Below are 57,671 nucleotides of genomic sequence, written 5' to 3' on the forward strand. Positions count from 1 at the left end.
ATAATATTGTGGCTCTAAATATGGAAAATATTAGTTTAATGGCTGATTATGTGGTGATTATGGATGCAAGTTCTAATCGTCAAGTTAAAGCGATTGCTGATTCAATTATTGAAACTAGTAATAAGAATGGTTTTCCAGCTGGTCAAGTTGAAGGTAAAAATAGCGCTAAGTGGATTTTAATCGATTTAGGGGATGTTATTGTTCATGTTTTCCAAAAGGATACTCGTGAATTTTATAACCTCGAGAAATTATGGTCTGATGCGCCTCAAGTTGATGTTAGTAAATGGGTCGAAGAATAAATAAATGAAGTTAACAGCTTGTTCGATCATTGCTGAATATAATCCTTTTCATAATGGTCATCTTTATCAATTAAGTCAGGCAAAACGGTTAAGTCATGCTGATGTAATGGTCGCAATTATGAGTGGAAATTGGATGCAACGTGGTGAACCAGCAATTGTTGATAAATGGATTCGAACTTTAATGGCATTAAATAATGGAATCAATCTTGTGATTGAATTACCCGTCAATTTTTCAGTCCAAGCTGCTGATATTTTTGCAAGTGGTGGAGTTCAAATTGCTGAAATGATTCAAAGTAATTATTTAGCATTTGGGTGTGAACATCCAGATTTACCTTTTGATGAATTAGCTCAAATTCAAGTTGATGATAACCATCATGCGTTTCAAAATTATGATTTATCATATGCTGCGCAGTTTCAACAACTGGTTCAACAAAAAACAGGATATCAGGTTAATTTAGCAAACGATGTGTTAGCACTTGGTTACGCTAGAGCAAAATACGATTTAAAATCTAATATCCAGTTGTTACCAGTTCAACGAATTGGTAGTGACCACATCGACTCCAAGTTAAAATCTGATAATATTAATAGCGGTTCGGCCATTAGACGAGCAATTTTTAGTTCACAAAACGTGGATAAATATGTTCCTAATAATGAATTAATAAATCAACATCTATATCAGTTAGCTGATTTCTGGCCATTGATTCGCTACCAACTGATTGAATCGTCGTTAGATCAGTTAAAAAAAATTTATCAAATGAATGAAGGAATCGAACATCGATTGAAAAAAGCTGCGATTACATGTAGTAAATTTGATGAATTTATGACAATGATTAAAACAAAACGATACTCATATGGACGTTTACAAAGGCTATTATTTTATTTATTGATTAAAGCTGAAAATAATTTTAAACTTAAGCAAATTAAAAATATTCGCATTTTGGGTTTTGATCATATTGGCCAGCGCTATCTGAAACAAATTAAGAAACAAGCGGGCGTTCCAATCATCACGACACCTGGCCAAAAAGAGTTTCAAAAAGAACTACCATGGACTGTTAAATCCGGAATGCTATTAACACTCCAATCGGGAAAAATGCAGGATTACTTCCAACACCCGATTATTAAGTAGCTATCAAGGAGATTACCTTGACAAGTAATTTTATGGTATGTATAATTATTTCTGTTGCATTAGGGGGTATTTTTCTGTGAAATGGTCATTAGATCAATTAGCTGATTATACAAATGTTCCGTTATCAGTTGATGTAACGTTAGATTTGAAAAAAGATTTTTTAAATCGATATTCAAGTCAAATTCTGGATGCTGAGCCAGTTAAAGCACATGCCTACGTTTTATATGAGCATGGGAATGCAATCCTTAACGCGGAGGTAAAGGGACAAATTACGGTTCCTTCTTCCCGCTCACTAACACCAGTTAAATTACCATTAGATTTCTCATTTAATGAGATTTATGTTCCAACGAAAGAAGCGTTAGCTAAGTTAGAAGAAAAAGACACTGAAGACGTTATCTTAGTAGTTGGTGATGATGGTTGCATTGATTTTGATAAAGCAGTTAGCGATAACGTGATTACTCAAATCCCAATGCATATCCTGTCTGAAGAAGAAAAAAATCATGGGGTAATGCCTAAAGGAAATGATTGGAAAGTTATTTCTGAACATGATTATAAAAATCCAAAGGCAGATTCAAAACATGTTGATCCACGTCTTGCGAAGTTAAAGGACTTTTTTAAGGACTCTAATGATTAAACAAGACTTTTAAAAACACTAGTGGATATTTTACAAAAAGGGGGTTTTCAAATTGGCTGTACCTAAGAGAAAGACATCTAAGGCTAGAAAGCGTATGCGTCGCGGACACATCAAATTGTCTGTACCTGGTTTAACACCTTGTCCAAACTGTGGTGAATTACGTAAGTCTCACGTCGTTTGCCCAAACTGTGGATACTACGATGGTAAAGACGTTGTTAATGCTAACAACTAATTCCTAGCAAAATATAAAAGCATTCAGGACACCATGGGTTCTGAATGCTTTTTTTATTGTAAAAAAAGATTGCTGTTTATCAACAGCAATCTTTTAAGATTATCGATTTTGTTTTCCGGCGTTACGTTTTCGATTCTTTTCATCTAGTGATGAAGATGTTTGTTTGTCTTTAACATCTGCTGATGAATCATTATTTTCTTCATCTGCAACTTTGTCTAAGTTCAATTCACTAATAACATCCTTTGGTGGATTTTTCTTAGCTTGTTCAGCAATCTCACGTTTGATCTTAGGACGATATAAATTAATGATGATGGTTTGGATACATGCAAAAATTCCACCAATCAAGAAATAAATTCCTAAACCAGCTGGGGCACTGAACGAAATGAACAGGATGAACAATGGGCTAATGAATAACATTGGTTTCATTGTTTTCGCTTGTTCAGCTGGAAGATTTTTGGCTGATAACCATGCTTGAATAACATAGCTAGCTGCAGCTAGGATTGCTAAAACGATGTTTGGTTTTCCTAATTGAATTCCAAAGAAAAAGGTTTTAGATAATTCATTTGAATAACGAATGGCTTCATACAAAGCAGCAAAAACAGGAAGTTGAATTATGATTGGTAAACAACCAATTCCACCAGTCATGCTAATGTTATTTTCACGATATAACATCATCATGGCTTGGCTAGCCTTCATTCGTTCTTCTTGGGTCTTAGCATTTTGTTGAACGGCTTGAATTTTCTTCATTTGTGGACGGATCAAACTCATTTTTTCTTGTTGAGTGGTAGATTGGCGCATTTGTTTAACCATCATTGGCAATAAGATCAATCGAACAATAAAGGTTAAAACAATTAAGGCCCAACCATATCCACCAACAAAATGAGCTAACCATCCCATAATGTTTTGTCCAGGAACCGCTAGATACTTGTAAATGAATCCATACGGAAATCCGGTTGGTTTACTATTAGCACTTCCAGCAGAACAACCACTTAAAATCGTGACCATTAGTGAAGCAGCTAAGAATAAACTCAATTTCTTGTGTTTCTTTAACATGATGAACTCCTTCATATTTTAATTTAATGACTAGCAATAATCTTACTTGATTTAAGTGATTTTTTCAATTTTTCTAATGAATCGTAAAATTTGAATATGGTTCATCATCACATTCACTTATTTTAACTGAATCAATTTTAGCGTATGGCGTTGGGCTAGCTTTAATTTTTTGAATAAAAGTTTTCATTTGTTCACTAGTTCCTTGAGCGTGAATTAAAACCGTTCCATTATCACAGTTTTGGACGTAACCCTTAATGTTCAACTTTTCAGCAACTAGTAAAGTTGTCCATCGAAAGCCGACGCCTTGGATGAGACCGTTAACGATTATTTCTTTAGTTCCCATAAAATCAGTTCACCACCTTACCAATTCTAAATTACATATGGTAAAATTACCTTACATATGATTCGAGGTCAATACAAATGGAAAAAATATTATCAAATCAAAATCAACATGTTAAAAACTGGTATAAATTGAAGAGTAAAAAAGGGCGAATCCAACAAAATGCATACCTATTAGAAGGTTGGCACTTAGTAAAAGAAGCCCTTATGGCACACTACCCATTAAAACACATTATGGTGGTTGAATCACGTTATGAGCAATATCGTGAATATTTAACTGATGATGATAAGATAATCATTATTAGTGAAGAAATCGCTAAACATATTGCTTCTACCAAAACCCCTCAGGGAGTATTTGCAGTTGCAGACCTACCTGTTTTAAAGGAGGAGACTAATGATGATTTTACGGGCAGTTGGTTATTATTAGATCAAATTCAGGATGCTGGAAATATTGGAACGATGGTTCGAACAGCTGATGCAACCGGATTTACTGGAGTTGTATTTGGTGAGGGAACAGCAAGTCGATTTAATCCAAAAGTCGTTCGTTCAATGCAGGGAAGTCAGTTTCACTTAAAAGTTTATACTGGTAATCTAACTGAATGGATTCAAAACTTTAAAAAGAATCAAATTCCGGTATACGGAAGTGAACTAAATCCCAAAGCAGTTAGTCTTCGTGATGTTGAACCACAAGAAAACTTTGCCATTATTATGGGGAACGAAGGTAATGGGATGCAAAAAGAATTATTAGAAAAAACCACTGCTAATATTTTTATTCCAATGAAGGGAAATGCTGAATCATTGAACGTTGCAATTGCAGCTGGGATTTTAATGTTTGAATTACACAAGTAGAGGTGATGGCTTACGGATTATCAGCAAGCGATGAATGATAAACAATACATTGCAGTTGTGGGTGATTTATTGAAACAACCGATTGTCCAGAAAATGGCTAATATTGTTCAACATCATCATTCAACCAGATTGAAACATTCTGTATACGTTTCCTACGTTAGTTATCGGATTGCCAAACGGTTGCATCTAAATTATAAAGCGGCTGCACGGGGTGGCTTACTTCATGATTTGTTCTTTTATGATTGGAGGGTAACGAAGTTTAATCTAGGAACGCATGCTTTTATTCATCCACGGGTTGCATTACAAAATGCTGAACAAATTACTAAATTATCACCGATGGAACGGGATATCATTTTAAAGCATATGTGGGGATTTACGTTAGCACGACCTAAATATAGAGAAAGTGTAATTGTTTCATTAGTGGATGATTACGCTGCGATTCATGAGTTCTTATTACCGTTACGAAAGCGAATCAAGAAGCTGTTTCATCACTAAAATATTAGGAGGAAATTAATTGGAGAATCAAGTAGAATTATGTGAAAAATTTGAAAAAGCGTTTCATATTTTAGGACGAAAATGGAATGGTTTAATTTTAGAAAGTTTCATTAAGCATAATGACCCAGTTCGCTTTTCAGATATTGCAAACATGGTTGAAGATTGTAGCGATCGTGTTTTGACTGAACGACTAAAGGATTTAGTGAATGATGAAATCATTATTAAAGAAAAAAATGATCATAAAATTCGTTATCAATTGACAGAAAAAGGTTATGAATTAGGGCCAATTTTAAATTTAATTCACCAATGGGGAGATAAGTGGTATTAAGCCCTTGACCTTAAGTGAATTAGAGGTTATTATTTTTTATGGATGAAATGTAATGATGAAAAAGTAGTAAGTGCTATTTTACAGGGAGATTATGATTTACTGAGAATAATCATTGAGCACTGAATTCATTTTCGGAACAGATGTTGGGATTTTGATTTAAATCAAACGAAAAATATCCGGTTGTCACCGTTATTGGCTGTGAGTGTAAAACTGATTCATAGTTTTGAACTAGGGTGGTACCGCGATGCTTCGTCCCTTTTATGGGATGGAGCTTTTTTTATTTTAAGGAGGAAAAAGATGTCATTACAAGATGAATTAAAAACGATTCGTGAAGACGGATTAAAGCAAATTCAAGAAATTGATACGATTAAGGATTTGAACACTAAAGTTCGGGTTCACCTATTAGGTAAGAAGGGAGTTATTACTCAAGTCTTACGGGGAATTCGTGATTTACCGGTTGAAGAACGTCCTAAAGTGGGTAGCTTTGCTAATAAGGTTCGAGATGATCTTCAAGCTGCTATTGATGAACGAATGGCTACATTAAATAAAGCTGCTTTGGATAAAAAGTTAGCAAACGAAAAAATTGATGTAACTTTACCAGCAACACCAATTGCTAAGGGACATCCTCACGTTATTCAATCCATTATTGATGAAATTAGTGATTTATTCTTAGGGATGGGTTATGAAGTTTTAAGCGGTCCCCAAGTTGAAGAAGATAAATATAACTTTGAAATGATGAACTTACCTAAAGATCATCCTGCTCGTGATATGCAAGATACTTTCTATATCACAAAAGAGATTTTAATGCGTACGCAAACCTCACCAATGCAAGCTCGGACGCTTGAAAAACATGATTTTTCTAAGGGATCTTTAAAGATGATCTCTCCCGGAATCGTTTACCGCCGGGATACTGACGATCCTACTCATTCTCACCAATTCCATCAAGTTGAAGGAATGGTCGTTGATAAGAATATTACCATGGCTGATTTAAAGGGAACGTTAGAATTATTAACTCATAAGTTATTTGGGGATAAGTTCCAAGTTCGAATGAGACCTAGCTACTTCCCATTTACCGAACCATCCGTTGAAGCTGATATTACTTGTTTTAATTGTATGGGAAAGGGATGCAAAGTATGTAAGGGTTCTGGTTGGATCGAAGTTCTTGGTGCCGGAATGGTTCACCCGAACGTATTGAGAAATGCAGGTGTTGATCCTGAAGAATATAACGGGTTCGCTTTTGGACTTGGTCCAGATCGATTAGCAATGTTGAAATATGGGGTCGATGATATTCGTGACTTCTACCTCAATGATGTTCGTTTCTTATCACAATTTAACTAAAGGAGGGCAATTTATTAATGAAATTATCATATAATTGGGTTAAAAAATATTTACCATTAAAAGTTTCAGCAGCACAACTAGGAGAAAAGATTGAAAGAACTGCCGTTGAAGTTGATTCTGTTAAAAAACCATGTGATGGATTAAAAAAACTGATTGTTGGTAAAATCGTATCGATCGAACCTCATCCAGACTCTGATCACTTGAATGTATGTCAGGTTGACGTAGGGGAGGATGAACCACTTCAAATCGTTTGTGGAGCACCTAACGTTGAAGTTGGAAAGAAAGTAATTACTGCTGTTCATGGAGCAAGAGTTGCTGGGAATGTTAAAATTAAACGTTCTAAGATGCGCGGAATTCAATCTAACGGGATGCTTTGTGCATTAGATGAAATTGGCATTCCAAAGGAAGTTGTTCCTGATGAATGGTCAGATGGAATTTACTTTTTACCAGACGATGCTAAGTTGGGGGACGATGTCTATTCATACATTGGTATGGATGATGAATTGATTGATTTAGACGTTACTCCTAACCGTGGGGATATGTTAAGTTTATATGGTTCTTTACATGAAATTGCAGCAATCTATGATTTGTCATTAACGTTAGATCATCCTAATTTAAAGGAAGATGATGTTAAGGCAGCTAGTGATCAAATTAAAGCTTCTGCTGATAAATCAATTGCTAAGACTTATAAATTAAGAGTTATCAATAACGTTAAGATTCAAGCAAGTCCATTGTGGCTTCAAATTGCATTATGGAATGCTGATATTAAACCAATCAATAATGTGGTTGATGTTACCAACTATATTATGCTTAAGTATGGGCAACCATTACATGCTTATGATGCTCAAAAGATTTCAGGAAATCATTTAACCCTTCGTTACGCCAAAAATGAAGAAAAAATTACGACTTTAGATGATCAAGAAAGAACTTTAGATGATAAAGATATCGTGGTTGCTGATGATGAAAAGCCTCTTGCATTAGCTGGAATCATTGGTGGAACTTCTGCAGAAATTAGCAATCAGACCCAAAACGTAGTCTTAGAAGGTGCCGTTTTTGATCCAATTAATATTCGAAAGACAGCCCGTCAACACGTTCTTCATACAGAAGCTTCCCAACGTTTCGAACGTGGTGTAAATCAAAACGGTGTTCAAGAAGCTCTTGATGCTGCCGCTGAATTAATTCAAGAATTAGCTAATGGCCAAGTAGCACCATCAACTGTCACAGCATTAGAAGAAAAAGCTGAACCAGTAGTTGTTAAAACTAAGATTAGTCGAATTAATAGTGTTTTAGGAACCGATATTAGTGCTTCAGATATTGAAAAGATTTTTAATCGATTAGGTTTTGGAACTGAATTGAGTGGCGATGATATTACTGTAACCGTTCCAACTAGAAGATGGGATATTCATATTCCCGCCGACTTATTTGAAGAAGTGGCACGAATTTATGGATACGATAATCTACCATCAACACTTCCAGAAACCCCAATGACAATTGGAGCATTGACACCTAAACAAAAAACGATTCGTCAAGTTCGTCATTTGTTAGAAGGTGCCGGATTGAATCATGCCATTTCATATTCATTAACGACTTCTGAAAAAGCAAATATGTTCATGATGCAGGATAGTTTTGAAACGAATTTGGACTTTCCAATGAGTAGTGAACATACAACCCTTCGGATGAACTTGATCAGTGGTCTTTTGAATGATATTGCTTATAATCAAGCCCGGAGCGTCGATAATGTTGCTTTATATGAACAAGGTCGGGTCTTTTATAAGGACAGTCAAGATCAAGTTCGCCCTAGTGAAGTAGAACACGTTGCCGGAGCTATTTCAGGAACATTGAATAGTTCTACTTGGCATGTTAAAGATCAACCGGTCGATTTTTATCAAATCAAGGGAATGGTAAATGCTTTATTGGATGATTTAGAAATTAATGGTGAAGTTAAATATGTTGCGACATCAGAAATTCCTGAAATGCATCCAGGTAGAACAGCTGACATTTTAGTTCATGATCATAAAGTCGGTTTTATTGGTCAAGTTCATCCATCAATTGCTGAGGCATTCAAGATCAAGCCAACGTACGTGTTTGAAATGGACTTAGACGAATTAATGAACATGCCCGCCCATGATCAACAATATCAACCAATTTCTAAATATCCTTCCATTAGTCGTGATATTGCTTTAGTTGTTAATACTGATGTAACGAATCAACAAATTGTTGATGTTATTAACAAACGAGGCGGGGCTTTCTTGAAGAATATTCATCTTTTTGATGTTTATGAAGGAGAACATGTTGAGAGCGGTAAGAAGTCAATGGCTTATTCCTTAACTTATCAAAATCCAAATGATACTTTAAAGGATGAAGTTGTAACAAAGGCTTTTGATAAGGTTCAAAAAGCACTCCAAGATGAATTTAACGCTGAAATCCGTTAATTAATTTTAGTTTCAGAATTAATATAAAACGGAGGAGGACGCATCTTGAAAAAAACAAATGATAATGCTCAAAGCACAAAAGAACCTAAAATAGTCCGAAAGATAATTATTTCGATGATTACCATTTTGATAATTCTGGCTGGGGCATTAATTATTCTAGGTCATCATTATGTAAAAACAGCTTTAAAGCCATTGAATCGGAACGATAAAAGTGAACAGGAAGTTAACATTCCAATGGGAGCCTCTAATCGTAAGATTGGTTCAATTTTACAAAACGATAATATTATTAAAAGTGGATTTGTGTTTAATTATTATGTTAAATCACATAATATTAATAACTTTCGATCTGGCTATTATCGATTCTCACCTTCAATGACTTTGACTCAAATTGCTGATAAGCTAAAAGAAGGTGGCTCATCACAATCATTTAACAGTATTCGTGATAAGGTAAATGTTCTTAATGGTGATTCTGTTACGATGATTGCTACAAAGGTTGGTCAAAGAACAAAGTATAGTCGAAAAGAATTTTTACAAGCTCTTCAGAATAAAACGTTGATCAAAAATTTGGCAAAAAAATATCCAAAGTTACTTTCTTCAGCGATGAAAGCAAAAAACGTTCGTTATCGACTAGAAGGTTATTTAGCACCAAGTACGTATAATGCTAAGAATAAGAGTCTAGAAGAATTAATTACTGAGATGGTTGATAATACTAATCAAGAATTAAAACCTTATTATGACCGAATTAAACGTCAAGGGATGACCGTTCATGAGATGTTAACGTTAGCTTCGTTAATTGATAATTTAACTATTAGTTATCGAGATAAACAAATCGTTAGTGGTGTTTTACTGAATCGGATGAATTATGCTTTGCCTTTGAATTCTAAATCAGCTCTAAACTATGCTTTAAATTCTGATAAAACCAAATTTAGTAAGAAGGAATATCAAATCAATTCTCCTTATAACCTATTTCGAAATAGTGGTACGGGAGCCGGACCAATTGATAGTCCGAGTGATGAATCGATTAAGGCAGTCTTGTATCCATCTAAACGTCAATTTGGTTATTTATACTATGTTTATAATGAAAAAACTAAACGGGTTTATTACTCACAGAACTATATTGCGCAATAGTTAAAGGAGTTATTCAATGACTAAAAATAAGCAAAAAAGACCAGTCGTTATTGGTGTGACTGGTGGTTCAGGTAGTGGAAAAACAACGGTTAGTCGTTCAATCTTTGATTCTTTGAGTGGTAGCTCACTGATGATCCTGCAACAAGATTCTTACTATAAGGATCAATCTGATATGACGATGGAACAACGCCGCCAAGTGAACTATGACCATCCGTTAGCATTTGATACCGATTTATTGATAGAACAATTAAAACAGCTATTAAATTACGAACCAATTGCAAAACCTGTTTATGATTATTCGCAATTGACGAGAAGTGATAAGACGATTCATCAAGAACCACGTGATGTAATTATTTTAGAAGGAATTCTAACGTTAGATGATCCTAGATTACGTGATTTAATGGATATCAAAGTCTATGTAGATACGGATGATGATATTCGCTTAATCAGAAGAATTCAACGCGATACCAAAGAACGAGGTCGAACGGTTGATACCGTAATTAATCAATATCTTGCTACTGTTCGTCCAATGTTTCATGAATTTATCGAACCAACTAAGCGATATGCAGATATTATTGTTCCTGAAGGCGGTCAAAACGCAGTTGCAATTGATTTGTTAACCACTAAGATTAAATCAGTTTTAGCTGATCATGGGAACCATCAAGTAAAGAATAATGTTGACACAACGATTTAACTTATTTAATATAAATATGAATAGATAACTGAGAAGGAGAGATTGAGTATGGCTGATGATAAATATCCAATGACCGTCGAAGGAAAAGAAAAACTAGAAAAAGAATTAGATGATTTACGTTTGAACCAACGTCCTAAAATTGTTGAACGAATTAAGGTGGCTTTAGGATATGGGGATTTATCAGAAAATTCTGAATATGAATCCGCTAAGAATGAACAAAGTATGTTGGAAGGTCGAATCGCTTCGATTGAACATATGCTTCAATATGCTGAAGTAATTAGTGATGATGAAGCTGATAGTGATACTGTTAATGTTGGTAAAAAAGTTACTTTTACTGAATTACCAGATGGTGACCCTGAAACTTATAAGATTGTTGGAGCTGATGAAGCTGATCCAATGGCAGGTAAGATTTCCAATGATTCACCAATTGCCAAGGGACTTTTAGGTCATAAGTTGGATGAAGAAGTTGTAATTAATGTTCCAGCTGGTGACATGAAAGTTAAAATTAATAAAGTTGAATAATATGTAAATTAAAAAAGATTATCGATATGCCCTTGTCGATAATCTTTTTTAGTTAATTTTATAATGTTTTTTGATGCTTTTTGTAATTCCAACCAATATGGGCAAGATCCTCATTGCCATTTTTTATTCGAATAATATTATCACGATGCCGGTAAAATACGAAAATGGTTAAAATTATTGCCATTATTTCTAAGTAAATATCATGGGTAAAAAGAGTATAAATCGTTCCGAGTGAAAACGTCATTAAGCTTGATAAACTGACCATGCTACTAATGAATAAAGTGATTAAAAAGACGCAAACACAAAAAATAAATAGTTTAGGATCATATGCTAATATCATTCCAGCACTAGTTGCAACGGCTTTTCCACCTTTGAATTTATCGAAGATTGAAAAGGTATGACCAATTACTGCAACGATTCCAAATAAGAGTTCAACTGGTTTGGCAGTTTGTAAGTTGAAGAGAACCGGGAGAAGGGTTGCTAAAGTTCCCTTTGCCATGTCTAGAATTAGCACTGTAACACCAGCTTTAACACCTAAAACTCTAATTGTATTTGTGGTTCCAATGTTTCCAGATCCGTGTTGACGAATATCAATGTTAAAGAATTTCTTACCAATCCAAACTCCATTTGGTATTGACCCAATTAAGTATGCTACTATTAACAAAATAAGTAGTTTCAAAGTATTTTTTCCTCCATTAAAAATAAACTTGATAGAAATATTTTAGCATTTTTAATAATTTTAGCAATTTTTTATTATATTTTAGAACAAACGTTCGTATATTTTTGTTGGCAAATTAAAAAAAATAAGTTATGATAATTTAGTATGTTTAAAAAAGGAGTTTCTAAAGCATGGTAAAAACAAACCATAAATATGATGACTCTTCAATCCGAGTACTTGAAGGATTAGAAGCAGTTAGAAAACGACCAGGAATGTACATTGGTTCTACAAACGGGAATGGATTACATCACTTGGTATATGAAATCGTTGATAACGCAGTGGATGAAGCTTTAGCTGGCTTTGGTGACGAAATTGAAGTTACAATCCACGCTGATAATAGTATTACCGTTAGTGATCATGGACGGGGGATGCCAGTTGGAATGCATTCTTCTGGAAAACCAACTCCAGAAGTTATTTTAACTGTTCTTCATGCTGGTGGTAAATTTAGTGAGAACGGTGGTTATAAAACTTCTGGTGGATTACATGGGGTTGGAGCTAGTGTTGTAAATGCGCTTTCCACTAAACTAGAGGTAACGATCGTTCGTGATCATCATAAATATCAAGAAGAGTTTCATGATGGTGGAAAACCAATTGGAACCTTAAATGACCTTGGTAAGACAAGTGAACATTCGGGAACGACGATTACTTTTAAACCTGATCACGATATCTTTACGACGGTTATTTATAACTACGATACGTTAAAAGAACGGCTTCGTGAATCAGCATTCTTGTTAAAGGGGATTCGAATCACTTTAACGGATGAACGAGCTGGTCATGAACAATCTGATTCATTTAAGTATGACGAAGGAATTAAAGAATTCGTTCAATATCTTAATGATGGCAAACACACGATTGGTCCGGTAATGGATTTTGACGGGAAACGTGACGACATTGAAGTTGAGGTTGCTGCTCAATATAATGATGGATACACCGAAAATACATTATCGTTCGTTAACAATGTGCGGACTAAGGATGGTGGAACCCATGAATCTGGATTCCGCAGTGCGTGGACGAAAGCTTTCAATGAATATGCACGAAAAGTTGGGTTATTAAAGGCTAAGGATAAGAATCTTGAAGGTAGTGATGTTCGAGAGGGTCTTTCTGCTGTGATTTCACTAATGATTCCAGAAGAACATCTTCAATTTGAAGGTCAAACAAAAGAAAAATTAGGGACTCCTGAAGCCCGTTCAATCGTTGATAGCGTCGTTGCTGAGAAATTAACCTATTTCCTAATGGAAAATGGGGAATTTGCTCAAGGATTAGTTCGAAAATCGTTACGAGCTCGTCAAGCAAGAGAAGCGGCTCGGAAAGCCCGGGATGAAAGCCGAAATGGTAAGAAGGGTAAAAAACGGGAACGTTTGCTTTCTGGGAAATTGACGCCTGCTCAATCAAAAGATGCCAGTGAAAACGAACTCTTCTTAGTCGAAGGAGATTCTGCTGGCGGTTCTGCTAAGCAGGGACGTGATAGAAAACATCAAGCGATTTTGCCATTACGTGGAAAAGTGTTGAACACTGAACGGGCAAAATTACCTGATATCATGAAGAATGAAGAAATTAGTACCATGATTTATACGATTGGTGCTGGAGTCGGTTCAGAATTTAATATCGATGATGCAAATTATGATAAGATCATCATCATGACCGATGCTGATGATGATGGTGCTCATATTCAAATTCTATTATTAACGTTCTTCTATAAGTACATGCGTCCAATGATCGAACAAGGGCGTGTTTACATTGCTTTACCACCTCTATATAAACTTCAAAAGAAGGTTAAAGGGAAGCAAAAGATCAGTTATGCTTGGACGAACGAAGAATTGACCAATTTAGAAAAAGATTACAGTAAACCATTTAACCTTCAACGATTCAAGGGACTTGGTGAAATGAATGCGGATCAACTATGGGAAACTACCATGGATCCTAATCATCGAACTTTGATTCAAGTTCACATTGATGATGCTAAATTAGCTGAACAACGAGTAACTACCCTAATGGGTGATAAAGTTGCCCCAAGAAGAGACTGGATCGAACATAACGTTCAATTTAACTTAGAAGAAGACGGTAGTATCTTAGATAATGCTAGTAAATAGTTAAGAAAGGATGCCTTCAATTGAAGAATGGTCAAAAAATTGAACGCCTTACTCTTGAACAAATCATGGAAGAACGGTTCAGCCGTTATTCAAAATCGATTATTCAAGAACGGGCTTTACCGGATGTGCGGGATGGCTTAAAGCCAGTTCAACGAAGAATTTTATACGCCATGAATAAGGATGGCAATACCTATGACAAAGGTTTCCGTAAATCAGCTAAATCTGTTGGGAACGTTATGGGTAACTTCCACCCCCATGGTGACAGTTCCATCTATGAAGCACTCGTTCGAATGAGCCAATCATGGAAATTAAGGGAACCATTGATCGATATGCATGGTAATAATGGTTCAATGGACGGTGATCCCCCTGCTGCCATGCGTTATACGGAAGCTCGTTTAAGTAAGATTGCAGGCGAAATGCTTCGTGATATTGATAAGGATACAGTTGATTGGGTTCCTAACTTTGATGATACTGAAGAGGAACCAACCGTATTACCATCACGTTTTCCTAATTTACTTGTAAATGGATCAACTGGGATTTCCGCAGGTTATGCAACCGAAATTCCAACCCATAATTTAGGAGAAGTGATTGATGCCGTAATTAGCTTACAGGCTAATCCGGATATCACTTTGGAAGGTTTGATGAAACATATTAAAGGCCCTGATTTTCCAACAGGGGGAATCATTCAAGGCCTTGATGGAATTAAGAAAGCTTATCAAACCGGTCGTGGTAAGATTATGGTTCGTTCTAAAACCGGAACAGAAAAAATTAAAGGAAATAAATCTTTAATCTGGGTTACTGAAATTCCGTACGAAGTTAACAAACTTCAATTGGTTAAACAAATTGATGAATTACGAATCAATCATAAGGTTGAAGGAATTGCTGAAGTCCGGGATGAAAGTGACCGGAGTGGTCTTTCCATCGCAATTGAATTAAAACGAAATGCAGATACTAAGGGGATTTTAAATTACCTTTATAAGAATACTGATTTACAAATTTCTTATAACTTTAATATGGTTGGAATCAACAATATGCGTCCTGAAAGATTATCATTAAAGGGCATTTTAACTTCATATCTTGATTACCAACGAGAAGTTGTTAAGAAACGGACTCAATACGACCTTAAAAAAGCGACTGAACGTCAACAAATCGTTCAAGGATTAATTAAGGCGTTATCAATTTTAGATCAAGTTATTAAGACGATTCGTGATAGCGATAACAAGTCTGAAGCTCGGCAAAACTTAATGGATAAATATGAATTTACCCAACCTCAAGCTGAATCAATCGTTAACTTGCAATTATATCGTTTGACTAATACTGATGTAACTAAGTTAGAAGCAGAAGCTAAGGACTTAAAGAAACGAATTAGTAACTATGAAAAGATCTTAAGCGATAACAAGCAACTTGATTTGGTCCTAAAGAATGAATTAATGGCAATTCGGAACGAATACGCCACTCCGCGGTTGACTAAGATTGAAAATGAAATTGAAGATCTTGAAATTAGCACTAAGGTAACTGTGGCTGATGAAGATGTAATGGTCTTGGTTAGTCATGATGGTTATTTGAAGCGCAGTAGTCTTCGTTCTTATAAGGCATCTTCTAGTGATGGGGATGGCTTGAAAGAGGATGATCATGCAATCTTCCTCGATAAATTGAATACCCTTGATCATTTAATGATGTTTACGAATAAGGGGCACGTTATTTATCGTCCAGTCCATGAAATTACAGATGCCAAATGGAAAGACACGGGGGAACATATTTCTCAAACGATTGGTTTGGATAGTGATGAACGAATCATTAATACATTTGCTTTCAATAGTTTGAAAGAACCTGGTGAATTCCTTGTTGCGACAAGTGATGGATATATTAAGTTTACTAAATTTACACAATTGACTCCCGGAAGAACGTATCGTAGTCATGCTTACCAATTTGAAAAATTAAAACATGATGATGCCCGGGTCATTGATGTTCAATATCTTCCAAGCGTTAATAATCAACAGGTATTGTTGTTAACGAAACAAGGAATGGGATTACGGTTTGCAGCCAATGAAGTTTCTGAAATGGGTGCCAAGAGTACAGGAGTTCGTTCCATTAATTTAAAAGATGGCGATGAAGTTGCCACTTGCCAAATCGTAAGTGATATTGATTATGTAGCTATCGTAACTCAACGGGGAGCTTACAAGAACATGGCAGTGAGTGAAGTGCCAGTTACTGCTCGAGCTCGACGGGGAGTTCAGGTCTTGAAGCCACTCCAAACTGATCCGCATGAAATTGTGGCTTCAGCAATTTTTACAACTGAAAATATTACTGAACCACTTCGAATTTATACTGATCGTTCCAGAGAACATGATGTTGTCCCAAATGATCATCCACTAGGGAAACGAGTTTCAAATGGTTCCTTCTTAATTGATATCGATAAAGAGGGAATTCCAGTTGAGATTAGCAAACCGATTGATTTGTGATAAAATATATTTGTAAATAAATTTATATTTAAAAGCGAGGAATTAACTATGAGTAAAGAACTTATCTTTGGTCACCAAAATCCGGATACAGATGCAATTGATTCCGCTAAGGCGTTTGCTTACTTTCAAACCCAAAAGGGCTACGATGTAGAAGCAGTTGCTTTAGGCGAACCAAACGAAGAAACAAAATTCGTTTTAGATTATTTTGACGAACCAGCTCCTCGAGTAATCAAGGCTGCTAAGCCAGAAGTTGATTCTGTTATGTTAGTTGACCATAACGAACCACAACAAAGTGTTAGCGATATTTCTGACCTTACTGTGACTCACGTTGTTGATCACCATAGAATTAACGGTTTTAACACCGCTGCTCCCGTTTTCTATCGTGCAGAACCACTTGGCTGTACTTCAACCATCTTATACAAGATGTTCAAGGAAAATAACATCGACATTCCTGCTAAGTTAGCTGGGTTAATGATGTCAGCTATCATTTCTGATACTTTACTATTAAAGTCACCAACTGCTACTGATCAAGATGCTGAAGCTTTAAAAGCATTAGCTAAGATTGCAAACGTTGATTACGAAGAATATGGAATCAAGATGCTTAAGGCTGGTACGAACGTTGCTAGTAAGACTGCTGATGAATTAGTTGATGAAGATGCTAAGTCCTTCAACATGAATGGCAAGAGCGTTCGAATTGATCAAATCAACGTGGTCGACTTACAAGATATTTTAAGTCGTCGTGATGAAATCAAGGACGCTATGAACAAGGCTGCTAAAGCAAATGGTTTTGATCTCTACCTTGTTTTAGTTACTAACGTCTTAGACAGTAATTCAGCATTGATCGTTACTGGTGATCCTAAGAATGCTGTTGAAACTGCATTCAATGGTAAGTTAGATGATAATGATACAATGAACTTACCTGGCGTTGTTTCTCGGAAGAAACAAGTTGTTCCTCCATTGACTGAAGCTTTGAACTAATTTAATAATTTAATTTTAATAATGAAACGTTGAGAATTCATGCCCTTTGGATTTTTCAACGTTTTTTATTTTTGAGAACATATTGTTTGCATTTATTCTAAAAATCATTAGTATATAAGAATGTAGTGTACGATATAAATATATATGAGGTGAGATAATGACAAACTATGATAAAAGTAAATTAACCCGTGAACAATATGATGTAACTCAAAATGCGGGGACAGAAATGCCATATACGGGAAAGTACGATAATTTCTTTGAAGATGGTTTATATGTAGATGTTGTTAGTGGAGAACCACTATTTACCTCCAGAGATAAGTATGACTCTGGTTGTGGTTGGCCTGCCTTTACGAAACCCGTTAAGAAAGATAATATTAAATCCAATATTGATACCACTTATGGAATGGTAAGAAATGAAGTTAGAAGTACAGATGCTAATTCTCATTTAGGTCATGTCTTTCCAGATGGACCTAAGGATCGTGGCGGATTAAGATATTGTATTAATTCTGCAGCCTTAAAATTTATCCCAGTTGATAAATTAAAAGAAGAAGGCTATGGCGATTACGTTAAGTACTTTAAATAAAGGAGTGTTTTAAATATGGATACTGCAATTTTTGCTGGTGGATGTTTCTGGTGCATGGTTCAACCTTTCGATACAATTCCAGGAATTGAAAAGGTCGTTTCTGGATATACAGGTGGACATGTTCCAAACCCAACCTATGAAGAAGTATGTAGTCATACGACTGGTCACACTGAAGCTGTTAAGATTACTTTTGATCCAAAGAAGATTTCTTACAAGAAATTAGTCGAAATTTATTGGCATCAAACTGATCCTACTGATGCTTCAGGTCAATTTCAAGATCGCGGTGATAGTTACCGTCCCGTAATCTTTGTTAATAGTCCTGAACAACGTAAGATTGCTGAAGAATCAAAGAAAGAACTGCAAGACAGTGGAAAATTTGATGCTCCAATCGTAACTCAAATTGAAGATGCAAAACCATTCTATCCAGCCGAAGATTATCATCAAGACTTCTATAAAAAGAATCCTCTTCGTGAAATGATGGAAATGAGCGGCGGTCGTGAACAATTCATTAAGAAGAATTGGCAAAAGTAAAGTAGGAAAAATTTTGAGTAAACGAAATGCAATTGATAAATTTACTGAGCTTCAAAGCGAACAAATTCAAAAACAAGGCCGTCATTGTACCTGTTCCGAGCTACATCCGAACGAAGAATTTAAAATTAAATAAATAATTTAAGCCCATTTGTAATTAATGCAAATGGACTTTTTTATTATAAATTCTAATAAATGTAACCTAATCTAACATTGATGGTGTTTTTGGTTTGACTTTAAGAAAAATTTAACCTAAGATAAAAACAATTTTAAAGTTCTGGGGGATGAATGAATTGCCAAAGTTACATCATAAATTGAGAGATTTAACTGATTATATTAATCAGGATCTTCAATTAGCCCATGAAGCTAATTTTGATGATCAAAATGAAATTTTCGATTTAGCCACTGCTACATTGGGGGTTACTTTAAAGGATATGAATAAAGCGGTTAAAATGCGGCCATTATTCGTAGCTAGTGAAGAGAGTTACAAAAATACAGCTGACCCATATAATATGAAAGTTGCTGTGTTCGTTAGTAAGCACCATGTAATTAGTGATCAAGACTACTTAACAATTAAAGATGCAATTGATAATATACCAGCTGATCAAGAAGTTGCTAAAAGTCGATTACCATTACCACGTCGTAAATTTATGGGAATCTTTTAAATAAAGGGTGAGTGAAGATGTTAGATGAAAAGAAGAAAGATCAAATCTCCGTTGCTAAGTTAGTTTTAGTCGTTTTAGCAACTGAATTTGGTTTCAGTAATATTGTTACTGGTTATAACCAAATGAGTTATGCCAGTATTATCTGGTATGTTTTGAGTTCCGTTTTTTATTTGTTCCCATTAGCAATGATTTTTGCTGAGTATGGTGGAGCAATTGAAAATGACCATGGTGGTTTTTATTCTTGGTTGATTTACTCCTTTGGTGAGAAATGGGCCTTTATTGGAACGTTTTGTTGGGTTGGTCTATGGGTTATTAACCTGTTACAAAATGTTTCTGGATTAGGGGTCAACATTTCCGGAGCTATTTTTGGGAAGGATATTAGTGAACAATGGCACCTTGGTGGTTTGGATAGTAATGAAATTGCCGCTCTAATGGGAATTGTCTTTATCGTTATTGCAACTTACTTTGCAACTAAAGGGGTTCGTAAGGTTGCGATTACCGCCGTTATTGGTGGAGTGGTTTCACTTAGTGTTATTGCTATGTTCATGATTTCTTCTGCCGTGATTGCCATTGTGAATGGTAAAATGGCTCAACCAATTCATGGAATCAGTTCATTTATTAAATCACCAAACCCAGCTTTTCAAACACCAATAGCAATTATGTCGTTCATTATTTATGCAATGTTTGCATTCAGTGGGATGGAATCTTCTAGTGGATTTATTGATAAAATGAAGAATCCGCAAAAAGACTTCCCTAAGGCCATGATGTGGATTGCTGTTGTTATGACTGCTTTATACATCTTAGGAATTATGATGTGTGGATTAGCTACTAACTGGCTTCAAGTTATGGGTAACAAGAACGTTAACCTTTACAACAATGGTTTCTACTTATTCGGTAACTTAGGTGTAAGCCTAGCTCATACATTTGGTTGGTCAACGATGACTGGTGAGATTTTGAGTGGGGTCTTAGTTCGGATTCTTTCAATTGGTTCTTTAATTCCAATGGTTGGATTGATCGTTGTTTTGATTTACTCCCCAGTTAAAGGGCTGATTGCTGGTTCTTCAAAAGATTTATGGCCAAAACGAATCGCTAAGTTCAACAAACATGACATGCCTGCTGGAGCAATGTGGGTTGAATGTGGAATTATTGTTGTTGCATTAGGTTTAATTTCATTAACTGGTAAGAATGGTCAACAATTCTATCAAATCATTGTTGATATGGGTAACATTGGATCGATCTTCCCATACTACTTTATCGTAATTGGATTTATCTTCTTCAAGAAACGTCAAGATTTAAAGCGGAAAGTTGTTTTCTTCCACAGTATGGCTTCTACTTACTGCGCAACTGGAATTTTACTATTAGTAATGAGCTTTGCCGTTGCAATGAACTTTATTAACCCATTGATGTCTCATCAATATGCAACTGCTTTCTGGACATTTGCAGGACCTGTATTGTTCGTATTAGTTTCAATTGCAATGTACTATGTTGGAATTCATCACCGTGCTAAGAGAATGTTGGATGATAACAGAAGCCTGATTAGACAAAAATAATATTTATAAACGGAAAGTAATATTTAAAAAATGAGTAAATAGTTTTTATTTATAAAGAATTACTATAATCATATTATAGTAATTCTTTTTTTATGCCAATTTGGTTTGATGATAAAAGTGATAAAACATTTAAAAAGCCTTGAAAAATAAATTTTTTTTAAAGTACATTATTATTGATTATTTATAGACAATAAACTAAAATAAGAATATGTATAAATAGATACAATTTAATGTTAGTTTTCACTGGAAAGAGATAGGGTGAGATAATGATATACAATAAGTTTGAATTTAAGAAAGTTAATGATAAGAAGATAATGAAGAAAGTTAAGAAACAATGGGTCGTTGTTTCTGCTTCATTATTCACTGTCATTGGTGGATACGGATTGAGTCAAATGGTTCATTCCAATGCCACAACTGTTCATGCTGATACTACTTCTGATGCTAATTTTGGAGAAAGTTATTCCTCGGATGATAGTAGTAATGCTTCGCCAGCGTCTGATACAAGCTCATCAGATACTAGTAGTAGTGAAGCTACTGTAAGTTCATCAGACACAAGCTCGAATGAATCTGCTTCAAGTGATTCAACATCAAGCAACGCTGCTGATGTTTCAAGTGCGAGTGTTGAATCTGCTGTTCAAAGCAGTAGTGAAACTGATGCTAAGAGTGCAGAAGTTTCTGGAAATTATGATCAAAAGAGTAGTAACAATAGTAGTAATGCTTCAAGTAACAATATCAATGCTAATGTAAGTATAAGTAGTGAAACAACTAAGAATACAGTTGATTCTACGAACGTAACACCAAGTAGTACATACAACAATGCTACGCAAGCCAATCAAGCTGTAAGTAGTAATAGTAATAATGAAAGTGCAAGTGCAAGTGCTAACGAATTGAACCAAAGTACAATTCAACAAGCTAACGCTAACGCCACCACTTCCAGTGAAGAACAAGTTCAAAAAGTCCAAACAACAGTCAATCAGACTGCTTCTTTAGGGTCAGCAACTACCAATAGTTCAAACTCTGCTGATGCCCAAGGTTCATCAGCATCTAGTCTATCTGCTGGTGATCATGGTAAGAGTGCGGTTTCCATTGCTGATGATGCGTTAGCTAATGCAGTCGTTAACTCGAATAATGCTTCATCTGCAATGGCTAGCTTGAGCACCAATGCTTCAATCACTGCCCAAGCACTTTGGAATAAATTTAGTGATAATGATACACAATCACTTGCAAATAGTGCACTTGCTCAATTAAACGCTACTGTTCAAAGCGCATCCATGCATAACTTAACCGCCAGTGCTAATACCACAGCGGTTCTTTCTGCTAATCTCCAAACCCATCAATATGCTAGCCTGGATGCAGAACAATCTGGTAGTAATAGCAATGTTGACAATGCTAAGTTAGCGTTATCAGCAGCTAATGTAGCTGTAACTAAGGCTAATCAAGTTAATGATGATTCGGTTGCTGTTGATAATTCAGCTGCTACGATTTCCCAACTTCAAACAATCTTGAATGATAATCCAGACATTAATGATGCCATGGTAAGAGCTTTTGCTTCTAATGCTAATAACAGCTCAGCTTCAGATGATGGGGTAGATTATGAACTCGGGGTTGAATATCGTGGTGCTCAACAAACCAATTCCGAAATTTATGACAGTGCTAGTGCTGAAGTTCAAAGTGCTACTACTTACATGAATAGTATTAATGCAGATTATGCCACTGCATCAACCAACATGTCGGTTGCTGCATCAGCAGTTGAGCAGGCGCGGATTCTCTCAATTCGTTATCCAGTTGGAAATGCATACAGTGATTACGTTGCTGCTAAGTCCGCATATTCTGCTCAAGCTAGTGCATTTAATAACAATGTTTTATACAGTGTTTTTGCAACGTCTGATTCCGCTGCTATTCAATACTTATCAACTTATGTAAATGCCAATACTGCATCTTCAATTAACGATAGCGATGCAAGTAATATTAAATCATTATCTGATAGCTTAACTGCTACGATGAACTCGCAATCAACTGCGACATCAAATGCCACCTCAACAGGAAGCAGTCTATATAGCACAGCTAGTGGTTACGCTTTAAATGTATCTAACGAAACAAGTGATACTGCACTTAATGCCAGTCAAAATGCAAATAGTGCTGCCACAGCAACTGGAATTATTAATGTTTCTACTGCTCAACAATTTGATGCTGCAATGAAGAATAGTAGAATCACACAAATTAACGTTGACGCAAACTTTAATTTGTGGAGCAAGTATCCAGGAACTAATGATGATATTCAAGTTCATTCTGCAAATACATCTCAATTTGTAGTTAATGGATTACAAATGGATGGAAGCAGAACAACTGTTGATTTTGCAGGAGCTTCTTATGACTCTCGGACAACTAATACTGTTGTTGAAAACTTGATTACCTATGGTACCGACTATTTTGGTCCTATTACTGCTCGGACATCTTCTTCTAAAAATTTGTACTACGATAACCTTGATTACACTGGTTCACAATTAGCTTATGCTAGAACAACTAATTTATTTATTGGTAATATTAATAGTACCCCTGATACGCAAAATCCTAATTTTAATATTAATGATGATAAGATTGCAAGTACAGTTAATGTCCATGCAAGTACAAGCTATAATCCATCAACTTTAGGAACTGGAGCATCTCAAACATTAGCAACTCCAGAAGGAAATATAAGTTCGACAATTGGAAATCAACAGGCTTTTCAGGTTGCTTCTATGGAAGTTTTACCAGGATCAACTCTAAATGCTGATACTATGAATGGGAATGTTGTTGAACTAGGTGTACTAGGCCTTAATACAAATTCTACTTTTACTGTTGATCACGATGCGACTGTAACATTAGCACCTGGTGGAGGTTCTAGTGGTGAAGATTCTACTTCATGTGGTAATGCAGGTCTTTATCTAACTGGTTCCGGGAATGTTAATCTTAATGCTGGATCTGTTTTAAATATTAACCCTCATGTAACTGCTGCTGATCTTTCAACAATTCCTACTGCTATTTACGTTGCAGGTAGTGCTCTTTCCAATGGTGGTGGACATATTAACATTGTTGATGGAGCAGAACTTAACGTTAATTCTACTGGTCCTGATGGAAATAATAATTCTAACGCACTTAATGGTGCTCAAACAAAAGAGTCAGTTATTTATATTGGTGGAACTTCCGTTCAAGATCCATCATCAATTAATATTACTAATCAAGGAAAGTTAACTTATACTGGAACTAATATGGGTGGTAGTTCAAATAAAGTTCTTGATTTAGTAGGTTCGGGAACTGTAAATATGGATAATACAGCGGAAGTTGATATGTCTTCAGATGGTACTGGTGCAGTCACCTTAATTTATGGTGGTGGTTCTTCTGGTACTAACTTCAATGCTACTGATCCAGAAAAGATTACTTTAGACTTATCTAAGAATACTGGATCGGCCAGTCAACTATTTAATAGTAATGTTTCGTTGAGTGCCAAATATGCATCTGTTACCACTCAATATGGAAATAACTATGGCCCATATCTACGAGTTAATGCTTCAACTGATGGTGTAAACATTAATGTTCAGACCCAAGCTGGTAATAATAATGCAACTACGATTCCTGCTAACACTAGCTTTAATAGATATCTGGAATTGGATCATATTGCTGACGTTCAAGTTGCTGGTGTTCATTATGACCAAGCCACTCATACAATGAGTGGATGGGCAACACCAGGTGCATTCATTAAGCTTACCCAAGACTTAGGAACAACTGATTCAGATGGTGAACCCAATGTTGCTGATCTTATTAATGCTGATCTTCCAAATGGGTTATCTTCTAATGATCCAACTGATACTAATGACACACATAAAAATTATTTTGTTCAAACCGGGAGCGATGGACGTTTCTCATTTGTTATTCCAGAAGCATATCAATCAATAGCTGATACTGCTTATAACAACTATAAGCTTGATGTTTCTGCAAGAATTAACACTTCCAAGCTTAAGAAGCAAGACAACGTGGAAGTCCATGCTTACATTGATGGTGAAAATAATCTTCAGGGAGACACTAACGATACTGGTAATAACTCTACTATGTATAATGACGGTGTGGAATATTCTAAAGGTTATAAACAAGGTCAAATTGATACGAACTATAATAAGGCTGTTGTAAAAAAGGATATTCACTATCAACGTGGATATGATGATGGATTTGGTAACAAACCAGATGCAATTGCTGATAAATACTACCCACAAGTTCAATCTAATGTAGCATCAGCAGAGGCATCTTATGCAAACGCTACAAGTGGTTTTTCAGTTCCATCTGAATATAATGATGACAGTTATCCAACATATGGAAGTAATTACGCAACATCAATTGTTTCTTACACATCATCAGTTGCAAACTCTGCTGTTAATGCTTCTAGTACTTATAATTGGATGACATTTATTAGTGCATGGAGTACTAGTTTATCCGCTGTTAATTCAAGAGCTGCAAGCTTATCTGCTGATATTTCAGCCGCTAGTGCTGCTGTACTAACTCCATTTAGTGTTGCCAGTTCAGCTGTAAGTGCAGCTAGCTCAGCTTTAGTTCAAGCTACAAATGAAAGTGCTCAAGTTGTAACCAATATGACTGCTGCTAAATCATTAGATGCTAATGCTAATACTTCACTTGAAGCTGGTGCTTATGTTGGAATTGCTAGTGTCTATGCTAATGACATTGAAAATTTAGCATCTCAAACATCACTTAATTCCAGTGCCGTAGCTAGTGCTGATGATAGTATTCACGCTTCTTTTGCTCAAATTAGTAATGATATTGCTTCTTTAAGTGCGGCTAGTCTTGAAGCAAGTAGTGACGCTAAGGTTATTGATAGTTTAGTATCACTTGCTAGTCAAGAAAGTTCAGATGTTGATCATGCTAGTGCAGAAATTAGTGCTGCAGTTATTAATAACTCTGCACAATCAGCAGCTGCATCCAGTGCTGCTGCTTCTGCAAGTGATGCTAATACTGGAGCTTCTAATTATAATAGTTCGGCTTCAAGTATTGCTAGTTCGGCTGAAAATACAGCAAGCTTGGCTTCAGATGCTGCCAAAATTCTTATTCCGATTAATTGGTGGAGCCCAACAATTCAAAGTGCAATTACATCTGCGTCCTCTGCAATTAGTTCGGATGCATCTGTAATTAATTCTGCTTCGACCATTGCTTCATCTGCTTCGAATGCAGCAAGTTCTGCAGCTTCAACAGCTTCAAGTGCTGAATCAGTTGCTAGGTCAGCTTCTACTGCAGCTTCTTCAGCTTCAGCTAGTGCTAGTAGCATTATTGCTTCTGCTAAATCAGTTATAGCAAATAACCCTTCTGGAGCTGCTGCTTCTGCTGCTGTTTCTGGAATGAATTCAGCTGCTTCAGCTGCTAATAAAGCGGCCTCTGATGCCAACCAAGCTAATAGTTCAGCTCAGGCTGCATCAACTGCTGCATCAACAGCTGAAAGTACAGTTTCATCTGCTAATTCCGTAATTTCCAATGCTGCTAATGATATTAATAATCAAACTAATATTATTAATGCTAATAAGTATAATCCAAAGAGTGACATGGATACTGCAACCAGCTTAATGAGCCAAGCACAGTCTGATAGTTCAACTTATTCAAATGCCATCAGTTCATTGAATGCTTCAATTGCGAGTGCTAATGCTGAATATAATTCAATTACTAATATTGATGGTCAAATTAGTAATAATGATTCTACTGCTAGTTCAACTGCGGCTTCAATGGCTGCTTACACCAGTAATCACTCTACTGATACGTCATATTCTAGTTATAATTCGATTGCTTCCTCAGCTGCTAAAGACATGGCTAGCAACTGGTCGTTGGTTCAATCGTTAGCTTCATTAGCAAGCAGTGTTGAATCTGCTGGAAGTACTGCGGCTTCCGAAGCTAATGCTATTAGTTCAATGCCTGATTTAGCAAATTCAGGGTACAGTTATGCTTCGAATGCTTATATAGCGGCCTCAAGTGCAAAAGATAGTTCAGCAGCTAGTGCAGGAATTTCCAATGCCAAGAGTGATGTTGATCCTGCCACTGATCGTGCAAATCAAGCAAGTATGGATGCAACTACTGTTTCTAGTGCTTCTTCTGCTCTAACATCTATTTATAACCAATTAAGTGGATTGAATAACAGTATTAATGCAGATAGTAATGCCATTTCAAGTGCGGCTAATGCTGCTAATAAGGGTGGTAGTGCAACCTCGATTGCTACTGACGCTGGTAAATCCGCTAGTGACGCCAAGAAGGCAGCTAGTGAAGCTGCTTCATTTGCTAGTGGTTCTGATGGTTCTGCCGGTGCTAAGTCAGATTCTGTAGTAACAAGTAGTGCATCTACTGAAACTTCCAGTTATGCAAAGCAAGCATCAAGCAATGCTAGTTTAGCTGGATCCATTGCCAGTGCTAACCCTAAGGATTCAATCATTAGTAGTCAAGCATCAATTGCTAGTTCAGCTGCTAATGATGCTTCTGCTGCAAGCAATGATGCAACTAGTGCAAGCAATGATGCAACTAGTGCAAACTCAGCTGCCAGTTCTGCTGCTGCTGTTGCTAGTTCAGCTGCTAATGATGCCTCTATTCAAGCATCTACTGCTTCCTCTAATGCTAGTGCTGCTAACTCTGCTTATGCTAGTGGTGACACTTCCGATGGTGATAAATACAGTAGTGCTGTAATTGCAGCATCAACTGCGGCTTCAAATGATGATTCTAATGCACATGCTGCTGATTCAATCGCAAGTAACCAATCAATTGCTGCTAGTTCTGCTGCTAAACGTGCCCAAAGTGATGCTAATAGAGCAAAGGCTGATTCAGATATTGCTAGTGCTGCTGAATCTACGGCTGCTAGTCAAGCAGCCAACGATAGTGCTAGTTCAGGTGGATCATCTGCAAGTAGTAAAGCAACTAGCATTAGTGCAAATATCGCATCTTTAGCTAATTCTGGAAGTGCTTCTTTTGATGCTGCAAGACAAGCCTCAATTGCTGCTAGTTTAGCTGACACGAAAGTTAATAGTTACTATAATGATGGTAGTAACTTTGCAAGTACTGTAAACAGTATTTACAGTGATTCCGTTAATAGTGGAAATCCTGTTATTTCTAGTGCATCAAGTGTTGTTAAGAGTGACTTAGCATCATTGAGTTCCTACAGTGCTGATGCTAGTTCTGCGAACTCTGTTGCATCAAGTGAATATATTATTGCATCTAACGCTTATGCAAGTTTTGCAACATACAAGAATGCCATTGATGGTTATGTATCAAGTGTTAATAGTTACAATACTCAGATGACGAATGATGCTGCAGCTGGAAATGCTGCGGCCGTTGCAACTGATGAATCTAATGCTCAAAATGTTATCGATTTAGCTAATACACTTCTTGATAATGTTAGTAATGACGCTACAATATTGTCTAGTGCTACAGTTGTAGCTCAAAGTGCTGCTTCTCAAGCTATTAGTGATGAAAGTAGTGCTTCCAACGTTGATTTTTATATATCACTACAAGCTGGATTTGCTCAAGCTGCTAGTGCAGCTGATAGCAGTGCTTCTTTGGCAAGTTCTGAAGCTAAGGCTGCGAGTGCTTCTGCCACTGGATCTAATGGAGCCGGTAGTAGTTCCTCTGAAGCTAGTTCATATGCTTCTGATGCTTCGAATGCTGCTAACTATGCTTCTGCTAATGCCCAAAGTGCATCTAGTAACTCCGCTAAGGCTTCTAGTTACGCAAGTTCTGCGGCATCCATTGCGGCTGCGAACGCAAGTAACGCTACGGTAAGCTCTGCTAACTCTGTTGCTCAATCTGCATCCAGTGTGGCTAGTTCGGCTGCTTCCGATGCATCTAGTCAAGCTGCGATCGCATCCAGTGCGGCTAGTCAAGCTGGTTCAGATGCCAAGGTTGCTAGTTCACAATCTGCCATCGCAAGTAAAGCAGCTTCCGATGCCAGTTCTGCTGCTAGTGTGGCAAGTTCCGCTGCTTCTAAGGGTGATAGCTCCACGGCTTCCTCCGCTGCTGCTGTTGCAAGTAATGATTCTAATTCTGCTCAAAGTGCTTCGATCGCCGCAAGTAATGCCGCTGCTGACGCTAAGAACGAAGACAGTAAGGCGCAAGCTGCATCTACGGCCGCTGCTAACGATAGTTCCGCTGCTTCCAATGCTGCCGATAGTGCTAGTTCGGCTGCTTCCAAGGCCGCTAGTGCTGCGACCGCAGGTAGCAATAGTGCATCTAACACTTCTCAAGCGGCTGCGAATGCCAGTGACGCTGCTAACCAAGCACGGACAGCTGCTAACTCGGCTGATAGTTATGCTAAGATCGCTTCTGATTCCGCTAGTGCTACTAGTTCTGCTGATGCTGCAGTCATCAATGATTCTAATGCTATCAATACTACATCTAGTGCCATTGCTTCAATCGCTAACGATGCCGTTAACTCTGGTAACCCCGTGATTGCATCTGCATCTAGTGTTGCTACTTCAGCAAGTTCAGTTGCCTCCAGTGCTTCTAGTGACGCTGCGATCGCATCTAGTCAAGCTGCTAGTGCTAAGAGTGCGGCAAGTACTGCTGCCTCCAGTGCTGATAGTTATGCTTCCGATGCAAGTAACCAGGCATCGAACGCTTCTAGCTATGCTAATTGCCAATAGTTACTACAAGGCTGGTAACCAAGCTTCTGGAGATGCTTACAGTAATTCTGTAAATACTGCTTCACAAGCTGCTGCTCAAGATGCTACGAATGCACAAAGTGAAGCGGTTATTGCGCAATCGAACGCTAGTTCGGCTTCTAGTGCTTCGGTTCGTGCGGCTAGTGATCAATCAGCTGCTGATGCTGCGAAGGCCTCCGTTGATGCGGCCTTGACTAGTGCCCAAGCTGCTAGTGCCGCCGATAGTTATGCTTCCAAGGCTTCCAGTGAAGCCAGCGAAGCATCCAGTGCTGCCACTGGTTCCAATGGAGCCGGTAGTAGTTCATCGATCGCCAGTTCGGCTGCCAGTTCCGCTGCTTCTGATGCTGCTTCGGCTTCTAATAGTGCCCAAAGTGCTAGTTCTGAAGCTAGTGCAGCTTCTAGCAATGCTAGTGCCGCCGCAAGTGCGGCCTCTGCTAACCCAAGTAACAGTACGATCAGTTCCGCTGCTTCGACTGCTAAGAGTGCGGCAAGTACGGCCAGTTCCGCTGCTTCGAATGCCCAATCAGATGCATCTAAGGCTTCTAGTTATGCTAGTCAAGCTAGTTCAGATGCTAATACCGCATCCAGTGCGGCTTCTGATGCTAGTTCGGCTGCTTCACAAGCAAGTATTGCTCACAGTATCGCCAGTTCGGCTGCTTCACAAGGGGATAGTTCCGCTGCCTCATCCGCTGAACAATCCGCTAGTTCTGCTGATTCCAAGGCTAAGGCTGATTCTAGTGTAGCAAGTTCCGCTGCTAGTGCGGCTAAGAGTGCTGCAGATTCTGCTAGTGACGCATCTAATGCTGCCAGTGCCGATAATTCAACTGCCAGTTCCGCTGCCAGTCAAGCTTCGAGTGCCAACAGTGACGCCCAAAGTGGAGCCAACAGTGGGAACTCTAGTTCTGCTAATAGTATGTCAGATGCAACGAGTGCGGCTGCTTCCAGTGCCAATGCTGCTAACTCTGACGCTTCTAAGTACGCTAGTGAAGCGGTTTCTGCTGCGAACGCTACTAGTGGCTTCAACACCACAGTAAGTAACAATGCTTCGCTTGCTGCAAGTATTGCCAGTGCTAACACTAGTGATTCCGTGGTATCCAGTCAAAATAGTCTTGCTAAATCGGCATCTAATACTGCTAGTGCGGCCTTATCCGATGCGATCGTTCAATCATCCGCTGCATTAAGTTACTCCACAGAAGTATCCAGTGCGGCTAGTGTGGCAAATAGTAATAATACCACTGCTAGTTTTGCGGCTAGTCAAGTCAACTCCTTGGTATCGCAAGCAAATAGTGCCTTTGCGCAAGGTAACAATAGTTTGGGTAGTACCTTTGCTTCCCAAGCTAATACTGCCTTAGCTGGTATGAGTGGTTACCAAAGTGCTGCTACGAGTGCCGCTTCCGTTGCAAGTAGTGTGACTGCAAGTGCCTCAGTAGCTGCTTCGAAGGCCATCAGCGACCAAGCGGTCGCCAGTTCGCCTCGATGGCTGATATTGCCATCAAGGCTGCTTCGAACGCAAGTAATGCCAGTGGTGGTAGTTCTGCTAGTTCCGCTATCAGTAGTATCAGTTCTAACATTGCTTCCTTAGCTAATTCCGCAAGTGGCGACATCACTGCAGCTTCGATCGCTAATTCCCAAGCAGCAAGTGCTTCTGCGGTTGTCAGTGCGGATTCAAGTCAAGGTGCTAGTTATGCTGAAACGGTCGCTAAGATGACCGATTTGAGTCCTACTAATTCTATGAACCGTTCGAACTCAGTGATCGCTAGTGCTTCAGCAGCGATCTCCAATGCTAATAGTGCACTCAATAGTTTAAGCGCTGATGCTACCAAACAAAGTTCCATTGCCAGTGGGGCTTATTCCGGTGCGCAAACTAATTACAATAGTTTGACGAGTGCCCAAAGTGTTGCTTCTAGTTATGTTGTATCTGCTAACTCGCTTGCTACGCAAATCTCTAATGACGCTGCCGCTGGAAATGCCATTGCAGTATCAAATGATGAAAAATTAGATTCGCAAACTGCTTCCAGTGCCAACACCTTGTTCAGTAGTGCCCAAGGTTACGCTAATGGGGTCGACAGTCAAACTAAGGTTGCTCAAAGTGCAGCTAGTCAAGCTATCAATGATGAAAGTTCCGCTAACAGTATCTTAGCTACGATCAGCAATGAAGTTGCTAGTGCCCAATCTGCTAGTGCCGCTGATAGTAGTGCTCAAAAGGCAGCTACTGAAGCTAGTGGAGCTAGTGCGTCTGCTTCTGGGGCTGCAATTAGTTCATCCGTAGCTAGTTCGGCTGCTACCATTGCTTCTAATGATGCTCAAGGTACTTCTAAGAACGCCCAAAGTGCTTCTACGAATGCCAGTGCTGCGGAAAGCGACGCTAACTCTGCGGCTGCGATCGCTTCTGCAAATCCAAAGAACTCCACGGTCAGTTCAGCAACGTCAGTTGCTAAGAGTGCCGCTAGTCAAGCAAGTTCCGCTGCTTCCGATGCGCAATCACAAAGTATCATTGCCTCATCTGCTGCCAGTCGGGCTGCTTCTGATAATACTGTCGCAAGTAGTGCGGCTTCCTTAGCCAGTTCTGCTGCTAAGGATGCTAGTTCGGCTGCTAGTGTGGCTAGTTCTGTTGCTAGTCAAGGAAATAGTTCCGCTGCTTCATCGGCTGAAGCGATTGCGAGTGCGGATTCGATCATTGCATCCAGTGCATCGAGTGCGGCCGCTAGTGCGGCTTCTGACGCCCAAAGTCAAGAGAACTCCGCTAGTGCGGCAAGTAATGCGGCTGCTAACGATAGTAGTACCGCTAGTTCCGCTGCTAATACGGCCAGTTCTGCAGCCAATACGGCTTCGAATGCTGCCAGTGCCGGAAGTGGGAGTGCATCTAATACTTCCCATGCCGCTGCGAATGCAAGTAATGCTGCGAACGAAGCTTCTGCTGCTGCTACTGATGCTGATAAGTATTCTGTAGAAGCATCCAATTCCGCTAGCGCAACTAGTTCCGCTGATGCACAAGTCATCGCTGATTCCACTAACGTTAGTTCCACTTCTAGTGAGATCGCAAGTATCGCAAGTGCAGCCGTTAACTCTGGTAACCCCGTTATCAGCAATGCGGTAAGTACGGCTAACTCTGCGAGTGCCGTTGTATCCAGTGCCTCCAGTGACGCTGCGATCGCATCTAGTGACGCTGCTAGTGCTAATAGTGCCGCAAGTACTGCTGCTAAGAGTGCTGATAGTTATGCTGCTGATGCAAGTAGCAAAGCTTCGATCGCATCTAGTGCTGCTTCGACTGCTAATAGTTACTACTCCGCTGGTAACCAATCCTCTGGAGACGCATTTAGTAATTCTGTTACTGATGCAAGTAATGCTGCTGCTCAAGATGCTACGAACGCTCAATCACAAGCTTCGATTGCCCAATCTGCTGCCAGTTCCGCATCCAGTGCTTCGGTCCGGGCTGCTAGTGATCAAGCTGCTGCCGATGCTGCCAAGGCTTCCGTTGACGCTGCTTTGACTAGTGCTCAAGCTGCTAGTGCCGCTGATAGTTCTGCTTCTAAGGCTGCTAGTGAAGCCAGTGAAGCTTCCAGTGCCGCTACTGGTTCCAATGGTGCCGGTAGTAGTTCTTCTGAAGCTAGTTCCGCTGCTAGTCAAGCTAGTTCAGATGCTTCCGCTGCTTCTAACAGTGCCCAAAGTGCAAACTCTGCATCTAGTATCGCATCCAGTGCCGCTAGTGCGGCTGCCAGTGCTGCCTCTGCTAACCCAAGTAACAGTGCCATCAGTTCCGCTGCTTCGACTGCTAAGAGTGCTTCCAGTATTGCTAGTTCCGCTGCTTCTGATGCTCAATCTGATGCTTCGAAGGCCTCCAGTGCCGCTAGTCGGGCTGCTTCCGATAACAGTATTGCATCCAGTGCGGCTTCTGATGCTAGTTCTGCTGCTAGTCAAGCCAGCATCGCTCACAGTATTGCTAGTTCTGCGGCCTCAAATGGTGATAGCTCCGCAGCTTCATCGGCTGAACAATCTGCTTCATCTGCCGATTCCAAGGCTAAGGCTGATTCCAGTGCGGCTTCATCAGCTGCTACAGATGGATCCAAGGCGGCTAACGATGCTAGTTCTGCTAGTGCCGCTGCATCCAGTGCGGCAAGTACCGCCAGTTCCGCTGCTTCCACGGCATCCAGTGCCAACAGTAACGCCCAAAGTGGGGCTAATAGTGGAGCATCCAGTTCCGCTAATAGTATGTCTGATGCTACGAGTGCTCAAGCATCATCTGCCAATGCTGCTAACTCTGACGCATCCAAGTACGCTAGTGAAGCGGTTTCCGCTGCGAACGCAACTAGTGGCTTCAACACCACAGTAAGCAACAATGCTTCGCTTGCTGCAAGTATTGCGAATGCTAACCCAACTAACTCCGTGGTCAGTGGTCAGAACAGTGTGGCTAGATCCGCATCTAATACCGCTAGTGCAGCCTTATCCGATGCCATCGTTGAATCTTCCGCTGCTTTGAGTTACTCCGCTACGGTATCTAGTGCTGCTAGTGTTGCTAATAGTAACAATGCCAATGCTAGTTACACTGCTAGTCAAGCTAACTCTTTGATCTCGCAAGCTAATAGTGCCTTCAGCAAGGGTGACAATAGTACTGGTAGTACCTTTGCTTCTCAAGCTAGTGCATTGATCGCTGGTATGAGTGCTTATGAAACTAGTGCTACGAGTGCGGCTTCCGTTGCCGTTAGTGTCACTACGAGTGCTTCTGTTGCTGCTTCGAAGGCCATCAGTGATCGAAACGTCGCTAGTTCCATGGCTGATATCGCCATCAAAGCTGCTTCCAATGCAAGTAATGCCAGTGGTGGTAGTTCCGCCAGTTCGGCTATCAACAGTATCAGTTCCAGCATTGCTTCCTTAGCAACTTCTGCTAGTGGCGATGTAGATGCTGCCAAAGCTGCAAGTATCGCAGCAAGTTCTGCTGCAACTGTTGTTAATGCTGATTCCGCAAAGGGATCCAGTTACGCTACGACTGTTAATAGCATCATGAACGATAACACGAACTCATCAAATGCTACTAACCCCGTTATTACGAGTGCATCTGCTGCGATCTCAAGTGCTAACGTCGTTCTTAACAGCTTGAACAACGATGCTTCTAACCAAAACCAAGCTGCCAGTGCTGCATACAGTAATGCCGTTGTTGATTACAATGGTTTAACTAGTGCTGACGCCACTGCAAAGAGTTACGTCGCTTCTGCTAACTCGCTTGCTACGCAAATTTCAAATGACGCTGCTGCTGGTGACGCCAGTGCCGTTGCGAAGGACGAAAGTTCCAATGCTGCGGTTGCTGCCAGTGCCAACACCTTGTTCAGTAGTGCCCAAAATTCTGCTAATGATATCGACAAGCAAACTAAGGCTGCTCAAAGTGCAGCTACCCAAGCCATCACCGATGAAAGTGCTGCTAACAGCGTCTTAGCTGTCATCAGTGCTCAAGCTAGTTCCGCTGCAGATGCTAGTGCTGCTGATAGTAGTGCTAAGAAAGCATCGAGTGAAGCAAGCAATGCATCGAGTGCCGCTGGTTCTAACGGTACTTCCAGTGCTTCCGCTGCAACTAGTTCAGCTTCCGCTGATACTAGTGGTGATTCTAGTGCAACTAGCTCTGCTGCTAGTCAAGCTGGTTCCCATGCTTCCGATGCCAGTTCCGCAGCTAGTGCTGCTAAGAGTGCCGCTTCTGCTAACCCAACTAACAGTTCGATCGCCTCTGATGCTTCTACGGCATCGAGTGCGGCTTCAATTGCTAGTTCCGCTGCTTCCGATGCTTCTAAGCAATCAAGTATCGCTAGTTCCGCTAACTCCATTGCCAGTTCTGCGAACTCCGATGCTAGTTCCGCTAACTCCGATGCCAGTTCTCAAGCTTCGATCGCATCTAGTGCCGCTTCTGCTGCCAGTTCGGCTGCGCAAAGTGGTAACAGTTCGGCTGCTTCCTCTGCTGAATCTGCTGCTAGTTCCGCTGCTAGTGCTGCATCCAGTGATAGCAACAAGGCTAGTTCCGCTGCCAGTGCTGCTAAGAGTGCCGCTTCTGATGCTGACAGTGCTAAGAGTGCTGCTTCAAATGATAACAGTACTGCTAGTTCCGCTGCCTCCACTGCATCATCTGCTAATAGTGCGGCTCAAAGTAGTGCCACTAGTGGTGGTTCCAGTTCTGCTAGTTCCGCCAGTTCTGCTGCATCATCCGGAAGTGCTGCCACCATTAGCTTAGCTAGTGGGGCCGATGCTAATGCTAAGGTCGCTAGCCAAGCTGCTAGTGTTGCTAGTTCTGCAACCAGTGTCGTTCACAGTTACTCCAACACTGCTGATCAAGACAGTGCCATCATGAGTGGCTATGTTGCCAATAACTCTAGTAACTCCGCTGTAAGTACTGCTAACTCCAACTTCCAAAGTGCCAGTGCTGCTTTGAGCTCGGTTGCCAAGAACGCCGATGCTGCTAACAGTTCTGCTGCTTCCGATTACAGTGTGGCAAGTACTGCTGCTAGTCTTGCTGATAGTGTTAATGCGAGTGCCGTTTCCAATGCGAACATGGCCAGTGTTTATGCTGCGCAAGCTAGTGAAGCCGTTCAAGCTGGTAATCTTTCCGATATCACCAAGTTCAATAGCTTAGCTACGAGCTACGCTGATCAAGTCGTTAGCTCCGTGGCGACGGTAAGTAGTTACGCTTCCAATGCCGCTACTGCTACGAAGGCTGCTGAAGATGCTTCTTCCGTTGCTTTGAGTGACGAAGCTCAAGCTAGTGCTTTGAACGATTCGATCGCTGCTGCGATGAGTGCTGCTTCGACTGCTAGTGGTGCTGATAGTTATGCTTCTAATGCATCTAGTGATGCAAGCATTGCTTCTAGTGCTGATGCCGGTACTAAGAAGGATTCCGCAACGGTAAGTTCCATTACTTCCGATGCTAAGAAGGCTTCTGATGCTGCTGGTTCCGATGCTAGTTCTGCCCATGCTCAAGCAAGTTCTGCTTCTAACGCTGCTAGTGAAGCTGCAAGTATCGCATCTGGGAACAGTGCTTACAGTTCCGCTGCTTCGACTGCCAAGAGTGCCGCTTCCGTTGCCAGTTCAGCTGCTTCTGATGCTGACTCCGCAAGCAAGGATGCTAGTTCCGCTGCTAGTGCCGCCGAAAGTGACAATGCAATTGCCAGTTCTGCTGCTAGTGCTACTAGTTCCGATAATTCCTTAGCATCCAGTGCTGCTTCTGATGCTAGTTCTGCTGCTCAAAAGGGTGACAGTGCGAAAGCTTCGACCGATGCAAGTATCGCATCTAGTGCCGCATCCAATGCCATCATCAACTCTAATGCTGCTTCCAGTGCTGCTAATGACGCTAAGAACCAATCCAGTGCGGCCAGTTCGGCTGCTAGTCGGGCTTCTAGCGATAACAGTACCGCTAGTTCCGCTAATAGTACGGCTTCCAGTGCGGCCAGTTCCGCATCCAGTGCTAGTTCGGCTGCTAGTTCCGGTACTTCTGGTAACTCCAGTGCTTCTGCCAGTGCTAAGAGTATTGCTGATAAGACCGCTACTTATGCTTCTGGTGCTGATAGTGATGCTGCCAAAGCAAGTACTGATGCCAGTGAAGCTAACTCTGCTGCGGCCGTAACTTCTGGTTACAACAGTGCTGCTACGAGTGAAGCTGCCGTTGCTTCTAGTTTTGCTAGTGCCAATGCTAAGAACAGTGTGGTCGCTAGTGCTAATAGTGCGGCTAGTTCTGCTGCGGCTCAAGTATCAGCCTTTAATTCAGATGCGATCGTTCAAGCAAGCATCGCAACTAGTGCTTACCAAGTTGCTAGTTCCGCTGCTAGAAGTGCCGACCAAGCTAACACGAATGCTTCGACGGCTGATTCAAACGTTAACAACTTGATCAGTCAAGCTAATAGTGCTTATGCTGCCGGTGATGTTGCTGGTGGAAGTATCTACGCTAACCAAGCTAATACGTCTGCTGCCAGCATGGCGCAATACGAAACTGATGCCTCGAACGCTTCGATCGCCGCTAGTTCGGCTCGGGTAATTGCTGATAGTGCTGCTGCAAAGGCCATCGCTGATGAAAGTTCTGCTTCTGCCTTTGCTAGTTCCGCTGCTAGTGATGCCTCGAATGCTTCGAGTGCTGCTAGTCAAGCTAGTTCCGCTAATAGTGGTTCCAGTGCCAATAGTAGTTCTGCTAACTCTGCTAAGAGTGCTGCTAACTCTGCATCAACTGGGGCTCAAACGAATGCTAACTTAGCTAGTCAATATGCTAGTGAAGCTGTTTCATACGCTAAGACTGCTAATACAGATACTGCCGATGCTCAAAAGGCATACAACAGCGTTAGTGCTTTAGCTAGTCAAAACGCATCTAACACTTCCTTAGCTAGTTATGCTACGCTTGCCAGTTCTGCTATGGCTGCCGTTAGTGCTGCTGATAGTGATGCTAACGTTCAATCTAGTATCGCGGTTAGTGCTAACAGTTCCGCTCAAACGATCAATTCCGCTAACTCCGCATTGAACGCTAGTGTAGTTGCCGCATCCAGTGCTGTAGATAATTACGACAGCTTAGCTAATTCCGCTTACTTAGCTGGTAGTACCGCTCAAGGTGATAGCTACGCTAAGGATGCTACTTCTCAAGTTGCTTCTGCTAGTTCATACGTTCAACAAATTGAAGCTAACTCCACTGCCATCCAAAGCTACACTAACATTGCAAGTAAGGCTGCTGCACAAGCATCTGCTGATGTTCAAACCGTATCCTTCAATGCTAGCGTAACTTCCAGTGCTTCGAGTGCGGCTAGTTCTGCTTCTGATAATGGTTCTAAGGGATCTAAGGCTGCTAGTTCTGCATCTAGTGCGGCTAGTTCCGCTGCTAGCGCAACTTCTAATGATGTAACTTCAGTTAGTGCTGATAAGTCAGCTGCTGATAGTTATGCTGCAGTTGCTAGTTCTGCTGCTTCAGTAGTAAGTTCTAATGCCGTCCTTAACAGTCAAACTGCTAATGAGATCAACAGCTTCTACAGTGCTAATACTACTAATTCCACGATCAAGAGTGCTTCTGCTGTTGCATCTAGTGCCATGATCGTCATCAACAGTGCTAATACTGATGCGCAAGTTCAAAAGCAAACCGCTTCTGATGCTGACTCCGCTGTAAATAGTGAAGTTGCCGTTGTAAGTTCCGCTAACACTGTTGCTCAAAGTGCTAATACCCAAGCTAATGTTTATGCTATCCAAGCTGCGAGTGCTTACAATACTGGAAGTATTTCCCTAGCTGACAACTTTACTTCATTGACCGAAAGTTATGCTTCGATCGCTGTTTCCAACGCTAACATTGCTTCTGATGCTGTAGTTGCTGCTGCTAGTTACACCAACACGGCAAGTACTGCTGCAAGCAAGGCGGTCGATGATGAAAACCACGCAAGTATTGCTGCTGCTTCCATGAACAGTGCGGCTAGTGATGCATCCAGTGCTAATAGTTCTGCTAATAGTGGGGCTAATAGTTCTGCTAGTTCCGCTAGTTCTGCTGCATCTAGCGCTAACTCCATCGTTAATAGTTACGCTAGTGCTGCCAATGCTGATGCAGCTAATGCTGAACAATACTCTATCAATGCATCCAGTGCCGATAGTGCCGTAACTAGTTATGCTAGTGATGCTACTGCTAAGAGTGCTTCTGTTGCAGCGATCATTAGTGCTAACTCCAGTAATGCAAGCAATGCGACGATCAAGTCCGCTGCTTCAACAGTCGCTAGTGCTAGTTCCGCAATCAGTGGTTTGAAGAGTGATGCTGATAATCAAAACGCAATTGCTAGTTCCGCTGCTAAGACTGCTGAATCAGCTGCAAGTCAAGCTGACAAAGATAGTCAAGCTGCTAGTTCCAATGCTAATATGGCCAGCGTCTTTGCTAGTCAAGCATCATCTGCTAATGCTGCTCACAACAATACTGATGCTGCTAAGTTCAACTCTACAGCTGCTAGTTACGCTAGTGATGCTGAAGGGGTCATCAGTGATGCTAGTTCTGCTGCTGCCGCTGCTAAGACTGCTACGGACACTGCATCAACTGCTGCTAGTTCCGCTGAAGCTGACCAAAGTAAGGCTGCTGACTTAGATAAGACGATCAGTGCTGCTGTTACATCTGCCCAAAATGCTAGTGCCGCTGATAGTTATGCATCCGGTGCTTCTAATGATGCAAGTATCGCATCTAGTGCTACTTCTGGTGCTGATGATTCATCTAAGGCTGCTGGTTCTGCTGCTACTAGTGCTGCTAGTGAAGCTAGTTCCGCTGCTAGTGATGCATCCAGTGCTGATAACTCTGCTAACAGTGCATCTGCTGATGCATCTAAGGCTGCCAGTGCTGCTTCTGCAAATCCTAAGAACAGTGCGATGAATTCTGCTGCTAGTGCTGCTAAGTCTGCTGCTAATGCTGCTAGTTCCGCTGCTAGTGATGCATCCAGTGCTGCTACCAGTGCTGCATCCGCTGCTTCCAGAGCTGCTAGTGAAAGTGGAATTGCATCTAGTGCAACTTCTGATGCTAACTCCGATAACTCTGCTGCATCCAATGCTGCATCCGCAGCCAGTGCTGCTGCTCAAAGTGGTGACAGTTCAACTGCATCTGCTCAATCGATCATTGCTAGTTCTGCAGCCAGTGCTGCTAAGAGCGCTAGTGCCATTGCTTCTAACGCTGCTAGTGCGGCTCAAAGTGATAACAGTGATGCTTCATCTGCTGCATCTAGAGCTTCGAATGATAGTTCTGCTGCAAGTTCAGCATCCAACGCTGCAAGTTCTGCTAACTCAGCTGCTTCTAGTGCTGCATCTGGTGCTAACTCCGGCTCAAGTTCCGCTAGTTCTGCCAGTTCCGCTGCTTCCAATGGTAGTGCCATCATCATTAGCTTAGCAAGTACTGCTGATGCCGATGCTAACTCCGCTAGCGTTGATGCAAGTATTGCATCCAGTGCTGCTAGTGTCGTTGCTGCTGATAGTTCAACTGCAACTTCCGATAGTGCGGTCATCAATAGTATTGCTACGCAAAACAGTGGTAACTCTGCAATGAGTAGTGCATTGAACTCCTTCAACTCCGCAAGTACTGCCGTATCCGGTTACAATACTGATGCCCAAGCTCAAAAGAGTGCTGCTAGTTCCGCTTACGTGGTTGCTAGTTCCAATGCTGCCATCGTTGATAGTATCAACACGGTTGCTAAGTCCAATGCTACAATGGCAAGCATCTATGCTAACCAAGCAAGTACTGCTGCTGTTAATGGTCAATCAGATGATCAAATCAATGCCTTGAACAGTAGTGCTGCTAGTTATGCTGCTGCTGTTGTAAATGCTGAAAGTACTGCTAGTGCTTATACATCATCCGTTGCAACTGCTACTGCTAGTGCTAAGAGTGCTGCTGATAAGGCCGTTGCTGATGAGAACAGTGCCAATGCTGAAATGGGTGTTATCAGTAATGCCATGAATTCAGCTAACGCTGCCAGTGCTGCTGATAGTTCCGCATCGAAGGCTGCTAGTGAAGCCAGTTCTGCTGCTAGTGATGCTTCTGGTAAATCTGGTGCTGGTTCTAATTCTGCTAGTGCTAGTTCTGATGCATCTGCTGCATCCAGTGCTTCTAATGATGCTAGTTCTGCTGCTTCTAAGGCAGGTAGCAATGCTAGTGATGCATCCAAGGCTGCTAGTGAAGCTTCCTCAACTGCTTCTGCTGCTTCCAATAACCCAGCTGCTAAGAGTGCTGCTAGTGATGCAAGTAAGGCCGCTTCAACTGCCAGTTCTGCTGCTAGTGACGCAAGTATTGCATCGAGTGCCGCCAGTTCTGCTAATAGTACTGCTAGTTCCGCTGCTAGTGATGCATCTAATGCATCCAGTGCTGCTAGTTCTGCTGCTTCTGCTGCATCTAGTGCTGCTAGTGATGCAAGTAAAGCTGCACAAAGTGGGGACAGTTCCGCTGCTAGTTCCGCTGAAAGTAAAGCATCCAGTGCTGCTGCTAGTGCTTCTGCTGACAGTTCGGCTGCAAGCAAGGCTGCAAGTATTGCCAGTTCTGCTGCTTCCGATGCTAAGAGTGCTGCTTCCCGTGCTGACAACGATAGCTCGATCGCTAGTTCCGCTAATAGTGCTGCTAGTTCCGCTAACTCCGCTGCTTCTAGTGCTTCCAATGCTGCTAGTTCCGGTGCTTCTGGTAACTCCAGTGCTTCTGCTTCTGCTAATAGTATTGCCAGTGCAACAGGAAGTTATGCTTCTGGTGCTGATGCCGATGCTTCTAAAGCCAGCGTCGATGCCAGTGAAGCTAACTCCGCTGCTGTCGTAACTTCTGGTTACAACAGTACTGCTACGAGTGAAGCTGCTGTTGCTTCAAGCATTGCTTCTGCTAATGCTAAGAACAGTATCGTTAATAGTGCTAACCAAGCTGCCAGTTCTGCCGCTTCATTAGTTGCTAGTTACAATGCTGATGCTTCTAACCAAGCAAGTATCGCTACAAGTGCTTACCAAGTTGCTAGTGCTGCTGCTAAGAGTGCCGACCAAGCTAATACCAATACCACAACCGGGGTATCTAACGTTAATAACTTGATCAGTCAAGCTAATAGTGCCTTTGCTGCCGGAGATACTGCTGGTGGAACTCAATTTGCTAGTCAAGCAACTTCTGCTGCTGCATCCATGGCTCATTACCAAACTGATGCATCGAATGCTTCGATCGCTGCTAGTTCTGCTCGAGTAATTGCTGATAGTGCTGCTGCTAAGGCTAAGGCTGATGAACAATCTGCTTCTGATTACGCTAAGAGTGCTACCTCCGATGCTTCAAATGCTTCAAGTGCTGCTAGTCAAGCCAGTTCGGCCGCTAGTGGTTCAAGTTCTAATAGTAGTAATGCTTCCAGTGCTAAGAGTATTGCTAACAGTGCATCTACTGGTGCTTCAACTAATGCTAAGTTAGCAAGTCAATATGCTAGTGCTGCTGTTTCCTACGCTAAGATCGCTAATAGTGATACTGCTAGTGCTCAAACTGCTTACAACAGTGTTAGTGCTTTAGCTAGTCAAAATGCTGTTAATACTTCATTAGCTAGCTACGCTAAGATTGCAAGTGCAGCAATGAGTTCTGTTAATGCTGCTGATAGTGATGCTAATGTTCAATCTGGTATTGCTACTAGCGCTAATAGCTCAGCTCAAAGTATCAATTCTACTGATGCTGCTTTAGTTGCTGCTAATAGTAGTTATGTTGATGCCGTAAGTGTTGCTGATAGTAATGCTAACTCCGCTTACTTAGCTGGAAGTACTGCTGATGGTGATAGCTATGCTAAAGCCGCTAGTGATGCTGTTTCAGCTGCTCAATCAACTGCTAACCAATTGGTTGCTAACTCCAGTGCAATTCAAAGTTACACTAACATCGCAAGTACTGCTGCTAGTCAAGCTTCCAATGATGTTCAAACCATCAGCTTGAACGCAAGTATTACTTCTAGTGCATCCAGTGCTGCTAGTTCTGCTGCTTCAGGTGGTTCTAGTGCTGCTAGTGGTAACAGCTCAGCTTCTAGTGCTGCTAGTTCTGCTGCTAGTGCGATCGTTATCGATGGTAACGTTGCTAGTGCTAATGCATCTAATGCTGCTAAGTACTCTGCAGAAGCCAGTTCTGCTGCTACAGTTGTAAGTAACACGACTTCAAGTGCTTCGAACGTTGCTAACGAGATCAATAGTTACTACAACAACAACACGACTGATTCTGTTCTTAAGAGTGCTCACGAAACTGCAACTAGTGCCATGAGTGCTATCAATAGTGCTAATAGTGATGCTCAAATTCAAAACAACACAGCATCCAGTGCTTACAGTGCGGTCGTTAGTCAAGTTAGTGTGATTGCTGCACAAAGTTCTGCAGTTGCAAGTGCTATCAGTGTTATTGCTTCTAACTCTATGAATGCTTCTGTTGCCCTTGCTGGTGGTAGTTACACTGCTGCATCTAGCTACACTGCAATTGCTGAATCCGCTGCTGCGGTTGCCAGTGATGATGCTGTAGTTGCATCTAGTGCTGCTGCTAATACGACTAGCTTAACTGGTGTTGCCAGTGTTGCTGCAAGCAAGGCAATCGATGATGAAAATACTGCTAGTTTAGCATTTAGTAAGATGAACAGTGCTGCTAGTGATGCTTCAAGTGCTAATAGTTCAGCTAATAGTAGTGCAGCTAGTTCCGCAAGTTCTGCTAGTTCTGCTGCTGCTTCTGGTAGCAAGCAAATCTTCAGTTTCGCAAGTACTGCTGATGCTGATGTAAATGCTGCAAGTATTGCTAATAGTACTGCTGCTAGTGCCGCTAGTGTTGTTGCTAGTGACAAAGCCGTTGCTGATCAAGATAGTGCGGTTATGAGTGGTTACATTGCTGCTAACTCCGGTAACTCCGCTATTGCCAGTGATGCGAAGGTATTCAGTTCTGCTAGTGCTGCTGTTTCAAATTACAATTCTGATGCTCAAGCACAAGAGTGCTGCCAGTTCTGCTTACAGTGTTGCTAGTTCTGCTGGTGTAATTGTTGATAGCATCAACGTTGCCGCTAAGTCCAACGAAGCCATGGCTAGTCTCTATGCTAGTCAAGCTGCTTCCGCTGTAACTGCTGGTTCATCTGCTCAAGCTACTACTTGGAACAGTATGGCTGCTAGTTACGCTAGTGATGTTACGAATGCTATCGGTTCTGCTAGTCAATACACTGCTTCTGTTGCTACTGCTACTTCAACTGCTCAAAGTGCTGCTAAACAAGCCGTTTCTGATGAAAGTGCTGCTTCTGATGAAATGAATACGATCAATGGGGCCATGAGTGCTGCTAGTGCTGCCAGTGCTGCTGATAGTTCCGCATCGAAGGCTGCTAGTGAAGCTAGTTCTGCTGCTAGTGATGCTTCTGGTGAATCCGGTGCTACTTCAAATGCATCCAGTGCTAATGATGATAGCTCTGCTGCTAATAGTGCATCTAGTGATGCCAGTTCTGCTGCTGCTGGTGCTGGTAGTGATGCCAGTGATGCTGGTTCCGCTGCAAGTGCTGCTGCCTCAACTGCTTCTAATGCTGGTGATAACCCAGCTGCTAAGAGTGCTGCAAGTGCTGCAAGCAAGGCTGCCTCAACTGCTAGTTCCGCTGCTAGTGATGCTTCGATCGCATCTAGTGCTGCTAATAGTGCATCTAGTGCGGCTAACAGTGCTAACAGTGCTGCTAATAGTGCCAACAGTGCTGCAAGCAAGGCTGCATCTACGGCTAGTTCCGCTGCTAACGCTGCATCTAAGGCTGCCCAAAGTGGTGACAGTTCCGCTGCTAGTGCTGCTGAAAGTACGGCTTCTAATGCTGCCAACAGTGCTTCTGCTGCCAGTTCTGCTGCTAAGAGTGCTGCTAACGATGCCAGTTCTGCTGCTTCTGCTGCTAAGAGTGCTGCTAGTCGGGCTGACAATGATAACTCCATTGCTAGTTCTGCTGATAATGACGCTAAGTCTGCTAATAGTGCTGCATCCAGTGCATCCAGTGCAGCAAGTTCCGCTGCTTCTGGTAACTCTAGTGCTTCTGGTTCTGCTTCCAGTATTGCCAACGCAACTAGCGTAATTGCTAGTGGTGCCGATGCTAATGCTAATGCTGCTAGTCAATATGCTAGTGAAGCTAATAGTGCGGCTGCTAAGACTTCTGGTTACCTTAGTGATGCCAATAGTCAAGCTGCGGTTGCTTCTGGTTTTGCCTCTGCTAACGCTACGAACAGCTTAGTTCAAAGTGCTAATAAGGCTGCTAGCGATGCTGCTTCTGCGGTTGCTAGTTTGAATACTGATGCTACTAGCCAAGCATCAATCGCAACTAGTGCTTACAAGGTAGCTAGTGCCGCTGCAAATAGTGCAGATCGTGATAATGCTAATGCAAGTGCCAGTGCATCAACTGTTAATAGTTATGTAGCTGCTGCAAATAGTGCATTTAGTGCCGGTAGTATTACTAATGGTAGTATCTTTGCTAGTCAAGCCAGTGCTACTGCCAAGGATATGATCAAGTATCAAAATGATGCAGTTGCTCAATCTGATGCTGCTTCATCTGCTACGATCGTTGCCTCTAACGCTGCTGCTAAGGCAATTGCCGATGAAAGTTCAGCTTCTGCTTATGCTCAAAGTGCTGCTTCTGATGCTAGTTCTGCATCCAGTGCTGCTAGTGGAGCAAGTTCCGCTGCTAGTGGTTCCAGTTCCAACAGTAGTGCTGCTAATTCCGCAAGTGCTATTGCTTATAGTATTGCTGCTGCTGCTAATACGAATGCTAGTTTAGCTGTTTCTTATGCTGGTGATGCTGCTAAGTATGCAAGTATTGCTAATAGTGATACTAATAGTGCTCAAACTCAATTTACTAGTTTGACTAACTTAGTTAACCAAAACGAAAACAAGAATAACGCTGTCTTGAACAGTTACTACAATGTTGCTAGTTCCGCAATGGCTAGTTTAACTGCTGCTAATAGTGATGCTCAAGATCAAAAGAGTATCGCAAGTAATGCTGCCAGTGCTGCTCAATCAGTTAATGTTACTGATTCCGCATTAGTATCTGCTGTTAATAGTGCATCAAATGCCGTTAATGTAGCTGATAGTAATGCTAACTCCGCTTACTTAGCTGGAAACTTAAGTGCTGCTAGTCAATACTCAACGGCTGCTGTCTCTGATGTCGATGCTGCTAAGAGTGCGGTTGCTTCCTTAACTGCTAACTCTAGTGCAATTCAAAGTTACACTAATATTGCTAGTGATGCTGCTGCCAAGGCATCTGCTGATGTTAACACGATTAACATCAGTGCCAGTGCTGCATCGAGTGCTGCCAGTGGTGCCAGCTCTGCTGCATCGAGTGCTTCCGGTGGTTCTAAGTCCGCTAGTTCTGCATCCAGTGCTGCTAATTCTGCATCCAGTGCAATTGCATCTGTTGTAACTAAGGTTAATGCTGATGATGCTGATGCTACTAAGTATGCATCAATTGCATCCAGTGCTGCTGCTGTTGTTAGTGGTGATGTTACTACTAATAGTAGTGTTGCTGCTCAAATCAACAGTGAATTCAATGCTAACCCAAGTGATACTGTCATCAGAAGTGCCGCTTCGGTTGCATCGAGTGCAATGAGTGTCATCAACAGTGCTAACACCGATGCACAACTTCAAAATGCTACCGCATCCAGTGCTAAGGCAGGGGTTGATAGTGATGTTGCAGTTGTAAGTTCTGCTAACCAAGCTGCTTCATTTGCTAATTCATTAGCTAACCAATTCGCTAGTCAAGCTGCTTCCTACTACAATGCTGGTCAAAACAGTGTTGCTGATGGATTTACTTCTCAAGCTGTCAGTGCTGCATCAGTTGCTGTATCCAATGCTGATCTTGCTAAGAGTACTGCTTCTAATGCTGATAGCTTAACTAGTGATGGTAGTATTGCTGCAAGCAAGGCGGTTTCTGATGAAAGTGCTGCTAATGCTGCTGCACTTTCCATGAACGCTGCATCTAGTGCCGCATCTAGTGCTAATAGTTCTGCTAATAGTGGTGGTTCTAAGTCCGCTAGTTCCGCCAGTTCTGCTGCATCTAGTGCTTCTGCTACTATTTCTGGATTTGCTAGTGCTGCTAATGCTGATGCTCAAAACGCTGAAAGTTATGCTAGTGTTGCATCCAGTGCTGATAGTGATGTTAATAGTTACTCTGCTAATGCAAATTCAGCAACTTCAACTATTAACTCCATTCAAAGTGCTAACTCCAGTAACGCAAGTAATGCCGTAATCAATAGTGCTTCTAAAGCAATTGCTAGTGACAGTGCTTCAATTGCTAGTCTTACTAGCGACGCTGACAGTCAAAAGACAATTGCCAGTTCTGCTGCTAGTGTAGCTTCAACTGCTGCCAGTCAAGCTACTAAGGACAGCTTTGCTGCTAGTTCAAATGCCGCTATGGCAAGTATCTTTGCTAGTCAAGCTGTTTCAGCTATCAATAATGATCACAACAACAACGCTGCTGCTACATTCAATTCACAAGCTGCCAGTGCTGCTAGTGCTACTGAAGCTATCATTAGTGATGCTGCTAGCCAAGCTGATAGTGCTTCATCTGCTACGATTGTAGCATCAAAGGCTGCTGCTCAAGCTCAAAGTGATGACAGTGCTGCTAAGGCATTGAATGGTTCGATCAATGATGCTATTAAGTCCGCTAACGCTGCTAGTGCTGCTGATAGTGATGCTTCTAACGCATCCAGTGCTGCTAGTGAAGCATCTAGTGCTAACTCTGGTACTGATAGTGATTCTGCTGATACTAGTTCAGCTGCTAGCCAAGCTTCATCAACTGCTAGTTCCGCTGCTAGTGATGCATCCAGTGCTTCTAGCGATGCTAAGAGTGCTGCAAGTGATGCAAGCAAGGCTGCTTCTGCTGCTTCTGCTCATCCTGGTAACAGTACGATGAGTTCTGCTGCTAGTGCTGCCAGTTCTGCTGCTTCAACTGCCAGTTCTGCTGCTTCTGATGCATCCAGTGCTGCTAGTCAAGCAAGTTCAGCTGCATCTAAGGCTGCTAGTGATAACAGTAAGGCTGCTTCTGATGCAAGCAAGGCTGCTTCTGCTAATAGCATCGCATCTAGTGCGGCATCTAATGCTAGTTCTGCTGCTCAAAGTGGTGATAGTTCAACTGCTTCTAAGGACGCTTCGATCGCAAGTTCCGCTGCTAGTGACGCTAAGTCCGCTAGTGCTGATGCTTCATCTGCTGCTAGTGATGCTAAGAGTGCCAACAGTGATGCTTCATCTGCTGCTTCGAAGGCATCCAGTGCTAACTCAACTGCTAGTTCTGCATCTAGTGATGCTAGTTCCGCTAACTCTGCTGCATCTAGTGCATCTAGTGCGGCAAGTTCCGGTGCTTCTGGTAACTCCAGTGCTTCTAGTTCTGCTAATAGTATTTCTGCTGCAACTAGCATCGCTGCTTCTGGTGCCGATGCCAGTGCTAAGGACGCAAGCAAGTACGCTAGTCAAGCATCCAGTGCTGCTGTTAAGGTGGCTAGTTACAATGCTGATGCTACTAGTCAAGCTGCAGTTACTTCCGCAATTGCTTCTGCATATCCACAAAACAGTGTCATCAATAGTGATAATGCTGCTGCCAGTTCCGCTGCTGCTGCAATCAGTAGTTTGAATGCTGATGCTGCTAACCAAGCAAGCATTGCTGCTAGTGCTTACCAAGTTGCTAGTGCTGCTGCTTCAAGTGCTGATCAAGATAACGCCAATGCCGCTTCCGGTGCTAGTGTTGTTAATGGCTTTATCAGTCAAGCCAACACGGCATTCTCCAATGGTGATAACAATGGTGGAAGTACCTTTACTAGCTTAGCTAGTTCTGCGGTTACTTCAATGGCTAAGTACGAAACTGATGCAACTGTTCAATCTAGTGCTGCTAGTGCTGCAACTGTAGTTGCTTCTAAGGCTGCTGCTCAAGCAATTGCTGATGAAAGTTCTGCTGCTGCTTATGAATCCGCTGCTTCATCTGCTGCTAGTGGAGCAAGTAAGGCATCCAGTGCTGCTAGTTCCGCTTCTAACAACTCCGGTAACAACAGTTCTGCTGCAACTTCTGCTTCATCAATTGCTAATAGTATTGCTGCTGCTGATGCTAACAATGCTGCCTTAGCATCTGGTTATGCTTCTGAAGCTGTATCATACGCTGTGATCGCTAATAGCAATACTGCAATTGCCAATGGTCAATACAGTAGTTTGACGAGCTTAGTAAGTCAAAACCCTGCTAATAGTTCCTTAGCAAGCTATGCTGCAATTGCTAGTTCTGCGATGGCTTCATTAACTGCTGCTGATAGTGATGCTAATGTTCAATCTGGTATTGCTACTAAGGCTGCTAGTGCTGCTGAAAGTCTTGCTTCTGGTGATACTTCCTTAGTTGCTGCCATTTCAGCTGCTTCAGTTGCTGTAGCTACTGCTGATAGTCAAGCTAACTCCGCATACAACGCTGGTAATTCTGCTAATGGTGATAATGGTGATGTTTACTCATCAGTTGCTGCTAGCCAAGTTGCTGCTGCTGAATCCATTGCTACAGTAATGAAGAACAACTCCAGTGCAATTCAAAGTTACACTACGGTTGCTTCCAATGCTGCTACTAAGGCTTCTGAAGATGCTCAAACTGTATCCATCAATGCTAGCGTAACTTCAAGTGCTTCAAGTGCTGCTAGTTCTGCTGCATCGAATGGCTCTAAGGGCTCCAAGTCCGCAAGTTCCGCATCTAGTGCTGCTGGTTCCGCTGCTAGTGCAACTACTTCTGATGTAAGTCTTGCTAGTGGTAACCAAATTGCTGCTTCAAGTTATGCTGCCGTTGCAAGTTCCGCTGCTTCCGTTGTAAGTTCCAATGCAATTATTAATAGTAGTGAAGCTGCTATCATCAACAGTTACATGAGCGACAACCCAAGCAATGCCGATATTAGTTCCGCTGCTGTAGTTGCATCCAGTGCAATGATCGTTATCAATAGTGCTAATAGTGATGCGCAAACTCAAAAGAGTATTGCTGCTAGTGCTGATAGCGCCGTTGATTCTCAAGTTGCCATCGTAAGTTCTGCTAATAGTGTTGCTCAAAATGCTAATACCTTTGCTAACCAATATGCTAGTGAAGCTGCTAGTGCTTACAATGCTGGTCAAACCACAACTGGTGATAACTTTACTTCACAAGCTTCTAGTGCTGCATCTGTTGCGGTTGCTAATGCTTCCGCTGCCAAGATTGCTGCTGATGCTACAACAAGCTTAACTTCTGTTGGTAGTATCGCTGCAAGCAAGGCTAAGGATGATGAAAATACTGCGAATGTTGCTTCTGCTGCTATGAGTAGTGCTGCAAGTTCCGCATCATCTGCTAACAGTTCTGCTGCTAAGGGTGGTTCCAGTGCTGCAAGTTCTGCTAGTGCGGCTGGTCAAAGTGCTTCTGCACAAGTTAACAGCTACGCAAGTGCTGCTAATGCTGATGCTGCTAACGCTGTTAAATATGCTAGCGAAGCATCTAGTGCTGATAGTGCTGTAAACAGTTACTCTGCTGATGCTGATCAACAAAGTAAGGCTATGGACGCCATTGTTTCTAACAACCCAAGTAACGCTGCTATTTCCAGTGCCGCTGCTAGATTGAATAGTGATACTTCTGCAATGACCAGTGTTAAGAATGATGCTGATGTTCAAAACAGTACTGCTAGTGCCAACGCTTTAGTTGCTCAATCTGCTGCTAGTCAAGCTAATGTGGACAGTCAAGTTGCAAGTTCTGCTGCTAATATGGCTAACACTTATGCAAGTCAAGCTGCTGCTGCTATCAATGCACATCACAATTCCGATGCTGCTGCATTAACTTCACAAGCTGAAAGTGCTGCTAGTCAAGCTATCAATGTTATCAGTGATGCTAGTTCTGCTGCTGCAACTGCTAAGAGTGCAACTGACAATGCTTCAGTTGCTGCAAGTAAGGCAATTGCTGATCAAGCTGCTGCTAAGTCATTAGATACTGATATCAGTGTTGCTGTTAACTCCGCTAATGCTGCTAGTGGTGCCGATAGTGATGCATCTAAGGCATCCAGTGCTGCCAGTCAAGCTTCGAACTCCGCTAATGGTAGTTCCGCTGCTGGTTCTAACTCTTCTAATGCCGGTTCTGATAGTTCTGATGCTAGTTCTGCTGCAAGCAAGGCTGGTAGTGATGCCAGTGGTGCTTCTAGCAATGCTTCAAATGCATCCAGTGCTGCCAGTGCTGCAAGCAAGGCTGCTTCTGATGCTTCTGGTAACAGTTCCGCTGCCAGTGATGCATCTAAGGCATCCAGTGCTGCTAGTCAAGCTAGTTCCGCTGCTAGCGATGCTAGCTCAGCTGCTAGTGATGCTAGTTCCGCATCCAGTGCCGCTAGTTCCGCAAGCAAGGCTGCTAGTTCCGCTGCTAGTGATGCTAGTTCCGCTGCCAGTGATGCTTCGAAGGCTGCTAGCGATGCTAGTTCTGCTGCTCAAAGTGGTAACAGTTCTGCCGCTAGTTCCGCTGCAAGCAAGGCTGCTAGTGATGCATCCAAGGCTGCTTCTGCTAGTTCCGCTGCATCTAGTGCTGCTAGTGATGCTTCAAGTGCTGCAAGCAAGGCTAAGAGCGCTGCATCCAAGGCTTCCGCTGATAGCTCAACTGCTTCCAGTGCCGCAAGTGCTGCCAGTTCTGCTGCTAGTGATGCTTCAAGTGCTGCTAGCTCTGGTAAGTCTGGTGCTAATTCTGCAAGCAATATTCCAGGATCTGCTGCTTCAACTGCCAGTGCAACTTCAGTAACTGCCGGTAAGGTCGATGCTGATGCTACTGCCGCCCAAAGCTATGCTGTGATCGCTAGTTCCGCTGCTAGTGTAACTTCTGGTTATAACAGTGCTGCGGTTAGTGAAGCTGCGATTGCTTCTAGCTTCGCCGCTGCTAATACGCAAAACAGCCTAGTAAACAGTGCCAACTCTGCTGCTAGTTCTGCTGCTTCAGCCGTTGCCAGTTACAATGCTGATGCACAAAGTCAATCATCAATTGCTGCTAGTGCTGCTAGTGTTGCTTCCGCTGCTGCTAACAAGGCTGATAATGATAATGCCAATACTTCTAATGCCGTTATCAATATCAATAGCTTAGCTAGCGTTGCCGTAAGCTACTACAATGCTGGTAACACCGCTAATGGTGATATCTATGCTGGTCAAGCTACTGCTTCAGCTAATGCATTGAAGGGCTACGAAAGTGATGCCACTGTTCAATTGAGTGTCGCTGACGCTGCAACTTCAACTGCTAAGTCGGCTGCATCTCAAGCCGTTGCCGATGAAAAGGCTGCTGGTAGTTTGTCTATCGATGTTAAATCCGATGCTTCCAACGCTTCTAGTGCTGCTAGTCAAGCTAGTGGTAACAGTTCCGCTGCTTCTAGCAATGCTTCTTCTTCATCTGCTAACTCCGCTGAAACAGTTACTAACAGTGCTGCATCTGGTGCTAATGCTAATGCATCTGCTGCTAATAGTTACGCTAGTGAAGCTAGATCTTACGCCGTAGTTGCAAATAGTGATACTGCTTCTGCTGAAAAGGCTAACGACAGTGTTGCTTCACTTGCATCTGCAAACTCCGCTAATGCTTCATTAGCTAGTTACGCTGCTGCTGCTAGTTCTGCTATTGCTGCTATCACATCTGCTGATAGTGATGCTAATAGTCAATCTGCTATCGCAACTAACGCTGCTAGTCTTGCTAACAGCATCAACGCTTCAACTGCTGCCTTAAGTGCTGCCGTTTCAAGTGCTTCTGATGCCGTTAGTGCTAATGATGCATCTGCAAACTCTGCTTACTTAGCAGGGGATGTCACATCTGCTTCTAGTTACGCTGCTGCAGCTAAGTCAGCTGTGATCGTTGCTAGTGTTAACGCTGCCTCCATGGTTGCTAACTCCACTGCAATTCAATCACAAACTGATATTGCTAGTTCCGCTGCTGCTCAAGCTGCTAAGGATGTTCAAACCATCGCACTTCAAGCTAGTGTAACTGCTAGTGCTTCAAGTGCTGCCAGTTCCGCTGCTAACGGTGGTAAGAGTGGTGCTAGTTCTGCTAATTCAGCATCCAGTGCTGCTAGTTCCGCTGCTAGTGCAACCTCTAACGATGTTAACCTTGCTAGTGCTAATAAGAGTGTCGCTGATAGTGCAACTTCAGTTGCCATCTCTGCTGCTTCCGTTGTTAGTGCTGACACGAGTGCTGGTAGTAATACTGCTGCTAAGATCAATAGCTTAGTTACGGTTGATCCTTCCAATGCTAGTCTTGCAAGTACCGCTTCTGATGCTAACAGTCAAATGGCCATCATCAATAGTGCTAATAGTGATGCTCAAGATCAAAAGAGTATCGCCATCAGTGCTGATAGTGCCGTTAACTCACAAGTTGCTGTGATCAGTGCTGCTAACTCCGCTGCTCAAAGTGCCAACAACATGGCTAACTTTATAGCTAGTCAAGCTGCTGCTAACTACAACAACGGTAACCTTGCTAGTGCTACTGCTCAAACTGCCCAAATCGAATCTTACGCATCTATCGCTAGTCAAAATGCTACGGTTGCTGCTAGTGCAACTACCGCAACATCTAGCTTAACTAAGATCGCTGTTTCCGCTGCTAGTCAAGCGGTTGCTGATGAAAACACTGCCAAGGTTGCTTCTGCTTCCTTGAACTCTGCTTCCAATGCTGCTTCTAAGGCTGCTTCTGGTGCTAATAGTAGTGCTGCTAGTTCCGCTAATAGTGCTGCCAGTTCTGCTGCCAGTGATTCTGCTAGTGCTTCTGCATTCAACTCCGCTGCTCAAGCTGATGCTTCTGCTGCTCAAAGTTATGCTTCCGAAGCATCTAGTGCTGACAATGCCGTAACTAGTTACTCCAACGATGTTAATGCTCAAAGTGCTAACATGGCCAGCTTCGTTTCTGGTAACCCAAGCAACTCCGCAATTGCTAGTGCTGCTGCTGACTTGAACAGTGCTCAAAGTGCTATGAACAGCGTTAAGAGTGATGCTGATAGTCAAAACGCAATTGCTAGTTCCGCCGCTGCTGCTGCTAAGAACGATGCTAGTGCAACTGCTAGTGCTGCAACAGTTGCTAGTTCCGCTGCCAACATGGCCAGCTTCGTTGCTAGTCAAGCTGACTCCGCTGCTAGTGCTGGTAACACTTCCGCTGCTACCTCATTTGCTAATGCCGCTACTAGTTATGCTAATGCTGCTCACGCAGTCATCAGTGCTGCTGCATCTGCTAAGTCCGATGCTGACAGTATGACTGCCAGTGCTAAGGCTGCTGCTAGTGCTGCGATCGCTGATCAAGCTAAGGCTTCCGCTCTTGATAGCCAAGCTAAGGCTGATGTAACGAAGGCATCCATTGCTAGTGGTGCTGCTAGTCATGCATCTGATGCATCAAGCGCTGCTTCATCCGCAAGCTCCGCTAACTCTGGTGCTTCATCTGCTGCTTCTGGTGCAAGTTCTGCAGCTAGTTCTGATGCTAGTTCCGCAAGTTCCGCTGCTAGTTCTGATTCCAGTGCTGCATCCAGTGCTGCAAGCAAGGCCAGCTCTGCTGCTAGTCAAGCTTCATCAACTGCTTCTGGTGCTTCTGGTAACTCCGCTGCTAGTTCTGCTGCTTCTAAGGCATCCAGTGCTGCAAGCAAGGCCAGTTCTGCTGCTAGTGATGCAAGTTCCGCTTCTAGCGAAGCAAGTTCCGCATCTAGTGAAGCCAGTTCCGCTGCAAGCAAGGCTAGTTCCGCTGCTAGTGATGCAAGTTCTGCTGCTAGTGAAGCATCCAGTGCTTCCAGTGCTGCTAGTTCCGCTGCTCAAAGTGGTAACAGTTCCGCTGCTAGTTCTGATGCATCTAAGGCATCTAGTGCTGCAAGTAAGGCATCTGCTGATAGCTCCGCTGCATCTAGTGCTTCATCTGCTGCATCCAGTGCTGCAAGTAAGGCATCCAGTGCTGCATCCAGAGCTTCATCTGATAACTCAACTGCCAGTTCTGCTGCTAGTGATGCTAGTTCCGCTAACTCCGCTGCATCCAGTGCTGCTAGTGCCGGTAAGTCCGGTGCAAGCAATACTAGTTCCGCTGCTAGTGATGCTAACTCCACTGCATCTGCAACTTCCGCAATTGCAGGCTCAGTTGATGCTAATGCTTCCTTAGCTGAAAGCTACGCTGCTGAAGCTAGTTCCGCTGCTAGTGTAACTGCTGGTTACAATAGTTTAGCAACTAGTCAAGCTGCCATTGCTTCAAGTTACGCTGCTGCTAATACTCAAAACAGTGCCGTAAACAGTGCTAACTCTGCTGCTAGTTCTGCTGCTTCAGCCGTTGCTAGTTACAACGCTGATGCACAAAGTCAAGCTGCTAAAGCATCTAATGCCGCAACTGCTGCCAGTGCCGCAGCTGTTAAGGCTGATAGTGATAATGCTGCTGCTTCTGCCGGAGCAGTCAATGTTACTAGCTTAGCTAGTCAAGCCGCTAGCGCTTACAATGCTGGTAACGAAACATTAGGTAGTGCTCTTAATGATCAAGCGGTTGCTTCCGCTGCTTCATTGAAGAGTTACGAAGCTAATGCGAATGCTCAATCAGTAATCGCTGCTTCTGCTACTACAGTTGCTTCGATCGCTGCTTCTAAGGCCATCGCTGATGAAAGTGCTGCTGCTAGTTATGAAGCTAGTGCATCTGCTGCTGCATCCAGTGCCGCTAATGGTGGTAACAGTGCTGCTTCAAGTGCTGCTAGTGCTGCTAGTTCCGAAGCATCAAATGCTTCTGCTCAAACATCTAAGTTTGCATCCGCTGCAAATGACGATGCTACGAAGGCAAGTATTGCTGCTAGCCAAGCATCCAGTGCTGACACGGCAGTAACTAGTTACTCTGCCGATGTTACTTCACAAAGTACTACGATGAGCAGTATCGTTGCTGGTAATCCAAGCAATGCTACGATCTCAAGTGCTGCTAGTGATTTGAACAGTGCTTCATCTGCTATGAACTCTGTTAAGAACGATGCCGATGCTCAAAACGCTGCTGCCAGTTCCGCTTACATCGTTGCTAGTTCTGCTGCTAGTGTTGCTGATAGTGCTTCCGTCGTTGCTAGTTCCAATGCTAACAATGCTTCGATCTTTATCAGTCAAGCTAACTCCGCAATGAGTGCTGGTAACATGGGCTCTGCTGCTAACTTCATCAGTCAAGCAACTAGTTACGCTAATGCTGCTAACGCCGTTATCAATGCTGCTAGTGATGCTAAGACGACTGCTGATAGTGCAACTTCAACTGCTCAAAGTGCTGCTAAGGCTGCAATCGCTGATCAAGCCAAGGCTAAGAGCTTAGATAGTCAAGTTAGTGCTGACGTAAGTTCTGCTGCTCAAGCTAGTTCCGCTGCAAGCAATGCTTCAAAGGCATCTAGCGATGCTTCATCCGCAAGTTCTGCTGCATCCAGTGCTGCTTCTAATAACAGTGGTGCTTCTAAGGCTGCATCGAGTGCTAACTCAGCATCGAGTGCAACTTCAAGTGCATCGAGTGCTGCCAGTTCTGCTGCTTCTGGAGCAAGTTCCGCTGCTAGTGATGCTTCCAAGGCTGCTTCTGGTGCTTCTGGTAACAGTGCTGCCAGTTCTGCTGCTTCGAAGGCATCCAGCGCTGCTTCAACTGCTTCATCTGCTGCTAGTCAAGCATCTAGTGATTCTAGTGCTGCTAGTTCAGATGCTAGTCAAGCATCTAGTGAATCCAGTGCTGCCAGCTCTGCTGCTAGTCAAGCTAGTTCCGCCGCAAGTCAAGCATCCAGTGATTCTAGTGCCGCAAGTTCTGCTGCTCAAAGTGGTAACAGTTCTGCTGCATCTAGTGCCGCTAGTGATGCAAGCAAGCACGCTAGTGAAGCTAGTTCCGCTGCTAGTGCTGCATCCAGTGCTGCCAGTGCTGCTAGTTCACATGCTAGCGATGCTAGTTCTGCTGCTAGTGATGCTTCAAGTCTTCTAAGGCTGCTTCAATTGCATCTAGTGCAAGTTCAACTGCTTCAAGTGCTGCTAGTGATGCTAGTCAAGCCAGTTCCGCTGCTAAGTCAGCAAGTTCTGCTGCTAGTGATGCTAGTTCCGCAAGTTCCAACAGTTCCGCTGCTAGTTCTGCAAATAGTGGTGCCAGCTCCGCTGCTTCTGGTGCTTCAAGCAACTCCAGTGCTGCATCCAGTGCCGCAAGCAATGCCAGTTCTGCTGCTTCTGGAGCAAGTTCTGCTGCTAGTCAAGCCAGTTCTGCTGCCTCTGCTGCTTCTGGTAACAGTGCCGCCAGTTCTGCTGCTAGTCAAGCCAGTTCCGCTGCTTCGAAGGCATCCAGTGCTGCAAGCAAGGCTGCTAGTGATAACAGCGATGCTTCAAGTGCTGCCTCCGCTGCTTCAAGCGCTGCTAGTGATGCCAGTTCCGCATCCAGTGCTGCCAGCTCCGCTGCTAGTCAAGCATCGAGTGCTGCTTCTGCCGCTAGTTCTGCTGCCCAAAGTGGTGACAGTTCCGCTGCATCCAGTGCCGCTTCGATCGCATCGAGTGCAAGTTCCGCTGCATCGAGTGCTGCTTCTGCTGCATCGAGTGCTGCTTCTAAGGCATCGAGTGAAAGCTC

25 protein-coding genes and 1 other annotated feature (2 of these 26 running past the window's edge) are annotated in these 57,671 nt (G+C 42.1%); of the genes, 22 read left to right on the forward strand and 3 right to left on the reverse strand.

Annotated elements, in window-relative coordinates; all coding sequences use genetic code 11:
* The 4 genes from rsfS to rpmF all read left to right on the forward strand — a co-directional run.
* Positions 1–299 carry the 3' portion of a ribosome silencing factor gene (gene rsfS / locus AC3B6G_RS06190; RefSeq protein WP_489849514.1) on the forward strand. It extends 58 nt beyond the left edge of the window, so 299 of the gene's 357 nt are visible here — the last part of the coding sequence; its start codon lies beyond the left edge, outside the window; its stop codon occupies positions 297–299.
* A 4-nt stretch (positions 300–303) separates the two neighbouring features.
* Positions 304–1,425, forward strand: coding sequence for a nucleotidyltransferase (locus AC3B6G_RS06195; protein WP_489849515.1), 1,122 nt, complete (start codon positions 304–306; stop codon positions 1,423–1,425).
* A 76-nt stretch (positions 1,426–1,501) separates the two neighbouring features.
* Complete coding sequence (locus AC3B6G_RS06200) at positions 1,502–2,059, forward strand: DUF177 domain-containing protein (RefSeq protein WP_489849516.1); 558 nt, start codon at positions 1,502–1,504, stop codon at positions 2,057–2,059.
* A 52-nt stretch (positions 2,060–2,111) separates the two neighbouring features.
* Positions 2,112–2,291, forward strand: coding sequence for a 50S ribosomal protein L32 (rpmF, locus tag AC3B6G_RS06205; RefSeq protein WP_489849517.1), 180 nt, complete (start codon positions 2,112–2,114; stop codon positions 2,289–2,291).
* A 99-nt stretch (positions 2,292–2,390) separates the two neighbouring features.
* Here rpmF and yidC read toward each other — a convergent pair whose 3' ends face one another.
* Positions 2,391–3,344: a membrane protein insertase YidC gene (gene yidC, locus AC3B6G_RS06210; RefSeq protein WP_489849518.1), complete on the reverse strand. Its 954-nt coding sequence runs from the start codon at positions 3,342–3,344 to the stop codon at positions 2,391–2,393.
* A gap of 73 nt (positions 3,345–3,417) precedes the next feature.
* On the reverse strand, positions 3,418–3,687 hold the full coding sequence (locus AC3B6G_RS06215; RefSeq protein WP_489849519.1) for an acylphosphatase: 270 nt from the start codon (positions 3,685–3,687) through the stop codon (positions 3,418–3,420).
* A 77-nt stretch (positions 3,688–3,764) separates the two neighbouring features.
* Between AC3B6G_RS06215 and AC3B6G_RS06220 the strand changes: the two genes are divergently transcribed.
* The 8 genes from AC3B6G_RS06220 to greA all read left to right on the forward strand — a co-directional run bounded on the left by AC3B6G_RS06220 (position 3,765) and on the right by greA (position 11,469).
* Positions 3,765–4,532, forward strand: a complete 768-nt coding sequence (locus AC3B6G_RS06220) for a TrmH family RNA methyltransferase (RefSeq protein WP_489849520.1) — start codon at positions 3,765–3,767, stop codon at positions 4,530–4,532.
* A 30-nt stretch (positions 4,533–4,562) separates the two neighbouring features.
* The gene (locus AC3B6G_RS06225) at positions 4,563–5,027 is read left to right on the forward strand and encodes an HD domain-containing protein (protein ID WP_489849521.1); all 465 of its coding nucleotides are present in this window, start codon (positions 4,563–4,565) and stop codon (positions 5,025–5,027) included.
* 19 nt (positions 5,028–5,046) lie between these two features.
* Positions 5,047–5,355, forward strand: coding sequence for a winged helix-turn-helix transcriptional regulator (locus tag AC3B6G_RS06230; protein ID WP_489849522.1), 309 nt, complete (start codon positions 5,047–5,049; stop codon positions 5,353–5,355).
* 43 nt (positions 5,356–5,398) lie between these two features.
* Positions 5,399–5,615: a binding site (T-box leader), on the forward strand.
* A gap of 37 nt (positions 5,616–5,652) precedes the next feature.
* Positions 5,653–6,693 carry a phenylalanine--tRNA ligase subunit alpha gene (gene pheS, locus AC3B6G_RS06235; RefSeq protein ID WP_489849523.1) on the forward strand — a complete coding sequence of 347 codons (1,041 nt, stop codon included), beginning with the start codon at positions 5,653–5,655 and terminating at the stop codon, positions 6,691–6,693.
* Between the two features lie 17 nt (positions 6,694–6,710).
* A complete protein-coding gene (gene pheT / locus AC3B6G_RS06240; RefSeq protein WP_489849524.1) occupies positions 6,711–9,125 on the forward strand; it encodes a phenylalanine--tRNA ligase subunit beta in 2,415 nt (804 codons plus the stop codon).
* Positions 9,126–9,170: 45 nt separating this feature from the next.
* The gene (gene mltG, locus AC3B6G_RS06245) at positions 9,171–10,253 is read left to right on the forward strand and encodes an endolytic transglycosylase MltG (RefSeq protein WP_489849525.1); all 1,083 of its coding nucleotides are present in this window, start codon (positions 9,171–9,173) and stop codon (positions 10,251–10,253) included.
* Between the two features lie 16 nt (positions 10,254–10,269).
* Positions 10,270–10,947: a uridine kinase gene (gene udk / locus AC3B6G_RS06250; protein ID WP_489849526.1), complete on the forward strand. Its 678-nt coding sequence runs from the start codon at positions 10,270–10,272 to the stop codon at positions 10,945–10,947.
* 48 nt (positions 10,948–10,995) lie between these two features.
* Positions 10,996–11,469 carry a transcription elongation factor GreA gene (gene greA / locus AC3B6G_RS06255; RefSeq protein WP_489849527.1) on the forward strand — a complete coding sequence of 158 codons (474 nt, stop codon included), beginning with the start codon at positions 10,996–10,998 and terminating at the stop codon, positions 11,467–11,469.
* A gap of 58 nt (positions 11,470–11,527) precedes the next feature.
* Here greA and plsY read toward each other — a convergent pair whose 3' ends face one another.
* On the reverse strand, positions 11,528–12,148 hold the full coding sequence (plsY, locus tag AC3B6G_RS06260) for a glycerol-3-phosphate 1-O-acyltransferase PlsY (protein WP_489849528.1): 621 nt from the start codon (positions 12,146–12,148) through the stop codon (positions 11,528–11,530).
* 170 nt (positions 12,149–12,318) lie between these two features.
* Between plsY and parE the strand changes: the two genes are divergently transcribed.
* The 10 genes from parE to AC3B6G_RS06310 all read left to right on the forward strand — a co-directional run.
* On the forward strand, positions 12,319–14,277 hold the full coding sequence (parE, locus tag AC3B6G_RS06265; protein WP_489849529.1) for a DNA topoisomerase IV subunit B: 1,959 nt from the start codon (positions 12,319–12,321) through the stop codon (positions 14,275–14,277).
* A gap of 20 nt (positions 14,278–14,297) precedes the next feature.
* Entirely contained in the window at positions 14,298–16,739 is a 2,442-nt protein-coding gene (gene parC, locus AC3B6G_RS06270; RefSeq protein ID WP_489849530.1) for a DNA topoisomerase IV subunit A, read from the forward strand.
* A gap of 48 nt (positions 16,740–16,787) precedes the next feature.
* On the forward strand, positions 16,788–17,717 hold the full coding sequence (locus tag AC3B6G_RS06275) for a manganese-dependent inorganic pyrophosphatase (protein WP_489849531.1): 930 nt from the start codon (positions 16,788–16,790) through the stop codon (positions 17,715–17,717).
* Positions 17,718–17,874: 157 nt separating this feature from the next.
* Complete coding sequence (msrB, locus tag AC3B6G_RS06280) at positions 17,875–18,300, forward strand: peptide-methionine (R)-S-oxide reductase MsrB (protein ID WP_489849532.1); 426 nt, start codon at positions 17,875–17,877, stop codon at positions 18,298–18,300.
* A gap of 15 nt (positions 18,301–18,315) precedes the next feature.
* On the forward strand, positions 18,316–18,831 hold the full coding sequence (gene msrA, locus AC3B6G_RS06285; protein WP_489849533.1) for a peptide-methionine (S)-S-oxide reductase MsrA: 516 nt from the start codon (positions 18,316–18,318) through the stop codon (positions 18,829–18,831).
* 290 nt (positions 18,832–19,121) lie between these two features.
* Positions 19,122–19,493, forward strand: coding sequence for a hypothetical protein (locus AC3B6G_RS06290; RefSeq protein WP_489849534.1), 372 nt, complete (start codon positions 19,122–19,124; stop codon positions 19,491–19,493).
* A gap of 17 nt (positions 19,494–19,510) precedes the next feature.
* The gene (gene yjeM / locus AC3B6G_RS06295; protein ID WP_489849535.1) at positions 19,511–21,043 is read left to right on the forward strand and encodes a glutamate/gamma-aminobutyrate family transporter YjeM; all 1,533 of its coding nucleotides are present in this window, start codon (positions 19,511–19,513) and stop codon (positions 21,041–21,043) included.
* 266 nt (positions 21,044–21,309) lie between these two features.
* Positions 21,310–29,694, forward strand: coding sequence for a hypothetical protein (locus AC3B6G_RS06300; protein WP_489849536.1), 8,385 nt, complete (start codon positions 21,310–21,312; stop codon positions 29,692–29,694).
* On the forward strand, positions 29,636–31,294 hold the full coding sequence (locus AC3B6G_RS06305; protein ID WP_489849537.1) for a hypothetical protein: 1,659 nt from the start codon (positions 29,636–29,638) through the stop codon (positions 31,292–31,294). The genes AC3B6G_RS06300 and AC3B6G_RS06305 overlap by 59 nt, the downstream gene beginning before the upstream one ends.
* Positions 31,295–44,014: 12,720 nt before the next feature.
* On the forward strand, positions 44,015–57,671 hold the 5' portion of the coding sequence (locus tag AC3B6G_RS06310; protein ID WP_489849538.1) for a hypothetical protein. 281 nt of this gene lie beyond the right edge of the window; 13,657 of the gene's 13,938 nt are visible here — the first part of the coding sequence; the start codon lies at positions 44,015–44,017; the stop codon falls past the right edge of the window.

The sequence above is a fragment of the Nicoliella sp. ESL1149 genome, assembly GCF_058107265.1.

Excerpts from the sequence above, each read along its gene's own strand:
- parE (WP_489849529.1), top strand. The coding sequence starts at position 12,319 with ATGGTAAAAACAAACCATAAATATGATGACTCTTCAATCCGAGTACTT.
- AC3B6G_RS06220 (WP_489849520.1), top strand. The coding sequence starts at position 3,765 with ATGGAAAAAATATTATCAAATCAAAATCAACATGTTAAAAACTGGTAT.
- msrB (WP_489849532.1), top strand. The coding sequence starts at position 17,875 with ATGACAAACTATGATAAAAGTAAATTAACCCGTGAACAATATGATGTA.
- AC3B6G_RS06300 (WP_489849536.1), top strand. The coding sequence starts at position 21,310 with ATGATATACAATAAGTTTGAATTTAAGAAAGTTAATGATAAGAAGATA.
- yjeM (WP_489849535.1), top strand. The coding sequence starts at position 19,511 with ATGTTAGATGAAAAGAAGAAAGATCAAATCTCCGTTGCTAAGTTAGTT.
- greA (WP_489849527.1), top strand. The coding sequence starts at position 10,996 with ATGGCTGATGATAAATATCCAATGACCGTCGAAGGAAAAGAAAAACTA.
- AC3B6G_RS06215 (WP_489849519.1), bottom strand. The coding sequence starts at position 3,687 with ATGGGAACTAAAGAAATAATCGTTAACGGTCTCATCCAAGGCGTCGGC.
- msrA (WP_489849533.1), top strand. The coding sequence starts at position 18,316 with ATGGATACTGCAATTTTTGCTGGTGGATGTTTCTGGTGCATGGTTCAA.
- AC3B6G_RS06305 (WP_489849537.1), top strand. The coding sequence starts at position 29,636 with ATGCTTCCGATGCAAGTAACCAGGCATCGAACGCTTCTAGCTATGCTA.
- AC3B6G_RS06195 (WP_489849515.1), top strand. The coding sequence starts at position 304 with ATGAAGTTAACAGCTTGTTCGATCATTGCTGAATATAATCCTTTTCAT.
- pheS (WP_489849523.1), top strand. The coding sequence starts at position 5,653 with ATGTCATTACAAGATGAATTAAAAACGATTCGTGAAGACGGATTAAAG.
- AC3B6G_RS06225 (WP_489849521.1), top strand. The coding sequence starts at position 4,563 with ATGAATGATAAACAATACATTGCAGTTGTGGGTGATTTATTGAAACAA.
- pheT (WP_489849524.1), top strand. The coding sequence starts at position 6,711 with ATGAAATTATCATATAATTGGGTTAAAAAATATTTACCATTAAAAGTT.
- yidC (WP_489849518.1), bottom strand. The coding sequence starts at position 3,344 with ATGTTAAAGAAACACAAGAAATTGAGTTTATTCTTAGCTGCTTCACTA.
- udk (WP_489849526.1), top strand. The coding sequence starts at position 10,270 with ATGACTAAAAATAAGCAAAAAAGACCAGTCGTTATTGGTGTGACTGGT.
- AC3B6G_RS06275 (WP_489849531.1), top strand. The coding sequence starts at position 16,788 with ATGAGTAAAGAACTTATCTTTGGTCACCAAAATCCGGATACAGATGCA.